The organism is Shewanella sp. Sh95 (genome assembly GCF_001308045.1).
In the GTDB taxonomy this organism is placed as follows: Bacteria; Pseudomonadota; Gammaproteobacteria; order Enterobacterales; family Shewanellaceae; genus Shewanella; species Shewanella xiamenensis.
This window is the reverse complement of the sequence record NZ_LGYY01000082.1, coordinates 57,672-107,204: the sequence shown is the minus strand read 5'-3', so window position 1 is coordinate 107,204 and position 49,533 is coordinate 57,672. Positions and strand designations below refer to the sequence as shown.

Here is a 49,533-nt window from a genome sequence, read left to right as displayed (position 1 = left end):
GCGACCAATGATCACAGTGAAACGCTCACCATGGCTGAGCTGTTGGCTACCTATAAAGCCCAGCAGAATGTCGAGCGTGGTTTTAGGTTTCTGAAAAGTCCCGAATTTTTAACCTCCTCGTTATATCTTAAAAAACCGGAACGTATCGAAGCGTTGCTGATGGTGATGACCTGTAGCCTGATGATTTATGCGGCGCTGGAGCACCGGATCCGGCAGGGCTTAGTAGAGCAGAACCGGAGTGTGGCGGACATGAAAAAGAAACCCACGCAAAAACCGACTGCGCGGTGGATTTTTTTACGCTTTGGCGGGGTGCACGAGTACCAGTTGGGAGAGGCGCCACCTCAAGTCACAGGACTCACAGTGGACCAGCAGATCATTCTCGACGTGTTAGGCGAACGGTATCGGCAAATTTATTCCTAAATCAGGTGCGGAAAGTCGGTTTTATCCAAAGTAAATAGGTTTTTTCAGTCTGAATTGAGTAATGCTTGGTTCGCATAACCTGTCTGATGCTTTCAAGGAAAGGTGAACGAGTCATGTAAGCTCCTTTGTTGATTATCGAGTGTGTTACTGAGACTTCTCAGTAACACCTGATGATAAGGAGGCTAAACCAAGATAAGGCATTGATATTAATAATATTACCCCGTTTTGGGGTGGAGACATTACTGAGAAGTCTCAGTAATGTCGTAAATTAAAAGTAAATTAAGTCCTTAACTAGCTTCTTAAGTTATTGATCTTCAGTAAACTCATAGGTATAAATTTGTTTTGCCTTTCGGATGTTACTGAGAGGTCTACATAATAACTGTTAGATGTTGTTTGCTCACAGATAATTTTTTACAACAAGACTGATATTTTCAAAAAATACCCCTTAAACTTTACTCCTTCTTGATGCCTAGGGGTTAATTTTTATGAAAAACTGGATGTTCTTAACTATTGCAATATTTGGAGAAGTAGTTGCAACTACTGCACTAAAATCTACCAATGGATTTACTAAACTAGGCCCATCCCTTGTGGTTTTGGTTGGCTATGGAATTGCTTTCTACTTTCTTTCGCTATCTCTTAAATCAATCCCTGTAGGTATAGCGTATGCGGTTTGGGCAGGTTTGGGAATCGCTTTGGTGACTTTGATTGCATGGGGTGTTTATGGGCAGAAGTTGGACGCTTGGGGCTTTGTTGGTATCGGGTTCATTGTGAGCGGTGTGGCAGTGCTTAACCTATTATCCAAGGCTAGTGTTCATTGAATAGTCAGGCATCTAACAATCGCAGGCACGGCGACGGCTTTTCCGTTTCGGCTGCGCCTCCACTACAAAGCCGCGCGTGCTGCGGGCGTTAACCCCTAAGGAAGTATCGTGAAACTATCACTAATGGCAGCAATTTCGAAGAATGGAGTTATCGGAAATGGCCCAGATATTCCATGGAGTGCCAAAGGGGAACAATTACTCTTCAAAGCGATTACCTATAATCAGTGGCTTTTGGTAGGCCGAAAGACTTTCGAGCCAATGGGGGCTTTACCCAACCGAAAATATGCCGTTGTAACTCGTTCAAGCTTCACTTCCAGTGATGAGAATGTATTGGTATTTCCATCTATCGATGAAGCGCTAAATCATCTGAAGACGATAACGGATCATGTGATTGTGTCTGGTGGTGGTGAAATATACAAAAGCCTGATCGATAAAGTTGATACTTTACATATTTCAACAATCGACATTGAGCCAGAAGGTGATGTCTATTTTCCAGAAATCCCCAGTAGTTTTAGGCCAGTTTTTAGCCAAGACTTCGTGTCTAACATAAATTATAGTTACCAAATCTGGCAAAAGGGTTAATCGGGTAACCGGAGGTTTCTAGCCTCCAGTCCCCACAACACCCTGCATGCGGATCCGCACAGGGCGTTTCACTCAGAGTAGTGAAGCTTGATCCATCCATCACGCAGAGTTACTAGACCCGCCTTTGTCAAAAATTCATTAGATAATGCCTGATTGATCCCAGGGGTTTTAGAGCTGCGCCACGGACCTTTGCTTGTAATTCCACACGCGACTGCGGATTGAACATGCACACCCAATCTCATTAAATTTCTTACCTTGGTGCGTGGCTTTCGCCATTGCCGCCAATAGGCCATCCTGACTCTGCGTCGGATCCAGTGATCCAGTTCACAACATAGCTGATAACTGTTGGCGATACCAAAATAGTTAATCCAGCCGCGTATGTACTGACTGGTTTTAAAGAGCTGGTAGCTCATGCTGACGCCCCAGTTTCGATTGGTCAGTTCCCGTATTCGCTGTTTAAATTTCAGCAGCGTTTTGGAGTGCCATTTGATATGTCCATTCTTGAACGTAAATCCCAAGAACTTACTCTCACTTGTTTTCACAACCTGACTTTTCTGCGTGTTTATCACAAGCTTTAAGCGGTTTTGCAGGTAGTGAGTGACGCTTTTCAATACTCGTTCTCCGGCACGCTGACTTTTCACCAGAATGATGAAGTCATCAGCATAACGGGCGAATCTATGGTTACGCCGCTCCAGTTCCTTGTCCAGAGGGTCAAGCATGATGTTGGCCAGCAGAGGTGATAACGGACCACCCTGCGGCACCCCTTCACGTGTCTCATGGAAAAGCTGGTTATCGATAAACCCAGCTCGAAGATATCGTGCAATCAGTTGCTTTAGTCGTTTGTCATGAACCCGTCGGTTCAACAGCGACATAAGCAAGTCGTGATTGACACGATCAAAGAACTTTGACAGGTCAACATCTACGGCAATACGTCGTTTCTGTTTAATGATCTGCTGTACCTGCTTTACTGCTTGTTGCCCATTTCGACATGCTCGGAACCCGTAGCTGTGTTCTGAGAAGGTTGGGTCGAAGATAGGCGTGAGCACTTGAGCAATGGCTTGTTGAATGACACGATCTGTTACCGTTGGGATGCCAAGCGGTCGCTTGCCTCCATCAGGTTTCTCGATCTCAACGCGCCGGACGGGTTTGGGTTGGTAATCGCCGGAATATAACTCCGCCTTTACATTTTCCCAGCCACCGGACTTTACCCATGCAGGAAACTCATCGACGGACATGCCATCAACTCCTGCGGCTCCTTTATTGGCTCGAACTTGTTTCCATGCCTGCTGTAAGTTTGCCGGTTGGAGCATTTGTTCGAACAGATTGTTGCTAAAGGCTGGCTTCCGGTCAAAACGCTGAGTCACGTCATTGCCGGTCGGCATTCGTGTGTTCAAGTTTGACAAGGCTCCTCCTTTCTCTGAATGTTTAGGCCTTCACCTTGTCCAGCCCATTACGACTGGCATTTGGCTACTATGCCCTCTGCTGACTTCTGTTTACTCACGTTCAGAGTTACCCCTGAGCGCGCTATCGGATTTCATCTAGTTTGCTCCCTCAGCGCGATGACTTCTGAGGGCCGAGACACTTATATACCAGAGCCTGACTGGTTGCTGAGCCGATCGCACGGTAAACAGATCTCCCCAGATAAGAACATGAACTGTCACTGCGCAACTGCCTCATTTACGGTGGCCGTTAGATCACTTGGCTTCGCTGTCTTGTGCCAGCTCGCCTTCAGCCTACGCCTCATATGAGGTTTTTGTTCATCAGCTCGCAGTTTTGCTAGCGGCTTCCTCCAGACAAAACCTCGCGATTTTGCCCTTGCCATTTACTAGTAGTTATCGTTTACTGTATTGATTCAACAAAGTAAACGGTGATCTTCCTACAGAGGACTTTCACCTCATAAGTTCATGCCCATGCTGGGCGTACACAAACCGCTTAAATTCGTTCCGGCCACAAAAAGCGTGGCCTCCACCGGACTCGCTAACGCTCGCCGTTTAGCGGGGCGTTATATGCCTAAAGGAGTTTAAGTGTTACCTGAAGACAGAATGCCTGAAGCAGAAGTTACGCTTAGACTCGCAATGGCCTTAATCGCTTCTGGAAAGGTTGTAGGTAACGTCAGGGCAGCCATAGATGGTGCGCAGGTGAAAACCAGTGACACAGTGCATTTTCAGATAGTTGAGTTTCTATCTAGCTTCGGCTGGTTAAACTCAAATGCTCATGAACGATGGCAGGCCGAGTACACGAATGCTGAATATCCAAACTCAATCATAATTCACTCTAGTTCAGGTGAAGGCGATTTGGTGGCTGACCTGACTTCTGGTCAAAGACTGAGAGTGGAATCAAAAAAGGGGCCCTTGATACGGAGCAAATCGTCACAGGAGTACCCTTTAATACGAGAGGCGATCGGACAGCTCATAACAGTAGAGCACGCTGAGCCTTCAGATTTGCTTGCGGTTGCAGTGCCAAAGTCAGACAAATTTGACGCACTTGCAAAGCAATGGCGACAACGTCCTTTAGTAAAAAAGGCAGGTATCTACCTTGTTACGGTTGGACGTGATAATTCAATATCTGGTTTGAGCGATGTCGGCATATAACAATGTGCGGCATTTGAGTCCTACGGGCCTCTGCGATGCTCACATTTTCGCGCGCATGCGCACGGCGTTGTGTTTCAAAAATGAGGCAAGAAGATGACTATTCCGGAATCAGTATTAGAGAAAATTCGAGCAAGGGCAAAAGAGTCCTGGCCTGATGATAAGGACATGCGGGAATATTCTATCAGGGAAGAAATCGACGGTTATCGAAAATACCAATCAATAGATTTTTCAGGTGTTACCGAAAAGCATAAAGAACAAATCATTGATGCGGCTAAAAAAACATATGAAGGCTGGGATGAAATTGTCACAGAAATGGAAGATGAGATTGGGGCGCTAAAAGAGTTAATGGAATATGAGTCCTCTGATATTCAAGACCAATTGCTAGAGCAGTGGAAGAAAGAGGCAGAAGAAGAAAATGAAGGTTATTTCAGGGGGCAACTTGAGGCGTTAGCGAAAAAAATACGTCAGCATGAAACAATAAAAAATACCAGAAGAGAGATTGACCCAATAAAGCAGCTGCTTATTGAACTAGAAAATATAATTGGCAACGAGTGCTATAACGGCAATATTCAGAATTACAGCAGCTGGGGTGAACTTGAGAGTGAAGGTCGTTCATTTCGCTATCCGGTCAAATTCTTTAATGGGAAAGAAGAAACTAAAAGATGGAACGTTAAAACAGACATCCCAAGTGAAGAGCTGATAACCGGGTATTATCCGTTCGGAGCAAATGAATTGAGTATCTTTCGCGCTCTGCACAAAGCATTAAAGCACTTAGAGAAGAATTACGGCCTAAAATTACCAAAAACATAAAAATGGGCTCCAAAGGACAGCAAAAAGCTACGCTCGTACTTCGCATTTTGGGGTTAATCTATGAGTATCGACATGCAAACATTTATTATTGGAATTGTGATTGGCTCTGTCATTACCTTTTGTGGCTTGAAGATTAATCAATCAAAGAAAAATTCGTATAAATCAGCCAGCCTGCTTAAAGCAGCAACAACCTACTTAAAAAACGGCTGGTTTTTGAGGGCTCTTCAAAAACTGCATGTTGCTAATTATGTTCAATCTACCCCTCAAATAAATTATGCAATAGGTTACGCTAGTTTCAAGCTAGAGGATTTTGAAGAAGCTACAAGAGGCTTTTGGCATTCAACGTGTCTTTATTTGGAACAAAAAAAGAAAGTTGGCTGGGAGGATGAATATTACCTTCGCGCTTTTTCTTGTGATAGTTACTTTATGTGGGCATTATCAGAGGCAATGCAAGATAATGAGGTAAGCTGGAGCAATTGTTTGAAGTATTGCAACTTTGCAATCAATGATATTGATAACGGTCTATTGCCAAGAGCCGTAGAAAAAACATGTGCACCTTTGGTAGAGCTCAATGACTATGAGGCGGCATTCAGAATATTAAGAATTTTCTCGGGTTTGTTTAGCAACGGGTCTTCTAGTGAAGAAACATGGTCTGATATTAAATGGCTAAACTCAGAATTTGAGACTGTCCCTCACTCAATTAGACCCCTTCAAGAGTTTTTTGAAGCTTGCATTAATAAAGGAGGCTTGAATGAAGAGGAAGCAAAAGAGGTCTGGTACTCAGAAATACGCCCCGTAATTATTTCCAATAAGGAGGCAGTAAATATTTAACAAAGCATTGCACCGGAACTCGCTACGCTCGTCTGGTGAATTCAGCGTTCTGCTAACACCTAAAAGCAGACTTTGATGCCTTCATATTGAAATGTCTGCAATTGGCACTTAGCTGCCTGGCAACCGAGGTCTACTGTCGGGAATGAGCGAAAAGCTGACATTAGCGTCAATAAAATGAGCATGGTTTCATTTTGCACTTTAATAGTGATTAAAGTGCAGCTTTTTAACTGAAATAGTAACAAAGCGTACACCTTGTAAAAAAATAGGTAAATCAGGCACTGCTGTAACCATTTTTGTGGGCGACTAACATTTGATACACAATGTATTCTGAAAAATTCTTAATCAAGAACAGAAAAACCATTGCTATAAATGATAAAAGTACCTAAGTCTTTCTTTTCGTAATACCGTGCTCAAAACAAATTGTTTATCTCGGCGCAAACATGATCACTGCCATGCCTGCGAGCATTAGCACCACGCCAGCCAGATCCCAGCGGTGTGGTTGAATGCCATCTACTCCCCACAACCAGACTATTGCTATTGTTACGTATACTCCGCCATAAGCCGCGTAAACACGTCCAGCAGCCGTTGGGTGAAGCGTTAACAACCAGGCAAATAATGCCAGACTGATTGCAGCAGGTAACAGCACCCAGGCTGAAGCTCCTTTTTTCAGCCACAAGTAAGGCAAATAGCAACCGACAATTTCTGCTATTGCAGTAATGATAAATAAACCTAACGTTGTAATGACGGTCACTTCACTGCACCTTATCCGGGAATTCATCCCGACAATGTTCTTGTGTTAACTCCAGTTCTATCGTGGTATGTGCTAAATCAAACTGCTCCAATGCGTTAGCAATACGCAGCTTAATATCGGCATAATGGTTTGCAGTAAATGCCTTGCTGGCATTGGTTACCACATGTGCGGTGAGTACATGATGTTCACCATCAAGCGACCAGAGATGCAGGTGATGAATGCTGTCTAACTCATCAATTTTCAGCAAAGTATCTTGGATTTCATTTTGCAATTTGCTATCTGGCGCGGCTTGCAGAAATAAACGCGCAGTTGTGCTGAGGTTTCGTAAAACATTAACCAAAATAAATAAGGTGAAACCAATAGAAAGCAAAGGGTCAAGGATAGGCCAATCCACAAATTGCAGCACAATAGCCACAACCAAAACTGCAACCCACCCAAGAACGTCTTCAAGCAAATGCCAATTCAGCACTTTTTCATTCAGTGTATTTCCTTTGCTCAAGCGGTAAGCGGCAAAGCCATTGACTGCAACACCCAGCACAGCTAAAGCCAGCATTCCCTCTGTCACTGGCATTACCGGGTTAGCCAGCCGCGGTATTGCCTCAGTCAGTACCCAAACCGATCCGGCAATCAATACCAAGCCGTTAATTAAGGCGCCAAACAATGACAATCTGCGGTAGCCGTAAGTAAATTGTCGGTTTGCAGACTTTCGGCCAAGCCGGTTCAACAGCCATGCACTGCCAATAGATAAGCTATCACCCAGGTCATGCACTGCATCTGCCATAATTGCTGTGCTGTTGGTTAACCAACCGCCGATAAACTCAATTATGGTGAAACCCACATTAAGAAAAAAAGCCATAGCGATCCGGTTGTCGCTGTCGTCTTTGATATGTGAATGGTTGTGCTGGTGCATTAAGACTCACCTATTTATTGCTGATAACAACTTAGTTGGTTTGACTAACGGCTTCATTCAGTTGTTTTAAAATACCACAGTGCTCTACCGTGCGCTTCGAGTTGCAGCTAAGACGTAAAGCCTTTAGTTGTTTATTAAGCTGCGTTAAATCCGCTATGCGACGTTCTACCTGTTCGATATGCTGTTCAATCATCTGATTGACATCATCACACTGCGACATTGGCGAGTCATTCAAACTCAGTAACTGACGAATTTCTGCCAAACTCAGATCTAAACTCCGGCAGTGTTTAATAAATAGCAGTCGCTCGATGTCGGCCTGATCATAGAGACGAAAATTGCCATCACTACGTATTTTCGCCGAAAGAAGCTGCTCCTTGTCATAGTGACGGATAGTTTGAACAGAACAGCCGGAGATTTTTGCCAGCTCACCAATTTTTATTATCATGCTGCGGCCTATTGACTCTATAGTAACTACAGAGTTTAAACTATGTTCCATAACAACCCAAGGTTTATCGGTTATGAATCCAAAATGCTGTTCCAATGATAAGTGTAGCGAAACGGGCAACAGTGAAAATAGCGCCGTTGATGCACCTGATAAGCATGCAAAATATGCCTACCTTAGTGAATTTAGGGTGCCTAAAATGGACTGCCCTGCCGAAGAGCGTTTGATCCGTATGGCGCTGGAAACAGTTGAGCCTGGTGTTCTGTTACAGTTTGATATCCCACAACGGCAGGTTCGCGTTTTTCACACAGTTAATGCCAATGAAATTACACCAAAAATGCACAGCTTAGGGCTGGGCGCATCGCTGACAAAGACCGGGCCGGTGAAACACGAAGAGGTAACGCAGGCCAGACAATCCACAGCATCAGGTTCGCAGCGTGAGGGGTTAATTTTAAAGTGGTTGCTGGGCATTAACGCGGTGATGTTTGCTGTAGAGTTTGTGACCGGTTGGCTGGCCCAATCAACCGGGTTAATAGCTGACTCTCTGGATATGTTTGCCGATGCAGCGGTATACGGGGTTGCGCTATACGCAGTCGGGCGTAGTAGCAAGGTTCAATTAAACGCCGCACAGCTTGCCGGCTGGCTGCAATTGGCTTTAGCCTTAGGGGTGATCAGTGAGGTGATACGGCGCTACCTGTTTGGTAGCGAGCCTGTGTCGACGTTGATGTTAATTATGGGCGCTATTGCTTTGGTTGCTAATGTGATCTGTCTTTCGTTAATTCATCAACAAAAAGAAAGCGGCGCGCATATGAAAGCCAGTTGGATTTTTTCTGCAAATGACGTTATCGCAAATGCAGGGGTGATTTTGGCCGGATTATTAGTCACCTGGACCGGGTCACGCTATCCGGATCTGGTAATAGGGTTCATCATTGGATTAGTTGTACTCAATGGTGCGCGCAGGATTTTACAGCTAAAAGCGTAGCTTGTTGTTAAGTCGCAATAGCGCTACCATAGCGCTAACTTACTGAGGGATTTATGTTAGGTCGTACATCAGGCTTATTATTACTGTTGCTGACTATGCTGAATCATGCCGTGATGGCCTGTGATGCGTTAGTTATGCATTTGCCCGATCATGCCCATACCTACACTGACCTGCAACATGAACACTGCCACTCAGATACCCTTTTCGACGTAAGCAGTGAGCAAGTCACTGCACATAACGTTGAACATAACTCTGAGCATGATACCGACGAACACAGTAATCATGCTCATGTCACCTGCTATATCGCTTTTTTTCAGGGCATGGAGGTGCTTAACTTCCGTGACAGCGTTATAGCCGCTACCCAACCAGGGTTAAACCTCATTAGCTATCGCCCACCGGTGCCGCCGCCAAATATCTGATCCTGCTTGTTTATCCTTTTTATTAACGATTAACTTTCAGGAGCATACCCATGCGTATGACACTAATGCTGCCAGCAATACTGGCGGCGGTATTTTGCGCGCTTCCGCTACGTGCAGAGCCGCAAGCACTGACATTACAACAGGCAATAGATAAAACGCTGCAACACAACCCTCAGCTGCATCAGTTTAAATTTACGCAACAGCGTCTGTTTGCAGAGCGTGATTTGCAAAGCCTTAAACCCGGTTATCAACTCGGTGTAGAGCTTGAGAATGTTGCGGGCACCGGAGAGGCCAGAGGGCTGGCCGGTGCTGAGCTGACAATCGCCTTATCTTCCGTGATAGAGCTGGATAATAAAGCCCAATGGCGCGCTGCGGTAGTAGACGCCAGGCTCAATACTCTTGAATGGCAGCAACAGGCGCAAACCCTGGATGTGCTGGCAGAGCTTACCCGCAATTATATTAATCTATTGGCCAGCCAGCAGGAATTGACACTGACAGAAGAGGCCGTAGCGCTCTCAGAAGCCCTGCTGCAAAGCGCTGAAAAACGTGCTGCCAGCGGTGCCTTGTCAGATGCTGAAATCATGCGGGCAAAGGCGCAACTGGCGCAGGTTCAGATCGGGCGGGACGCCCTGTTGCAGCGCATTGAGCGGCAAAAAATAGCCATAGCACGTTTTTGGGGTGATACCAGCGCCAACTTTAACGTTGTGGCAGGTAACTTGTTTGCTTTTGGCCAAAGCCGCCCTTTTGCTGAGCTGTATCAGCGGCTGCAACAATCGCCGGCGTTAACCATTTTTGCCTCTGAACGTCGGTTAAAAGACGCTGAAGTGCGACTGGCACAAAGCCAGAATCGCGCCGATCTGAGTTGGCAGGTAGGGGTAAGACGCTATCAGGCCAGTGATGATACAGGCCTTACCTTTGGTATCTCAGTGCCGTTATTTGCTGAACGTCGCAATAGTGCAGCCATCGAAGCTGCGCTGGCAGAGCGAAACAATGTCGAGTATCGACAGCAGGATAGCTTACTGATCCTGCATGAACGCTTGTTTGATGCGTACTCGCAACGACAGCAATTTATTACCAGTCACCAACAGTTGGCGCAGTACGTGATCCCCAACCTGGAACAAGCGCTGGATCTTACGCGTGATGCATACCAGCGCGGGCGCTCAAATTATCAGGATTGGCTTAATGCCCAGCAAGAATTGTTGCAGGCAAAAAGACACTTACTGGAAACCGCCACTGCGGTGCTATTGAGCCAGGCGACGATTGAACAGCTTACCGCCGAGCCGGTAACGCAGTAACTGACAAGATTATTGCCCCGCTGCCGCACTTCATTAACTGTGCGACGTGGCAAACAGAACATACAGGAAGATAGCATTATGAAACCACATGTAACACTGGCAATGTTTATTGCAGCCTGGCTGATGCCGATGCATGTAATGGCCGCCAATGAGCAAGAACAAGCTCACGTCCATGCCAAAGAACAAGCGGTAAAGCCGCAATCTGACACTAAGAAAAATGAAGAGCACGAAGAACATGAAGAACACAATGAGCATGAAGGGCACGACGAAAACGACGAGCATGAACACAACGAAACCCTAAGCAGCCGCATTAGTGATGATATGGCTACGGCGGTTAATATTGTCACAGACCGTGCTGACAGCCAGCGATTACGCCAACATCAGGTTGTTTATGGCAAGCTTAGCGCTGATCCAAACCGCATCAGCCATGTTAATGCCCGTTTTCCCGGTATTCTTACCTCGGTGAAATTCTCGCTGGGTGACAGCGTAAAAGCAGGCGATGTACTGGCCGTTGTCGAGTCAAATGAGAGCTTAAATACCTATACCATTAAAGCGCCAATTGACGGCGTTATTATTCAGCGCAGCGCCAATGTTGGTGAAGTCGCACAGCAGCAGACGCTGTTTAGCATTGCTGATTTTGGCGGCCTGTGGGCAGATTTTCGCCTGTACCCGTCACAACAAGATGCTGTCGCGACAGGACAAAAAGTGGTCATTATGGCCGCTGACACTGAGATTAACGGCGTAATTGCGCATATCATCCCATCATTAACCCAGCCCTATCAACTGGCCAGAGTTAAGCTGGATAACCGTGACGGTAAACTGTCGTCCGGGCAATTGATCGAAGGTGCTGTGATAAGCGGTGAATTCAACGTTGAGCTTGCCGTTAAAAAATCGGCCATTCAAATACTGGACAATAAAAGCGGTGTCTTCGTGAAAAATAATAGCGAATATGTCTTTTCCCCATTGCAGCTTGGCCGTAGCGACATGGATTATGTCGAAGTGATTGCCGGTTTAAAGCCCGGCCAGTTGTATGTCACTACAAACAGCTATCTGTTAAAAGCGGATATTGAAAAATCTGAAGCCGAGCATGATCATTAAGGGGGCACTATGATTGAATCCATGTTGCGCCTGGCTATTGCGAGGCGGTATCTATTTTTAATGCTGACACTGTTGATTATTGCCATTGGTAGCTGGAGCTACCAACAGTTACCGATTGATGCAGTGCCGGATATTACTAACGTTCAGGTACAAATAAACACGGCGGCACCGGGTTATTCGCCACTTGAAGCAGAGCAGCGTATTACCTATCCGGTAGAAACTGCCCTGTATGGCTTACCCAATTTAAGTTATACCCGCTCATTGTCACGCTATGGCTTGTCACAGGTAACGGTGGTGTTTGAAGAAGGCACGGACATCTACTTTGCCCGCAATTTAATCAACACCCGGTTAGGCGCTATCAAGGATATGTTGCCTGAGGGCATAGAGCCTGAAATGGGCCCTATTTCAACCGGTCTTGGTGAAATCTTTATGTATACGGTGCAGGCCAAGCCGGGCGCGCTGCAACAAAATGGTTCACCTTACGATGCCATGGCACTGCGGGAAATCCAGGACTGGATAATAAAACCTCAGCTGGCACAGGTTAAAGGTGTGGTGGAGGTAAACAGTATTGGTGGCTACAACAAGCAATACCATGTGTTACCCGACCCACTGAAACTGCTTAATTATGGCCTGAGTATTAAGGATGTTGAACTGGCCCTGCAAACCAACAATGACAACCGGGGTGCCGGTTATATTGAACGTGAGGGCATGCAACTGCTGGTACGCTCGCCCGGTCAGTTAACCTCTCTGGATGACATTGCTAATGTCATTATTACGCAATACGACACAATACCGGTAAAGCTGAGTGACGTTGCCGATGTTGCCATAGGCAAAGAGCTGCGAACCGGTGCGGCAACTCAGGATGGTAAAGAAGCTGTGCTGGGTACAGCCATGATGTTAATTGGTGAAAACTCACGCACAGTGGCACGCGATGTCGCGCAAAAGCTGGAGCAGATCAAAAGCTCTCTGCCAGAGGGTATTATTGCTGAAGCCGTATATGATCGCACCACCTTAGTGGATAAAGCCATTGCAACCGTCAGTAAAAACCTGCTGGAAGGCGCATTACTGGTGATCGTAGTGTTGTTTATCCTGCTGGGCAACCTGCGGGCGGCGTTAATCACTGCGGCGGTGATCCCGCTATCAATGCTGATGACCATTACCGGCATGGTACAAGCCGGCGTTTCTGCCAACCTGATGAGCCTGGGTGCGCTGGATTTTGGCTTAATTGTTGATGGCACGGTGATTATTGTCGAAAATGCGGTTCGCCGCCTGGCACAGGCACAACACAACGGCAGTATCCAACCGCTGAGAGAGCGCTTAAATACAGTGTATCTGGCAACAGCAGAGGTTATCCGGCCCAGTTTGTTCGGTGTGGCCATCATTACCATAGTGTATATCCCTATTTTTTCGCTGACCGGTGTCGAAGGTAAAATGTTTCATCCTATGGCAGCGACTGTCGTTATTGCGCTGTTATCCGCCATGGTGTTGTCACTGACGATTGTACCAGCCGCTGTGGCGGTGTTCTTAAATGGTAAAATCAGTGAAAAAGAAAGTGCGGTTATCAGAAGCGCTAAAACCTTGTACGCACCGCTATTAGCGCTGGCACTGAAATGGCGCGCTCTGGTCATCGGTTTGGCCAGTGCTCTGGTTGGTGTGTGTCTGTGGCTGGCCACCACCCTGGGATCGGAGTTTGTGCCTCAGCTTGATGAGGGCGATATCGCTTTACATGCCATGCGTATTCCGGGCACCGGCTTAGAACAAGCCGTTGCAATGCAGGAAATTCTGGAGCAGAAGATCAAAACCTTTGCTGAGGTTGATAAAGTGTTTGCCAGAATTGGTACGGCAGAAGTGGCGACCGATCCGATGCCACCCAATGTGGCTGACAACTTTGTGATATTAAAACCGCGCAGTGAATGGCCCAATCCGGATAAAACCAAAGCCCAATTGGTCACTGAAATGGAAGCTGCTTTGGCGACATTGCCTGGCAATAACTATGAATTTACCCAACCTATTCAGATGCGTTTTAATGAACTGATTTCCGGTGTACGGGCAGATCTGGGTATTAAGGTATTTGGTGATGATTTAGATCAGCTGGTTACAAGCGCTAATCAAATTCTGCAAGCGGTCAACAAGGTGCAAGGTGCTGCGGATACTAAAGTCGAACAAGTCACTGGTTTGCCAACCTTGTCGGTGATCCCCAATCGAACCGCGCTTGCCCGTTACGGCTTAAATGTGGTTGAACTACAGGATTGGGTAGCAGCGGCAATTGGTGGTACGTCGGCCGGTATTCTGTATGAAGGTGACAGACGCTTTGAGCTGATAGTGCGCTTGCCGGAAACCCTGCGTCGCGATCTGGACAAACTGGCAGTGTTGCCGGTGCCATTGCCAAATGGGGACTTTGTGCCGTTGCATGAAGTGGCTACCTTAGATTTATCGCCTGCGCCGGCACAAATTAGTCGTGAAAATGGCAAACGCCGGGTAGTGGTAACCGCGAATGTGCGTGGGCGAGACCTTGGCAGTTTTGTAGAAGAGGTAAAGGCCCAAATCAACCGCGACGTTGCATTACCAGCCGGTTACTGGCTGGACTATGGTGGTACTTTTGAGCAGCTGGAGTCCGCCAGTCAGCGCCTTAGCATTGTGGTGCCTGTTACGTTGCTGCTGATTTTAGGTATTCTGGTGATGGCTTTTGCGTCATTTAAAGATGCGTTGATTATCTTCAGCGGTGTGCCGTTGGCGCTCACCGGTGGTGTGTTGGCCTTGTATTTGAGGGGTATGCCTTTATCAATCTCTGCTGGCATTGGCTTTATCGCCTTATCAGGCGTAGCGGTGTTGAACGGTCTGGTGATGCTGAGCTTTATTCGCGATCTCTGGCGTGAAAAAGGTGACTTGCTGCTTGCGATAACGGAAGGCGCGCTTACCCGGTTGCGCCCTGTGCTAATGACCGCTTTGGTCGCGAGCCTTGGCTTTGTACCGATGGCGATTAATATTGGCACCGGTGCTGAAGTGCAGCGTCCGCTGGCGACAGTGGTGATTGGCGGTATTATCTCGTCAACCTTACTGACCTTGCTGGTATTGCCAGTGCTATATCATTTGGTACACAAAAACGATAGCCGCAAACAGCAAACGGAATAATCATTAATCTGCTTCGCTGTAGCCCAATGCTCAGCGAAGCAGGCTTTCGAACGTTTTGGCAATAAGATGGGTGTTTATGCCAATACGATTAAAACGATAACCGCGTAAATAGTCAGGCGTATTAAGACGTCCCGCCAAATGGGGCTGTCAGCTAGCAAGGGTTGCAAGTCAGCTGGCAAGGGCACTGGCTTTAAAGCAGAGATATTCGCCCCACCAGGATTTCCCCTTGGAACCCAACCAAATATAAAACCCGGAACCGTTGCTATCAAACGGACGATCTGACCAATAACCTCGCGATTATCATTGCGTTTAAGCCCAATTCGTAACATCTGCCAGTGCGTCGCTATGTGCGGTATAAAATATCTCTGCCCTAAAATATGCGCTCTTTCAAGAGACTTAAACGCATTGTCTAAATCATTGACTTGTTCAGCCTCCATGGCTGAGCGCATACTGATTTGGTACTCATGTTTAATTTTTTTATTCATTTACTATCACTAAGATAATGAGTCTGCGAAAGAAAAGAGCTATCCTCGATCGCTAAATAAGAGACGCGAAGCATATCACTGATTATTAAATTAAAGCTTAACTTAAGTGTACTCTTTAGAGACTACATACATTAGATAATGATAAGACATAGATTCTATTCTGCACTTTAATGTGCATTAAAGTGCAGATCTTTAACTGGAACAGCGACAAACTGCATACCTTGCCACTAACATAGTTAATTTCGATATTGCTGTCACTATTTTAGTGAATATTAACAATATGTAAAACAACCTTGAGTTGTGATTGATTAAACTAGTAATGTCCGCTTTAGCCACATAAGTAATATTCATAAAGTGCGAATACTACATTAGCTTACTTTACTGCAAAAACCGTAACCAATGTCTTCATTGAGTCACCCGTAATCATAACAAAGTACATCTTGCTCTCCACGTGCTGCCAGAATTCGGCCTCTTGTGCATATTTTTTTGCTTTTTTAGTAGCGACGCTTTCTGGTAACTCGGCTTTAGTTAGCGCAGAACATAACAGCTTTGTGCACAAAGCCTTCCAAGGATGCTTAGGTACACCGTCTGAAAGCCTTTCCACAAACCGTTCCAGTGCATGACGAGTCACCACGACAGGTCCAATGTTCGGAACGTTGATGACCTCATCGATTTCTCTCACTGTAGCATTATCGACGCTGTATTCTTCGAAGGAATGTGAGAGCCAATCGTCCCGTTTCTCTACCGAGATCTGTGCTTCCTGGTATCGAGTAAGCAAAAACCTAGTCAGGATGTACAGTGAATGCTGAGTTGAGCGTTGTTTCTGTAACTTTTTGATGGCTCCTTTACTGACTCGGATTTGAAGCCCATTGCCGCTTCGGTTACTGCCCATCACCTCTTTCACTGACAAGAGGTGATGAATAGCATAGAGCTCAGCTGCAATTGGCTTTTGCTGCTCAGGTAGCTTGTCGTATTGCTCACCTAAATTGACCTTTAGCTCGCCACCTCTTCGAATGCCGGTCTTCCAGTAAACCGTAAACTCACCATCAATCTGCTTTGTTAACAGGGTTAATACCATCATGTTTGTTTCTCCTATTGGTTATCTATTTTTCATTCTCCATGTTTTTTCAAATATGCAAGGCGCAAAAAAAGGGGCCGAAGCCCCTTGGATCAGATATGAACTTTCGGAAAGCCGATGGCACCGTAAACATTCAGCACATCATTCCAATCCCAACTTTTCACGCCGAGTGACGTTGGTATCGGAGGGATCAAGACTTGTGACAGAATGCCTTTTTGCCAGGCTTTTTTCTTGAGTTCATTCGCTGCATTCAGGCCGGTCTCAGAGAGATCGTGGTCTGCCCAGATGTACAGCATTTTCACATTACTTGGTGGTTCAAACCTAGCCAGTAGCGTTGCATTCACAACCGACCAACATGTCTGTCCCGTAGCTCTGGTAACCGCTAAAGCTGTTTCGATGCCTTCAGAAACACCTAGTACTTCACCAGGCTCACCTATCGGAATGGCACCACCAGTGATTGTTCTGTCACTTGGTATCGGCATCATCTTTTTAGGCTTTTCAACCGGCGCTTTGAATCCATCTTCACTTAGGTAGATCCGATGAAACGTGGCCGAACGCCCTTGCTGCGTAACGATTTTACCTAGCAGCGCTGGGTAGCTATCGATAAACAGACCATCTTCATCATGGTAAGGCAAGTTTGGATGAAACCTCAGCACCGAATCCCATTCAGGACGAAGCCGCGTAACAATGCCACGACGATGCAAGTAGTTCCAAACTGGTTGCGCACGAGTATCTGCAAGAGATAGCGTTTCTCCCCAGGTTTGATTCAAGCGATGGATAATCGCTTTGTCCTCGTCCTGCTTTCTAGCCCTCCAATCAACTGCGTTACTCGGTATTGGCCGAATAGACGCTTGTATTTGTCCGGGTTGAATACCAAGAACCTGGCCGATTGCTTCAATAGACTGAGCAAAGTTCCATCCATTAATCCAAGACAACAGTTCAAAGCCATCATGAAAGATCCCGCAGGTGTTACAAACGCCACCTCCGGTATATTCAGCATCTTTGAACAGCCTAAAGCCATCACGACCGCCATGAACAGGACAAGCCACATGACGGCCTTTTCGAGCAATAGCGGCATCAAGTTCAGGCACCAATGCCGCCAAGACTTGAAGCCATTGGCCATTAAGATATGGCCTTACTGTTTCAATCTGTAAAGGTAACGCCATATAACCTCCTTAAGTAAAATGCTGACTCCTACCACAGGTGGTAAAAGTCAGCTTAGGTCCTGCATTAGCCGTTCGGTTAATACAGGAGCGTTAGTCAAGCTGGATACCATGTCGTCTTAATAGCCACATGATGGAGTCACGAAGCACATCAGGATCGACAACCGCAGCCATCGCGCAAACACGAAAGCAAAATGGCGCTAATTCGTCATTTTGAATCCACGACAACACATCCTTTCGCAACCGAGTACTGACACGGCCATCCAGCAATACTCGGATCGCATCCAATAGAATGCCTTCGCGTAACTGCCAGATTTCCGTGTCAGACCAAGTGACTGGGGCATCATCAAACTCAAATAGAAATTCGAGCTGTGATGATGTGTGTTGATGGGACTGCTTTTGTGATGTAGGAGAATGGGCAATGCGCCCATTCATTAAAGATAACCGCGTTCGGCAAGCGAAACGCAGCCCTCGGATGCGACCACAACATGGTCAAGCGTTCGAATATCAACAAGTGACAAGGCGTCACGGAGTCGATGAGTAATGCTTTTATCAGCTTCACTTGGCTCAGGATCACCCGATGGATGGTTATGAACCAATATCACTGCTGCTGCATTAAGTTCTAGCGCTCGCTTTGTTACTTCCCTTGGATACACGCTCGCCGCATCTAAAGTGCCTTTGAACAGCTCTTCAAATCGAATAACGCGATGCTTTGTATCAAGAAACAGTACGCCAAAGACTTCGTGCTCATACTCGTGCATCAGTGTTTGTAGGTATGAGAACGCCGACGATGGCTGTTCAATTTTTCGACCTTTACTCAATCGACCACGGGCAAGCTTGAGCGCCATATCTAAGATATCCGCTTCAGTCACTTGCTCAGGAACGATGTAAGTACCGGCTTCTTCGCCAGCTAAGAACTTTTTGTTTTTCATAGGAGTCTCCAAAAAAACGGAGACGAACCCATGCCCAGACGGGGACGGAATCGTCCCCGCAGGGTGGTAAAATGGATGTGGTTATTGAATTAACAGTTGTTGTGTTACTTCGAATAACTCACGCTTTAGATCTTTGACGTCGTTAATCACGATGCTTTGTGGAAAGAATCTCTCAACACTGCGTGTTTGAATCCCGATCCCCAGTAGCTCAAAGCCACTGCGTCTGCACCGGTCAACAATGTCATGCGTGGCAGCCCAATCATCTGGGTCACCATCGGTTAGCACTATCATTAGCTTTCGCTTCTGTTTTTGCGCTAACAAACTGTTTGCCGCAAACCACATCGCTTGTGCCATAGGCGTACAACCTCGTGGTTTTTGGTCAAAACAGGCGGCCCGATGTCGAACCGATTGCTTGGGCAACAACGCGATAGAAACTTCCTGATGAATACCAGGAAAATAACTGACCGCAGGTACAACACCCGGTATGCCTTCCAGTGCCATGGCCAAAGCCAAAGCGGCTTCATTGGCAACATGAAAGTACTTTCGATTACCTTCGCCAATGGGCTTACCCATTGAGCCCGATATATCAACAAGCAAGTGCACAGCAGCATTGGGCGCAATGCGAGGTTGCCTTTGAATAAACAATCTCGACTCACCTGCTTGTGAAGCGGCAAGACGATGGGTTGCAACTCGAAGACCTTGCCGTTTGGCATGATTCCGATTGTCCTGACTGGACTGAACCATGCCCCTAAGTCGGGCTCGAATTTGAGCGGACTCAGACGCCGACAAGGTCAAGATGGCCTCGTCACCCAACATAGCTTGCTCTGCTTGGGGCAAACTGAGTGGAGTGACGCCCTGATGTCCTTCAGCTTGTTCCGACAACACTTCTGCCACTTGTGCAAAGGTATCGGGTTCAAACTGAGCGACACTGGCCTCTAGGGCTTGTCGCAAATTGTCAGCTTGATCAGAGTGATCTGAATCACCTGTTTCAGCAACATCCCCCGTTGCAGACGAGTCTGTTTCTGGGGTTTGACTATCACTACTGTTATTGCTGTCATTACTCGCATCTTGTCCAATGTCATCACCGCCATCAGCATCCGACTCATCCTGTGGTGGACGAGATTCTTCTTCCAACATGGCAACGATGGCATCGACAAGTTTCAGCACTTCACCTGTAGACCCTAAGCTAGGCACTGCTGTCAGCATGGCACTTAACCGGCTCATCGCTGCGGCTGGAAAGAGTTGTCTCACTCTTTCATCAACTGCTTGATACAAAGGCGTCAGCGCTTTCTGGCCCAGAAAATGGCATCTCAAGCGGAACAACAACCAGGCTTGCAAGTTAGATGCAGGCTCAAGCTGTTCAGGTACACTCATTTGCTGAGTGTCCACCATGTACTCAATCACTTGCGAAATACTGCGCCGGGTTCCGGGGTAATCCTTTGCCAATTCGTTTTCAATGCGAACGTCCTCAATGATATTGAGAAGTGCCTTACGGATCGGCTTGGACGACGCCTTCTGCACCATTTCAAAATTAGTATGCCGAATATGCGCCGCTTCATGAGCCAGATAACCCCAAGCTATCTGTTGATAGTGTGGGTCGTCTGGGTTTGCTGTTGGGATCACAATCCGCTCACCATCGGTAAACGCATCTTGTCCTTGAATAAGCACCTTCACACCAAACTTTTCGCCATAAGCAGCGGCAACGATTGGCAGTGCGTTTTTTAATGGATGATTCATGGGAGTCTCCTAATCATTAGGGGGAATACTCCCTCAGCGGGAGCGTTTCCCCGCTGGGAATGTAAGTGTTTAAACCTGTGCTTTTAGCTTATCCAGGTCGTATTTTTGACCTAACCAAGCCACCAATTGAGCTGGACTCTCGTGCTGCTCAAATGACGTTTTAAGCTGGTCTAAACTCAGGATGTCATCCAATGTCAGACCGTACTGGTCTTGTAACTGAGTAGACACCTCGTGTTGATATTGCAGCCAGGCCCGCTCATGAACGGTTTGCTGCAATGCCATGTTTGGAACAAATACTATGGCCGTTACCCAAGCTCCTTGTGCGTCCGCATCTGCGATCAGCACAGGGTTCTTGGGGATCACGACACTATGTGTTGAGTACGACCGTTGTACTAACGTTCGACAACACGCCACTTCTGGTATCGATTCACTTTCAACCGCATCAGTCACACCACGAAAATGTGCTTCAAACTGGTTCAGTTGGCTGGGGTTATGGATGGTTGATTGCATAATTTCCTCTTACATAGTTCAGAGGACATGCGCCCTTCGGGGCAACATGCCCTCAAGGACGTTAGAAATAAAATGAGTTTGGTACAGTCGAACCAAGGTTTGGTCTGACGGTTGGTTGAGGTATTGCACGCAAGTTATCTGCCTGAGCAGATACTGGCTGTGCGGGTTTAGGTTCTGGTTTGGGCATCAGTTGCCTGATATCCAATTGGCCTTCACCGTGCATTCTCATCTTGTCTGGATCAGACAAAATTAAAATGGTCGCCATCAGTTCGTGATAGAGATTGCCTGTCACAGGGCCGGTCTTCGGCAGACGAACAAATAAATTGTCCATCGCTTCAACCATCGGCTGAACTCGGTGATCTAGGAATGACAAACCATCCAACTTGTCTCTTAATCGCTTGAGAGGATTAAGGGCTCGCTGGCTGATTTGATTCTTGCCTGCAACGGAACGCTCAAACAGCTCATTGGCATCACGAGCCACCTCCCTAAAGAGGGTGTGTCCCATACCATTGACCTTGTCATCTAAGCCACCAGCTTGTTCAGCTGGTTGCATTCGATAAATGGCATAATCGAACTGAAGCCGTTGTTCCACGTCTTCGATGGGCGATAATGCACGCCGGATTGCATCTGCAAATTCCGGGTGTTTTGCAACCCAGTCAAACGTCACCTGATCATAGTTGTCCAAGAACAACTGCTTGCACTGCGCAAACTCCTGACCGATCCGGTCAAGCTCTGGAACAATCTGATCAATTCGGTCTTCAGGCACGGCATAGCCACCTAAGAACCGCACACCGACTTGCTCACACAAACGCTGCGCTTCTTTCTTAAGCCTTTCAAAGTTCGCCAATGCCTCAGGGTCGCAAATTTTTTTACTCCCTAAGCTGGCAACATCCTTCGGTGGAAGTTGACTACCATTGGCTAGTCTGAAATCTTCAGGCCTTAGTTTTTTTCTACCGCTCCAGATGGAACAGTCGATGTGACAAATCAAAAGTTTGTCGAGGGTTTGAATACTCATAGTGCATCCTCATGCGAGATGGGGACGCACCACTCCCAACAGGAGCAATGGCCCCCGTTTGGGTGGTAGTAGTTGACGCGCTAATGGCAACATCACTATCAGAAATAGTAATTTTGCGAATCAGGCGACGATTGGTTGAGATCGATTTTCGCAGGCATTAAGTCCAGTGCTTCAGCTATCGGGCGAACCCGCTCTAAATCACTGCCTAATAACCTCAATACATCTTTTTCCAACTTCAGTTGGTCTGATACTTCTATCCCTTCAGGACTCGCTACTGTGAGCGAACACAGAGGTGGTAATTGACGCTTAAAGGCCAGTAACAGCAACAATGGCCATGGGCCATCATCAGTGTTAACAATGCCAGCGCCTTCACCTGACACCATGCTGATTTGATTGGTACTAGGTAATCCGCTTTTGCAAAACCCCAATGACCATTCTCCAATCCTGATCTGGTTATCATCAATAACAGCCAAGCCATAGGCTTCAAGCAGCTTTGCCATATCGAACAACGCTTTTTGCGCCAGCGAGATTTGGCCATTGACGTCCTTGCGAGTACGAAACTCCCAACTGACGTTATTGGCGCACGCGACACTATCTAGCGCATTTGAGAGTTCAAATGGCCGCCCTTGATGATCAATGCCGACTTGTCCAACAAATCGATAACCCTTGTTGATTTTCTCATTGATTCGTCGGTCTGCTTCAGCGTTAGGATCAGTCGAATCAATCAATCGCTGCTGCGACAATTGACCGGCTTTTCCAAACCGAACTTCAATCTCCTGGGTATCTGCTCCAACATAAATGGCCCATTCTTTGGCTGACCCATCAGAATGACTGTAACGGTAAAGAGCAAAGCACTTTTCCATCATCAATCCTCCCAGTGATCACCGAAGACATCAGCAGCAATACGATGAATGGCTTCTCGTTGCTCCAACTCAGCACGAGCCGTCAAAGACCGAACCAGTGCATACTCCACTGCGTTAGGAGCGCCTTTAAAAGCAAGTGTTAACTTTGCCCAGCGCACCAAGGTCCGAGTGGACATGGTGATACTAAGCTCCGCACCGCCATCCGCGCCCCCAATAAAAAGACGACGAATGTCACCAGCCACCTTCACCATTTTTTGGCGAAAGACTTCTGGCAAGCCCGGCGCAACGTTCTCCAGAATGGCTTCCTCTACAGATGGCTCTGCATAGGTCGCTTCAATGATTCTAAAGCGATCAAGGAAAGCCAAATTCTGTTGAAGCACGCCTTGATACAAGCCCGTTTGATCACCGCTGCCCGCACTGTTGCCGGTTGCGATAAAACGAAACTTGTTATGTGGCATGATGATCTCACCGCCATTTTGTGCGATGACCAACGGGGCACCTTCCAAAATGTCATTGAGCCCAGCCAGTTCAGCAGGCTCAGCAAGATCCATTTCATTAATGATCAGCAAATGGCCATGCTTTACAGCCAGTGCCAGCGGTCCATACACAAAGGTCATGTTGCCATTAACCAGCGTGTGGTGACCGATAAGATCGGACAACTCCAATCGACCGTGCGCAGTAATTTGCTGAACAGGCCAATTCAATCGAGAAGCAACTTGGCAAATTAGCGAGGTCTTCCCGCATCCAGTTGGGCCTGTAATATACAAACCGTCACCGTCTGGGTTAGACAAGAACGCCAATACGTCACGTAAGTCTTCTTTTCTAAAGACATACTCGTCCTTGCGAACGGGAATGTTTGGATGGGTAGTGTCGGCACTAAATCCTTCCAGAACGAAAGCATCAGGAGCCGGGACATTAAACGCTTGATTCACTTGAACCAAAAATGGGGATTGTTCAGTCATGGTAAACCTCATCAGTTTTGACGAGGCCCCATGCCCCAACAGGGAATGAAGTCCCCGTCGGGTGGTGTGTTGATTGTGGTATGGCTGTGTATGTAAGAGTTCAGCTCGCTCTATCATTCGTACCCAGCATTGGCTACGAGTGAAACTGCTTTCTGATGCACTCGATGTAAGCGCATGAGAAAGGAGCCGAAATCGGCTCCAAGTGAACGTTAAAAATAAAATGAGCTCGGCGAGTCACCTGGCAGAACCAAGTTCTCTTGCTCAAGGCTGATTTTGATTGGTGTTTCAACGGGCTGCTCTGGCTTATTGGTGCTGATACGCAACCGCTCTTGTGGCGCTTTTCGGTAAGCGGCTAAAACCTGTTCATCCAGCTCGCCTAATTTATCGGTGGCCAATTGCTTATAGTCCACCGTACCTGCCATCATGTAGCGGCTGAGTTTGACCCCAGCATAGTCGGCATGAGCGTAGTTACCCATCATAGCGACCAATTTCGACTGAGCATCTCGCATTTCCTCTTTCAAAGATTTAATGTGGTTTTCCAGTCGGACCACTTCGGCGTGTGCTGAGCAATACTGTCGAGACAGCGATGTCCAACGGTATTGGGCTTCACCCTTGGGAACAAAACAATCTTGCTCAGGGCATTTTGGCGGTTCTTTTTTAGTTTGAACTAACTCCCAAAACTGAAGCGCCGTTTCTTGCAACTCAGTTAAGAACGCCGCGTCTCGTTGTATTTCAAACTCAATCAGTTGATCCTCAAAATAGAATACCAACCAACCACGCGTGCTATTGGCGACCAGTATTTGATGCTGTACTTGTACCCAATACAACTGGTACGCCTCGCTTTGTTCTCGGTGAGCTTGCACATCCTCAAAAACTGACTGGCAAGGACATTTCAGTTCAACGGGTTCGCCCGCATCGTTGATGCCATCAAAGCTGGCTCGAAAGATTGCGTTATGATCGGCTTCTGCACATAACGGCAGAAGAAAGTCATTATGCGCATTCTCAAATGCTCGCCTTGCTTGAGGCTCCAACCGTATACCGCGAAGCACATTTGGATTATTCGACAGGTCTTCCGGTAATACGAATCCCGTTTTTTCTGCCCATAATCGCCAAGGTGTTTTGTAGGGTGAACGCCCCATAATAATTGGGGCTTCAGATGCCGTAACCCCTGCAATGCGCCACTGGTGCCATGCAGGAGTACGTTGTGATAGGTCGATAACCTTCATATTGTCTCCTTTGAGGGGGAGACTCCCCCGAAGGAGAGAACTCCCCTTCAGGGTTAAGTGGTTACTTTGCAGCTTGTGCTAACGCTGTTTGGTGCTGAACAACACTTGCTTGAACCGAATCAATTACCGCTTTACCGGCTTGAATCGAACCTAAGACAAGGGCAACAACCAATACCAAGCGAAAAAGTGAGGCTGATTTAGTCATGGAAGATCTCCAAAAAAAGACGAGACCTTCCCCCTGACGGGAGAATAATCCCGCCAGGGTTAGTAAAATGAATGCGTGGCGCTAAGAAGCTAAAGGCTGTGTGAGCGCTTTGGCTGCTTGTTGCTGTGCATTAAAGATTTCTTGCTTCGCAAACGTCAGCTCAACACCTTGAAAATGTTCATTGGCATATTCCAATGCACTATTCCAAGCGTTTGAAGCTTCCGCCCGCTCGATAAGCTTGTAAACAAGCCCTCGGGTTCGATCATCAACTTGCTCGGGTGGAATCACCGATGGCTCAACAACGTGTGTTGCTTGGCCTTCGATAATTCGCTCTGCTTCGTCTTGATCGAAAATTCCCACAAAGCCAAACGCAATGCGGGAACACTGGATCATGGATTTATGTCTTAGCATTCGCTTAGTGTGCGTCTGCCATGGACCATCTACACGGTAAGGGCCATTTTTGCCGTTACCTTCAAAAGGTGGTCGATAGACTTCATCCAGATACTCAGTGATTTTGACTGGGTGCGAACGGTCGCGCCGATAGATGATGCATTCCATCCATTCAGGGCATTCTTTCGCGCCATCCAGTGAGACTTTGTTTTCTGAAGTCTTAAACTCCATGCCATCAAACTGGTCGTGTTGATTGATGATGCGAGACCATCCATCGACACCTACCACTGGAATAATTCCAGCTTGCTTATCAGGGAACGCAAAAATCTCTTTGGTGAAAGGGTTCAAGCCGTACTGATCTGCAACCACCAAGAGCGCCATCATCTGCTCATTGGTCGGTGCACTACCGTCACGTTGCTTGAATGCTGTTGCTTTTAGGGTATCGAACAGTTTGTTTGGATCGACACTAAAACGCTCAGCAAAGCGTTGGATTAGCTTTGGTTTTTCCATTATGGACTCCGACAATCAAAGTGGGAGTCTGACCCTGACGGGAAAGTACTCCCGGCTGGGTTAAAGCGTTTTTGCTCGGTTAAAAATCTGGTTCAGGATAAGTTTGTGCCCAATTAGTTTGGGAGCCTGCATCATCCGCCGGTGATGGCTCAGATGCTTTGTTCACATTATCAAGAAGCAGAAACTCGTCCGCGTCCACTTCGGTCAATCGATGCTTAATGCCATCTTTCTCCCATGAGCGCGTGCGCTGAGGCCCTTGAACAAAAAGCTTTGCTCCTTTTTGGATTAAATCTTTTGCTCTTAGCCCTAACTTAAATCCACCACGATCTCGAAAAACGACCCGATGCCATTCCGTATGCTCTTTGAGCTCATTGGATTGACGGTCGCGCCATTTTTCAGAAGTGGCCAGTGAAATACTGGTCACTAAATCACCTGATGGATAGGCCCGCATCTCTGGCTCAGAGCCAACGTAGCCTATGAGTGTTACTTGGTTTTTCATGATGTTCTCCTCATCTTAGTTGAACTCTGTGCACACAGTCGTTTCTGCCCGGCTGGGCAAAGAAGACTGACGGCGCAGATAGGTTGGTATTTCGAGTAAAGCCATGTCGTACTGATGTGGCTCTTTGTAAAACGCAGATGTCAAACGGGGCATACCAGGAGCTTTAGGCACTGCCATTGGACGACGTTTTGGTTTTGGTGTGAGCAATCGCTTGATTTGAGTAAGTACAAATCGAAACGGGCGCACGCTTTGACGAGCAAGCAATCGCAAAAGCGACCAGCTCAGTTTTGCAAGCAACATAATGCCTGCGATTTGGATAATAAATCCGAAGATATATTCCATTGGTGACTCCTTATATTGGTTTTGAAGGAGTCACCCCCAACTGGGGAAAACTCCCCCAGTTGGGTGGTGAAAAGGCGAACCGTAAGGAACGCATGGTTGAGCATGTAAAAACATGCAGGCTATTTGTTTAAGGAGGCTAGCTACCTCTTAGTACCACTGAGAATTCTCAGCGGCGGGCTTCCTTTGAGCTCATGCTCTTAGGCGCAGATATCACTGAAACAGATCAGCAATATTTGATAGTCAGTGTAACCGTCTTATCCAGACAGGATAGTTAGAAAGATGCTCAATTCTTCCACCTAGCTGAAAGGCCATTACCGCACAGAGGATTAGTCTAGGGACTGATTATTGTCATATCAGGAGCAAACTTATGGCCCAAGCAAAACCCAATTACTCAAAACCCATCTTTGAACAATCATTCACAATTAACAGCTTACAGGCGCAACGTGTCGTTGACCGTGTTTTTAGGCGCACGGTCAGTGCGCTTTACGGAATCGATGTCATCCTACGCATCATTGGCGATGAGAACGAAATTGATGAAGTGGAACAGATCATTAGCCAGTTGATCGAGGATTGCGCTAAGGCGGTAGACAAAGAACAAGCTCGTTTGGACAAACTGATGGAGTCCAACGGCATCGATGAAGTACCTGACTACACCGACCCGATTACCTTCAACGCCAAAATCAGCTCGCCTCAGGTTGGCCAGTTTGTTGGCTTAGTGCGCAAACTCGATGCGTTGATGATCTCAATGGACACACTCTGGTTGTCTAGCGTGCTTAGCAACAAGCAACGTGTTGATGGCAGCTACGCATGGCAACAGCGCATCATCAAACTGGCTCGACGCATAATTGATATCGAAATTCGAGCACGAAAATCAGCCCAAGCTAAGGGTAAAGAAGCAGAGGTTGAACAAGCGGCGCCTTCAACCGATGACGATATCACTGAAGAGGAAACAGATACCCCCGCCAACTAGCCAGCTAGGCTCCCATCAACCAGCCCCTCTCGAAGGGGCTCTTCATCTTGCTGTATTTTCAATCAAAATCATTAAAATGAATTTAACTGTCATTTTTGGCCAAGCTACATGAATAGAACTAATTTTTTCGTTACTTTCTTTATAGCGTTGTTCGCTATCCCTGCATTTGCAGAACACCCCACATCGTTCAGTCAGGCAAAACGATTTGCCCGAGAAATTTACCAAGACAACCAGAGTACGTTTTACTGTGGATGTAGCTATAACAATGATGGTGCGATTGATGCTGCATCTTGCGGATATGAACCAAGGAAGCAACCGAAACGAGGAGAACGCTTAGAGTGGGAGCACGTTGTCTCAGCTTGGGAAATTGGCCATCAACGCCAATGTTGGCAAAATGGTGGTCGTCGGAACTGTGAAAAGAATGATCCTGAGTTTTCTAAAATGGTGTCGGATCTCCATAACCTTGTACCATCAGTAGGAGAACTCAATGGGGATAGATCAAATTTTCGATTTGGCATGATTCCGAATGAACCAAGAGCCTACGGTCAATGTGATTTCGAAGTTGATTTCAAAGACCGCCGTGCAGAACCACCAGCTAACCGTCAGGGTGATATTGCTAGAATTTATTTCTACATGCGTGATCAATACGGCCTAAGACTAAGCAGGCAACAAACTCAATTATTTGAAGCTTGGTCAAGAATGGACCCTGTTGATGAATGGGAAATTACACGAGACAATCGAATTAAAGCCTTACAAGGCAATAAAAACCACCATATAAAATAGATAATAATAGGGGCAGTATGCCCCTATTTTAGATTTCCACTAATTAAACTGTATTTATCTTGAAATCTCACTTTGCAACTTAGCTACGAATGGATCTATGGTTCTATCGTATTCATTGTAGTGATCAATGCCCGCCATTGAACCATATTCATCGTCAGCTTTTTTTGCAACATTGTTGACCTCCGAGTTTAAATCTGTGAAAACCAACAACGAACCATTAACTTCCTCAAAACTCTCACTATAAGTAGGATTTAACAACCTTACAGTGCTAGACAAATTACCTAAAGCCGCATTAAAACCGGAAACGTCTAAGATCGCATCGGCTTTACTTGAGCCATCCAACTTAACAAGTTCAGACTCTCTATCGCTAAAAGCCTTTGATATTAGCGACTTCCTATTCTCAAGTATTGCTTCTCGTATGAGTTTTTTCCTTAACTTTGTACGAGTAGACTTCGCAGAAGATAGTGTACTACTTGAACTTGAGCTATATGATGGCTCATCATCTTCAGTAACAGCATCATATATTTTTTTTGCCCCCCATATAACAAGAGGAGCAGCGAACCACCAAGCCATAAATACCTCCCATCAAAAGTTAGTCGCTAGACTTAAGAATTAATAACGTGTCATCGATAAGTGAGACACATACATCAACTTCATCAATATCATATTCAACTTTCGCATCAGCCTTTAAATTTTCAATATATTCATCAGTTTTGATGATTAGCTCATCCAAACCAGCTTTGATTGCCTTAGATGTACTATTCCAATACTCAGTTACAGCTTTCTCTATGTCATCAAACACCGACTCTTTACGAATTGCTTCTGCGGCTTTTTTTGCGAGTGATTTTTGCCAACTACCACCAGCTAGTCGATATATTATGTAACCAATTGCCGCAGCAAGAGCAATACCTATGGTAATAGGACCACCGATGGCTGCAACGAATGAAGTTACTGTAGTAACACTTCCAACCAACCCTAAAGACACCAATACTCCAGCTGCCTTTCCAACTAAAATATATGCACCTAAATTACTTGCTATAGTCGATACATATAATGCCATAGCTCCAAGACTTCCTAATCCCGCAAGACCTCCAACAAAAGCCGCTCTCGAGTTAAATGCACTAAACTCTGCACCCAATCCAGATATTTGGGTATCAATTCCTGTAGTTGAGATTGTGGGGGCAGCTTCCTGCCATCTCAGCAACAAAGAATCTAATTCCGTCGATACGGCTTTACCACTAGTCTTTAATGTGCTTTCTAATTTTGTAGTCAAAAGCTGACCAATATAATTGCCTAACTCAGATTGAGCCTCTTTCTTGTCCGAATAGGTGTCATTGATAAGCTCTTCGAGACCTTCAACAGAAGTGTTGTATTTGTAATAGGTACTCATAACATCCAAGTCGTGTTTTTTGTGGCTATTACATGATTCAATGAGAGAGTTAAAATCTTTTATCAACTGAGTAGACAACTCACGAAATCGCGCATCCTTCTCGTTGACCTCCTTAATTCTTTCGAAAGTCTCCGATTTCTTGTTTTTTAGATTTTCAATCTCACTCAATAGCATATTTTCGATATTCTTTAGAATATTAGAAATATACTTATCTACTATTGATGCTTGGTTCAAAGTTAGAGACGAAGCCATTTCGGTGATTTTTCGCAATGTATCACTACGATAGTCATTATTTTCACGCCAAAATGGTTGAACTCGTGCTGTTAGTTCTGAACTTTCTGGTAATTGCGTAATAAATCCATCTTCCATCCATGATGAAAATATTAAATTATCTAGTTGCTTCTTAATTCTCTTGAAGGTTACACGACCTACAGCTTCCACATCATCCCTGCTTATTTCAGAGTGACAATGAGACTGGATGAACATTAAATGATCAAGGGGTTTCTCCTTATCCACTGGTGGTCTCTGCCTGATGATATTTGATGCAAACCCTAAATCACTATCTTTGAAAAACCCGGTATGATTTGAAACAAAAACAACACCATCAGCAAGTTCTACACCACCGAGAGCCTTCTCAGTATCAGACTCATCTGAACCGTTAAGATCCCCTGGGGTATCCAACAACCAAACCGAACGAAGTATCTCGGAATCTGAAAAAACAATTGCGATATAAGCCTCATTTAATACATCATCTTCATGATTGTGTACTCCTAATCTATCCAATATTTCTGAACCACCTTGTTCAATTAAATATTTTTCGACATCAACTGGTGAATGAACCATATGCGGCTTAAAGCCCTTCTTAAACACAGCCACATTTCCTGAAATTGTTTCAGGCTTATCTGATTCGTGCATAAGAAGATTAACAACACATGTTGCTGGTTGGTATTTGGTCGGGAGCAATGACTGATTGATAACAGTGTTAATCAGTGTTGACTTACCTGCATCAAAATGACCAAAACATCCAATTACAGGCTTTCTATTAAGTCCATCTACTACAGCCTCAAGCTGTTCAACCTTACTTTTAAGCCCTATTGAATCGATATACTCATGATTGTAGCAATCGATACTATCTTTCACTGATGAAATAAGCGACTTCGCTGCCTCTACCTTAATTTTGATAGTTTGCTCACCAACTTCTGACATAATGTAATCATCCTCTTTATAAGTGTATTCCGTTAAAATTTCATAATACTTGCTTGGCTGAATCCCAACAGCTGATAAATACCCAGCAATCTTAATTGCATCAGCATTCATTGGTTGACTTTCAATTCTTGAAACAGCCCGTTGATCCAGTGTTCTTCCAATTCCAAAAACCTCAGACCTTGCAGCAACATCACTTTGGGACAAACCCGCATTTTCTCGGCTTGAAATTAAGAAAGTTCTTAAACGCTCATTTAGTTCATCGTGTTTCATTTTTCAGACCTATGATTTCAGCCACTTGTATATACCGTAAGTTCCAGCACCAATCGCCAATGGAGCTGCCGCAGTAATTGCAAGTCCGGCAACCATTCCACCACCAACTACACCACCTATGGCGGCAAGACCGGAAGTGACACCAGCAGCGCTTAAACCTGCAACGGAACCTGCCGCTGATACGGCACCAATTGAACCACCTACACCGCCGAGGCCACCAACAGCACCAGCGACTTTCGCTTTATCTTCCATTTCCATACCAACCTCTAGACAAATATGACTAACACAAAAACAATTTAGACAATTTAGTCTAGCATGTCAACACGTCAGACCTATTTGTCTAAATTTTTTACGTGAAATGTAAATTGAGAACTGTACAGCTCAGCACGCAAGGAATACAAATTCCAAGGTTGGGTAATGCTTTCTCAGAAGTTCAATGGTTATTTCATATCGATATAGAAGGCTTTGCATCACAAAGCCTTCTGTTCTAAGAGTGCGCTCAATTATTTCCAGAAATTTCTTCCGTCGCCTCCTGACGCAGTTTCTGGGCATCCATGCCGTTTAGCCGTTCAATGGCCCTGTCTGCGGCACTCTGACGATTTCCATCAACGTTTAGCGTGCTTCCTGAGCCGGTGAGTCGTTCCAGATCCAGTGACGGCACTTCAGGTAGGTTGCCCGTGATCGACAAGATACCTATCCATTCATCCAGATTGACTTGGCTCCAATCTACCTGGTTTAACTGACTCGCGGTCAAACCTTCACAGTTTGGTGACTTGGCACTGCCCCAACCAAGGCCCAATTGAGGACGTACTTGTTCTTGAATGATCCGTGAAAGCGGCGAAGTAAAGCAGCAATATGATTGCCGTTTCTCAACACAGGCACCTAAGAACTTAGACTTGCAGTAAGAGCCTACGTAGTGGCAACTCTTCAATACCCGCTTAGCGTTCATCTCAAACTCACTCTGCTCACATTTCCAGATAAGCTGAATGAGGATCATGGTGACTGAATAAATCATGTAGGCCGTCATAACCGTACTCAGAACCGCGCCAGCAGCGCCACCCAGCGCGAAGTTACCACCCGAAACAACACCATCGGCTCCAACCGCGCCACCAACGTTACTAAACAGTGCCGATTGCGCCCCCGAACCAAAGGTAGTGCCTACCCATTCAGCCGTTTTGTTGGTCAACACCTGCATGAAGCCTGTCGCAGCTTGCTCCGCTCCCGCGCCAGCAGCCGTTGATGGCCCAGCCCCCATGAGAGAGTCCCATGCAGACACAAAAGGCTCTTTAACCGCACTCCAGGTACTGGTGATTGGTTCCCTGAGCGTATTCCACGAACCATAGATTGCCGAAGACGGATTCATGGCCATGACTGCCGTATCAAGCTTGTTAACCGCCACTATCATCGTGATGTAATCCGATAACGACACGCCACTTGGCTTTTCACAGCAATCCACTATGCCACCAACGGCTTTTTTGCACTGGCCAGCATTACCTTTAAAGACCGTACACTCGACGTTATCTTGGCCATCAGCTCCCGTACATGACATATCATTGGTCATAAACTGCGCCGCATTAAGCATCGCTGCGGCTTCTGCAAAGTTAGCCTGCTTGATTGACTCTGGCTCTAAACAATCTGTGCCCATACAGCGAACTGGCCCCTCACAGTTGTATTGAGTTTCCATTCGTGCATTTTGCACTTCAACGCTTTGTCCGCAGTCATACACCAAACTTTGGATATAGCAGAAGCCTTCATGACCAGCCCCGCCTTCAGTGCATTCGGTTCTGACGTACTGGCAGGCCAGGTTTTGCTCCAGCGCGGCACACGTATTGGTGGTCGTGTTTTGTCCGTTATTAACGATGGTTTGTGTATTACCATTGGCATCTACCCAGCTATCTGAGCTGCCCATGTTGAACTCTGGATGAGCAGTCGAAGCATTGTAGGTTGCTCTTGCCCTCCAGCATGAGAGTCCCAGTCCATCAGAGCTGCCGCGACTGGTTAAATGAACAGGAGACGAAACAACCGCTGGATAAAGGCTCCCAAGATTGGCCAACTCGCCACTACCAACCGTTAACCCGTCGATTCGTTTTGTGCCCGTATCCAAACACTGCCACTGCACGGCAGTAAACTGATCCGTTTGCATCAAGCATTGGTCTATGCCCGGATCACTTGATTGATGAACAACGTCCTGTTCTAAGTACTTGCCAGAGAAGGTCAATGAAGCGCTCAGTTTCGCAGGAGCCAAACACTTCTGAACTTCTCGGCTGCAAGTATCGAAATCGACTTTGTTCCAGCCGGATTCACATCTGGAACGAGTAACTTCCTGAGGTTCATGCCACGAAATAATCGACCCATTGGCGACTTTACACAATGAACCAACCAAGGTTCCTTTTGGACACGTCATTTCAGGGTATTTAATGGACGGTTTCGTCTCAGTCACCGTTTCCTTATTGCCCGTCAGTGAGAGTGTCGTTTTCCAACCATTTGCCTTGGATGGCGACTCGGTAATTTTTATCTCAGTATTTTGATTATCAAAAATTCTCAGTATCGCGTTCCCAGTTTGCATAGTACTGCTGTGCTGTGGAACAAAGCTGAGCGTTTCAGAGCTAAAGCAACCACGCTCAATGGACCAGCTTTGTTGATGGGTTTGGGCGGATATACGTCGTTCTAACTGACACTCAGTAAGCGTGCTGATCTTCTCGCACACCTGGTAATCCGGTACATGCTTGGTTTCAGTAAATGGCGTAATCGTCTGAGTAGGCTCACAAGCTTCAAAACTACTTGGCATAAGGTTGGATACCACACACTTTGGATCGCTGGTTTGCAATCCACAGTCATAGGTATCGGTAAAACGAATGCATTCACCTTTATCATTGGTCTCGGCACATTCTGACGACATGAATCCACAGGAAGGATTCGCTTCAAGCACTTGGCAGGCCTGATTTTCAATCCCCTTATAGCTTTCATCATCCACACTAACTTGAACACGCCGACACAAAGGCGATATGCCAGCCACTGGGCTTGGGGCAAAGTAGGATTCACAAACTGAAACACCATTGACCACCGTACATCCGTTGGTTGAAGAAGGCTGATCCGTGCATTGAATGCTGTAGTCTGAAAACTTCGTCGGGATATCCGCTGCTTGTTCGATACAGGATTGTGGCGACCAACTATCATTCATCACCACCTTGGTTGGATCAAAGCGCACCTTGATGCGTGCATACCCCTCACCACTACCAGTGACCGATACGCGAATTTTTACCGGCACTTCTAAACCTGGTTCTACCGCTTTTAGCCTGGCAGTGAGATCGGTATTTGGATTGCGCTCCCAACTGGTACTGAGCTCGCAGCGACCTGCCGTTTCTGGTGGAAAGTTATTGTTCGGCCCAGACCAGACTTTCTGATCGCCAAGCCACACCTGCATGTAGTCATCCCATTTGGCGTACTCAAGAACGGCTGAAGTAATCGCATCGGGGTTCACGACTTTGAGTGTGATGGCCTGTTCAAACACTTTACAACGGCCACTCCAGTAGTTGTCGCCAATTCGTCCAATCCAAACTTCAAGACATCCCTCACCACAAGAGCGAAGGTTCATTGGTCCTGAAACATGCTCAATAATGCCTGCCGTGTAATCGTGAGTAATAGTGCAGCTGTTAACCGCTGTATTGAGCCTGTCGCATTGCTGGTAATTTGGGCTACCTTCACCTTGAGACTCACAGCCGGGGAAGCTTTGCGTTAATAGATTGGGGGCAGTTTGAACCGCATCAGTTAATGCCCAAAGCGGATCATTGACCATATCTGGCCGAGACCTGTCTTTGATTTGCTGTAGCGAACGAAACGCCTCACCCGTAGCGCCACTTTCGGATGCCATGCTCTCTTGGCGCTGTGTCCCCATTTGATTCATGCTGGCATCAGAGCCATAAACGCCCGTTAAGACATCCAATGAGCCCTGATCCATACCAGGGAAAAGCTCTTGCAAGTTAATGGACTCATTACCACTGCCATTCGGCACCGACAATGTATTGCCATTGAGTGCGGGCATCGTCCAGTTTTGCAGCAATTGCTTACCTTCTTGTTGTCCGCTTAGGCCGGATTGGCGCTGCACATCAGCGGCCACACCATGTAAGGGCAGGCACGCCATAGTGATTGATAAAATACCCGCTAAAACTCGGGTAAAAAGTGTTGGTTTCATGGTTAACCTCCCGAGTTACAGCAGTCTTGCCAGCGCCACAAAATGTAGAGCGCATCTTCACCGGCACCGGGGATCGTTCGCCACTCTCCCCATTTCATGGTGCTTTCACCGATGACATGCGCACTTTCAGTTTCCGGTACAGGGAAGAACATACTCATCTTGTATTGGGATTTCGGCAGCATGGGTTCGATAACAGGTCGGCATAGCGCACTGTTCCCCATTGTTCGCCTTGCAAGACCACGCCTGTGTTGAGCCGCGATTGCTCGCGCTGCTAAATGGCTGGTGTTTTCTGCTAATGAGCCAAAGGCTAAGGTGTGGCCAGATAAGGGATAGAGATGGCCCCAACTGCCAGCACACCAAAACAACTGATCGATGGGTTTACCAAGCGTTGATGAAGCAGCGTCAGCGGTACAAGCAGATATAGCCAATGGATTGGCAACGGCAGCAGCTTCAGGCTGAGTAAAAAAGGCCAGTTCATCGTTCATCCATGTGGGGTCCAATTCGGACAAATACATCAAGTCAAAGTCCATGTAACCATCGGCATTGCAATTGCCATCCATGAACAAATCGAGCATGACCAAAAGCGGAAAGGCGTAATAATGGTAATGGTAGAAAGCGAGATCACCGGTATCGTATTCACCCTCGCCATGACCACCTTGCAGCCGCCTATCACCTAACGGTAAACGAATCCCTCCCAGGGAAGGCGAGCAACCCGGCGTTCTGACCAGTTCAATTAAACGCGCTGGCTCCCACATGCTGGTAACAATACCTGGCCTTGGCACGCCTAAGTTATCTTCACATAAGCAAAATGACTTGTTTGATGCGCCGCTTGGGACACTGCCAGAGCCAAGAGGAAGACCCGCAACTCGGATAGGAAAAATGCATGACCAGCAAACATCCGTCAGCAACTTACCCGACAATAAACCCGCGTCTGGGCAGGTCAGTTCGGCTTTTGCAGGAATAGATGCGCCAAGGACAAACATGACAATGAGAGTCCGCAACAGACGATACGTATTATTGAGCTTTTTCATGAACAAGCTCCTTTGCTGGAATTTCTTCTATTTCAAACGCGAGCCCCTTTGCTTGAACAAACGACGGGGTGACTTGCAAATCAAAGCGCTGCTTTAGCGAGCCATTGAGAAGGTAAACCGGACTGTCCAATGTCTTTTCGAGCGCATTGAGGCGATTCCAGCCTTGGGCACGGTCGAGCTGCGTGGTGATAAGCGTAATGCGGCGCAGTGTCCTATCTTGCGTCTCAAGCCAATGCGCTACTGCGTCCACTTCTTCAGCGTTCGACGCATTAAACACCACAAGCTGCTGAGTAAACGGCAAGGCTTTTAGCGGGTTAATACGCGTTCCTGCTGGGATCAATGTTCGGCCACTGGCATCCAATAGTGACCGCTGCATGACGATGGTTGGATCAACCATTCTTATCCGATACTGCGTGGCTTTGGGTAACTCAGTGAAAGTTTGGCGAGACCAGAATCGCTCAATGGCTTTTTTCTTTAACGCGCCCAAGTCAATCGACTGTAAACGCTGCATCGCCACTTGCATCAAATCCGGTTCTAAAATGGAATGAATAGGACCGCGTTGACCCAATGAACCGGTATTGCCTTTTTCAATTTGACGCTGCAACCAGTCCTTGCTGTAAACCCCTAGTGCACTTGCAGTCACCTTGTCATCTTCTATGCGGAAAATGGCAGGCACGCTAGTCACCCGCCAGTGCACAAAGGCTTTCGGATCGATTCGAACCTGAGGAACAGGATCAAGTCCCACCATCAGCGTATGCCAATCACGGATAGCCGCCCCCAAGTTCTTTCCTTCAGGAATTCCCCGAAACAACACAATAGCGCCGGTAGCACTGGCCTCTTTAAATAGCTGCTTCAGTGAGGAATCTCCCAGTGAGGACGACGCAAATATCAACCATTCATCGTTGTTTTTGAGCGACGCAGGTTGTTCAATCGGTGAAAAAGGCTCGATAAATTCAGATGAACCATCCACAGCACTTTGTAAAATGCTGCGGCTCATTTCGACGATCTTTTTGTCCTCGTCAGACAACGGATAAGGCTCTTGTGCCCAGGACACTTGAACCCAAGCCAATGGCGCAACCAACAAAAATAAGAGGTATAGTCTTCTCATCTTCCACCTCCTACCAAAGCGGCCAAGCGCGACCGACAATCTGCTCGCGCTTAACGGCATTCCAATAGCGGGAGTCGAAACTCGTTGCGGCCTCGCCGGAAAACCAATATTCGTTTTCTTGCAGCATCAATGAACGGCTAAATTCTGTTTCAGCCACACCAAGACGCTGGGCTAATGCCATGCCGGTAGAGACTTCAGCACCGTTCACCAGCACATGCTCAGGCGTCACCTTGACTTCATCCCCTGGCATCCCTGTTAGGCGTTTAAGCATACGAGTACCGTCGTTATATAACGGAGCAAGTCCTTTTGAGTGGAAGGCATACAAACCATCCTTAACGGGCTCTTTATTCCATAGGTCAATCAGATACACCGTGGTATCAGGCAGGCAGCGCTCTTGCTGGGTATCAATACCTATTCGGTAGCGCATCATGGCGTAGGTGCCTACCAAGGCCATGATTAACGCAAGAGCGGCCAACCGGATGAGATATGGCCGCCAAGGCATTCTTTTACGGAGTATCTGCATGAGACACCTCCTTTGAGCCTACTGGCACAAATATGGAATCATCAGCACCCACCACCGCTTGGGCATCCAGCACGATAAAACCGGCTGCTTTTAGCTTTTCAATTTGCTGATTGGTCTGAAGCAACCTGGATTCGATGTCTTGTTCGCTGGCATTGGGGCCCAGTGACAGCACCGCCTCCCCAAAATCCACGACTGCAATGGGCGTACTTAACGCCAACTGGCTGTGGATAGGTTCGAGTGTTTTCATTAAGAGCCAGCTGGTCATTAAACCGCTGCCTGCAATAGACAAAGTAATAGAGGCCATAAATGGCCAAAGCGTGGACTTATTCATAGCCTCGCTCCTTTAACAACTGGGAGATGGCATCAGCAACAGAAAGGCCTTTACGCGTTAACTGCTTAATCGCGTTTACATCTTCTGCACGGGACGAGTACAACAGCTTGTGAAACGGATCGACGATGAGGCGGCCAATCCCGGTGCCCATCTCGGTAATAAAGAAAATTTCGGAATAGACACCAGTGACGGTATGAACGGTTTTCAGGTATTCATAACCGCCTTCACCGAGTGGCAAGCGGCCTTCTTTTTTGAGCGCGTTGATGGTTTCAGCTTTTTGGCCAAGCAGGTACATATTGGCCGAGTTTTCAGCGATGGCTTTACCTGTAGGGCTGTCGTATAAATCGTTGACCGACTGCGTTACCGTTACAGCACTGCCGCCATATTTTCGAAATCGACGGTAACCCGTCTCGATAAACTTACCGACATCACCTTGAGTCAGCAGATCCCAGGCTTCGTCAATGAACACAATCTTGCGACGATCCCGCTCACCTAAGTACATCTCTTGTTGGATTTGGTAGATAAGCTGAAGCAACACCACTTGTTGTAGGTGCTTGCGCCCCTTGAGCTCTTCTAACTCCAGAACAGTGAAACGGTTTTTGAAACGAATATTGTTGTGACCATTAAAGAAACGGCCATATTCGCCCTGTGTCGTAAACGGATAGAGCTGCTCACCCACGTCTTGCACACGACGGTCTTCATGATTTTTTAAGGCCTCAGCCACATCATCAACCAACATGGCACGACCTTTTTTCTCCCAAAGTTCACGGGTCTGACGCTTTAGGTTGGCCATCTGAAAATCAGTTAATGACTGCGTAGGTGCGGCCATTGCAGCCAATAGCCCAACCAGCACATCCGCTTCTTCGTCATAGTCCTCAACAATTTCAAACGGATTCAAGCAAATGCCACTGTCCCGCCCGAACTGTAAGAACTCACCGTCATAGACTTCACACAGCTTTTCATAAGAGCGGCCAACATCAATCACCCAGCATTGGCCGCCTTCAGATAAGTAGGAGGAGATGATTTCGTTCACCAGGAATGACTTACCCGACCCCGATTGCGCCGCGATGCAACAGTTGTAATTACTGCCCGAGTCATAAAGGGACACACTCATGATCTGGCCATTACGGGAAACAAAGTTAATCACTGGCGTGCCCGTGCCTTTCCAATCCGCAAACAAAGGCAACAGAGGGATCACATGCCGTGTCGCCATGGTCTTGAATCGAAACAAGTCGTTCATCGCCTGGCGGTCGGCACCAAATGGCAGGGCATTCAGAAAAATGGGCAAACAGAAGTACTTGTCTTCCATCAGCTCAAATCCGAGTTCTTTGAAATAAGTTCGAGCATTTGAAACAGAGCTGATGGACGCTTCTTCCGTTTGGGAAAACAGCGTTAAGGTCATGTTTGCCCGAATAGGACGATCACCTTCTTGCAAGGCTTCAAAAAGAACATCAAATCCCTTTTTCTTGGCTGCAAGCACCGGCACAAACTTGAGCATCGGGCCATAGGCCTGATTGACCGCCCATTGACGCTTCGTCTCTAAACGAGATCGCATGGCCTCGGCTGAAGGAAAGTGAATGGTGACATTCAGCAAAAAGCTGCCGCGTAAACCGCGACTGCCCGTCATCATATCGCCCGCAAAACTTGCGGCATGACCAAACCAGATCCGCTCAGGCAAGCGCTTAAACGATAAGGTTTTAACTCGGTAATCGCCCAGCATCAGACCTTGGCTATCCACCTTGATAGCTCGGTCATAATCCAACACTTGCTCTCGAAGTGGTTTATCTGCCTCACTGCGGATTGGAGATGGATTGCGCCAAGAAGCATCTTTTCCCCAGTTAAGTTGCGAACTTAATGCCGCGAGCCAATTTCGGTCAGTCATCTCAGTGACGCGAAAACCAACCGTTGCCAGCGCTTGCGAGAAAGAAGCCCGAATCGCGGATGCTCGACTCAACTCACGCTCCGTCGGTATAGGACTTTCCAAAGGCAATTTGCAGGTGACGATCAGTTGAAAGTTGCGTACCTGAGTCTGGGTCGATTCTTCTATCGGTTGAACCGTGCCCCCATCGAGGAAATCCGCACGTTTGCGTATCGACGCCCTGAGCAATGGATCGGATTGACGATGCCGTAAGCCCATCATGCGTTGAAGGTCGGTTTGAATATCAGGCGAGGCGTACAGGCCAAATTGCAGCAAAGTGTCTTTTGGCCAGTCGTTGTTGAGTAGAACATTAACCCTATCTGCAACAGACTCATCACCACCCGGCAATGGGTCACATAGAAAACCAAAGCCAACACTCTGGTCTTCCATGAAAAACAGTTGCTCATCGTCTGAATAGGCCAATACTGGCAACAGCTCTGAAGCGCGTTGCCCTGAATACAGAGAGGCTTTCATTAACGCCCCTCCAACCAAGCAGAAAGATCATAAGGACGGCCTCGACTGATGCGACCATCATTGGCGACGATGAAAGGCACACCTTGAATGCCCAGGATTTGAGCCGTCACCAAGGTACGCTGCATTGGCTCTAAGTTGCAGGCATCATCCTGTTCTAGGTTACCAATCCGGCCATTGAGCAATGCATCGGTGGCCGCATTCTTGTCACGCGCACAGCCAAGCTGGCGAACCTGACGCTCTGAATCAGGACCAAGCACTGGCACAGGGAGTATTTGGAAGGTGTATTCTTTGGTTAGCGGTAAAGCTTGTTTCAAAAGCTCATGGCAGTGCGGGCATCGTGGATCAACAAAGACCACCACTTTCTTTTTGCCTTCGCCCAGCGTCAGTGGGTTCAAATCATCCATTTTTAAGCCAAGACGACTTAAGTCCAGCGTGTTCCCCGCTTCACGAATTTCTTCAAGACTGGTAAGCGGCTTTTTGGACCAGGCATCATAGAGCGTGCCATCAATGACGAACCGGCCACTGTCTGACATGAAAACAATACGGCCATTGCTTTCGACCGCTTTCATACCCGTGACAGGTAAAGAAACCATGCCGTCAATTTTGCCAACGGGCGACACTTCAGACACAGGTTCAGCTTGAACCAATGGAGACAGCGCAAGCGCCAGAATAATTGGAGATAGTTTTCGCATGAGGAGTCCTCGTTAATGTAAATCGAGGCTCCAGTCTATGCAGTTGTCCTATGTGGACTCGGTTAGATAGATTGAAGAATTGAATACCTTACTAAATAGCTGCTCCGAAGTGTAGATCACCTGCGAAGGTGAACTCAGTGTTGAATGAGCGATCAGATAAGTCTCCAAACCGCACTTTACAGAAGCACTTGGTGGTTTTGAAACCGCCCCCTACAGGTAGATTTCGAGAGGCCTTCTCTCATCAGAAATACAGATCCAAAAGGTATTAACCTTTTGTTCGTGGCACACGCCAGCACAACACTTTGATTTTATCGCGCTGTTTTTGGTGAACAGGAATAATGCGCCACTTACTAACGGTAAATCGGTGTCACTTTCGATAATCGCGGCAAGGCCGTTGATGGACTTTCTAAAATCGACACTTTCACGATACAGATAAATCTCTAGTGAGCTCAGCATGCCTTTCATGATAGCGCACCGATGAGTTCAGCCAGGTTACTTACTGGCGTGCATTGGGGATTGCGCAGTTCGATATCATTGACGAAGAGTGTCATGTTGGCGGTTGCCACTTGGGCCTGATACTGAGTTATCTTTTCAACGACTTCTGCTCTAACAAAACCTTGAGATGCGCCAGTGTTGTTGAGTTGCTGGCGCTTGGCAGAGAACGTTGAGGGATTGAGTTGATTGAGCTTACAAAATGTGAGTGTTGATAATGAACTCGATTCAGATTGCTTGATTAGCGTTTGCCATTATTGGTTGGTGCATCGTTTGCCATTTTAAATCTCCTTATGGTTGGAGACTTGATCTTATTCTGCGTGTTAGGTGATTAGAATGCGCGGTTTATGAGGCGCTTACGCTCGATTTGCAAGTTCGTCGAGGAAAGCAGATATTCAGAGTAATAAGGCTCTGTTTTGCCGGAGAAATACGATTTTGCATCTGGCTTATCAACCTCCCGCGGGAAACCTACTAAGCGGATGATGTTATGGCAATCTATCGTTGTCGCTGGCAGGTGAAGTTGCGATTCAAAGAGTTGAAATCCCATACAAACTTGCAGAAATTTATGGCGGCACAGAAAGCGATTGTAGATGGTTTGGTATGGTCAAGCCTGCTCGCTCTGATCATTCGGCGAAGCGTCTTTCTTCAAATCATGCCATCAGTCTAGCTATTCAAGGCCGCCAAAAATGTGGAAATTTGGCTGTTGCCGATCTTGAAAGCATCAGCCAGCACGCATGGTCGGAAATAGCGGAGAGGATAGATTGGGCGACCCGTTATATAACGAAGAACGCCCAAAAAGCCCAACAGTCAAAAGACAAACAAAACATCACGTTAGATGGGATACTGCATGGGCTTAATTCTTAAGGTCCAGTCTATGAATGAATGCCCTGAATGCGAAATTTAAAGTTGCCTCATTCAGGAGGCAACCGTAAAAGGAAAATACTAATCCCGAGGAGGGAAGCCTGCTTCAATTAGAGCATAGGAGACCTTTTCAACTGATAATGAAGTTTTTACCGTCACCTTACGAGTCGGAGGATCAGTTAAAACTGTAGCCTCTGGGTCTATATCCTTAATTGCTTTAGTTACCGTCCGGGCGCAGCCCCCACATGTCATATTTTCTAAATGAAATTGCATTTATATACCTCCAGTTTGGTTTGAGTACTTCTGATTGTAGGGCTTTCCACTGTTGTAAGGTCAAGGTCTAAACTCATTTCACTCTGATATCTTTTCACTAAAGATTGACTATACTTTCTGCGTTTTTTCTTAATGACAGATTTCTTACTATAACGTAAAACACCGGCGTAAGTAGTAATCCAAAGAAGGTTACACCAAGCATACCGGCAAACACTGCAATACCCATGGCGTGACGCATTTCTGCTCCAGCACCACTAGCTAGTACAAGAGATATCACACCAGCAATAAATACAAGAGAAGTCATCAAAATAGGACGCAAACGTAAGTACGCTGCCTCGAGTACGGCCCCAAGCGGTGATCGTCACTAATTCTCCTGAGTCCTTGCAAAATCAACGATTAAAATGGCATTTTTTGCGGCCAGCCCGACTAAAACAACGAAGCCAATTTGAGTATAGATGTTATTATCACCGTTTAGATCCATATACCGCCAATTGCAGAAAGGAGTGCCATTGGTGCAATAAGCAGCACAGCAAATGGAAGCGACCAACTGTTGTACTGAGCGGCAAGAATCAAGAATGCAAAGAATACCGCCAATGGGAAAATATACAGTGCGGAATTGCCCGCTAATTTTTCCTGATAGGTCAGATCAGTCCATTCGTACGCCATACCTTCAGGTAGATTTTCCTTAACTATTTTCTCAATAGCATCTGTAGCCTGACCAAAAGAATATCCTGATGCAGTACCTCCCGTAATATCAGCGGATGGATAGCCGTTGTATCTCATAACGCGATCAGGATCTGAAGTTAGTTTGATATTGATCAATACTTATAAAGGGATCATATCACCAGCAGAATTCCTGACTTTCAATAATCCAATATCGTCTGCCTGCATACGGAATGGGGCATCAGCTTGAGTTATTACACGGTAGGTACGGCCAAATCCATTAAAATCATTGACGTAAAGCGATCCCAAATTTACCTGTAATACATCAAAAATGTCGGTCAAAGCTACCCCCTGAGATAGTCCGGATCTGCTCCAGACTGATACCTAATACTTTGCAACTTAGTATAAGCTGCAACCGCTCAACTTGCTCCTGCCTTTATTGCCTTTAGTTGTTGCTATAACGATCAGGAGCAGGTAAAAGACCCTGAGCCTCGTAGAACCCAGGGAGTCCTCGTTAGCTTTGCAAGCTCGCCGGTTTTCATACTCATCTACACACGCATGGAGGCGACTGCCACCATGCGTCATTTCTTGGTACGAATATCCAATACCAGTGCCAGTAGGGAAAAACTAACTATCGACTCGCTTGCGCCACACCACTTGGTGTGCTCTCTGTCCACCCGCCTCCCAGAGCCTTGTAGAGCGCGATAAGGTTGCTCAACCGAGCCAGACGCGTACGCACCAACGTCTGCTGCGCGCTGTACAGCGTACGCTGCGCGTCAAGCAAGGTGAGGTTATCGTCCACACCTTCCCTGAAACGTTGCTCGGCCAGGTCATACATGCCCTGACTAGCAGCAACCAGGAATTGCTCTGAACGAATCTGCTCATCAAGTGTTCGCTTGCCGGCAAGGCCATCAGCCACTTCACTAAAAGCAACTTGAATGGACTTCTCGTAGTTGGCGATCTCGATGCGCTTTTTTACGTGCGCCACATCCAGATTGGCGCGCAACGCGCCACCCCGGAAAATAGGCACCGTAATCTGCGGCAAGAAGCTCCAGGCGCGCGAACCCGATTCGAAGAGCCCATCAAGCGATGCGCTTGCCGTCCCCGCCGAACCCGTCAAGCTGATGGTGGGGAAGAAAGCGGCTCGCGCTGCTCCGATACTGGCGTTGGCACCCAGAAGTACCTGCTCGGCCGCGCGCACATCCGGTCGGCGCACGAGCAACTCAGAAGGTAGGCCACTGGGCAGTTCGGTCGGCACGATGCCATCCGGCAGCACTATGGCTTTGTCAAGTTGCTGCGACAGCTCAAGCGTCAGCGGCTGGCCGAGCAGTAGCACTAGCGCGTTTCGGTCTTTGGCCGTTTGACGTGTGTAGTCCGCGAAGTTGGCCTCGGCTGTACGCAGTACAATTTCCGAGCGGCGCACGTCAAGTTGCGTGGCATTGCCAGCCTCGAACAGTTGGGCAGTAAGTTCATGCGAACGCTTTTGCGTGCCGAGCGTCTCGCCTGTTAACTGCAGTAACTCCTGGTCAGCCCGCAACGTGAGATAGGCGTTAGCAACCTCAGAGATCAAACTCATCTGCGTCGCTATGCGAGTCTCGTCCATAGCCAAGTAGGAAGCCAGCGCTTGGTTGCTGAGGCTGCGGATACGGCCCCAGACGTCCAGTTCCCAGGCAGCGGTCACCCCAGCAACCTCGTAACGACGCACGACGTCGGCAGCGCCGGTGTTGCTGAGATCGGCTGGCAGTCGTTCTGCGGCCCCTCTGCCGGATACCCCCAAGTTCGGGAGCACCTCAGCGCGCTGAATGCGGTACAGTGCCTGCGCCGCCTCAACGTTGAGCGCAGCTTTGCGCATGTCGCGGTTGCTCTCCAGCGCGATACCGATCAATTGTTGCAACAGCGGGTCGCGGAAGAAATCTCGCCAGCCGATATCGGCCGCGTCCGTGACTGGGGCCTCTGGCGTCGCTTTCGCCGGTTCTGCATAGGCCGCGCCCGAAGGATATACTATATCAATCGGCGCTGGCGGCCGATCGTACTTGGGTGCCATGGAACAACCGGCTAACGCTATCGCGAAAGCTACCGGTGCCAAGCTCTTGGCAGGTTGTGTGAGTGCGAAAGGTTTCTTCATCTCAAAATTCCTCCTGGCCGTTATGCTTGTCGCTCATACCGACGCGGGCTTGACTGGCTTCACGACGCAACGCCAGCTTGCGCACTACGACGTAGAACACCGGCGTGAGCACCAGACCGAATGCCGTCACGCCCAACATGCCGGCGAACACAGCGATACCCATTGCGTGACGCATCTCGGCACCCGCTCCACTCGCGAGCACCAGCGGTATCACGCCAGCGATAAAAGCCAGTGACGTCATCAGAATCGGGCGCAGCCGCAGCCGCGCCGCTTCAAGCACGGCCGCCAACGGATCGACACCTTCACTCTCCTTGGCACGGGCAAACTCCACGATCAGAATTGCATTCTTGGCTGCCAGGCCTACGAGCACCACGAAGCCAATTTGCGTGAAGATATTGTTGTCGCCGCCCGTAAGCCAAACACCGGCGATCGCCGAAAGCAACGCCATGGGCGCGATCAACAGAACAGCGAATGGAAGCGACCAACTGTTGTACTGAGCTGCCAGGAACAAGAATGCCAACAGCACTGCCAACGCAAAAATGTAGATGGAGGTGTTGCCAACCCGCTTTTCTTGGAACGTCAAGTCAGTCCATTCGTAGGTCATGCCGTCCGGCAGCGATTCGCTCACGATCTTCTCGATCGCGGCAGTAGCCTGGCCAGACGAATAGCCCGGTGCTGGTCCGCCGCTGATGTCAGCTGATGGGAACCCGTTGTAGTGCATCACTCGATCGGGACCGGAGCTACGTGAGATCGTCGCGATCGCGCTCAACGGGATCATGTCCCCCGAAGCGTTCCGCACCTTCAGCATGCCAATGTCTTCAGCCTGCATACGGAACTTCGCATCGGCCTGCGTCATCACTCGGTAAGTTCGGCCAAATCGATTGAAGTCATTGACATAAAGCGAGCCCAGATTGATCTGCAGCGTGTCAAAAACTTCGGTCAGCGACACACCTTGCGACTTGGCCTTTACGCGGTCGATGTCCACCTGCAACTGTGGAGCATTGGCCTGGAAGCTGGCCAACATGTTGGCCAGCTCAGGCGCTTGCATGGCTTTGCCCATGATCTGACCTTGGGCCTGTGCAAGTGCGTCTGGCCCCAGGCCCGCACGGTCTTCGATCTGCAACTTGAAGCCGCCCATTGAACCCAGGCCAGGCACCGGTGGCGGAGGAAAAATCCCGACGAAGCCGTCCGGTATTTGACTGAATTTGCCCATGAGCCTGCCTTGAATGGCGAACGCCGACAACGACGGGTCCTTTCGTTCGTTGAAGGGCTTGAGCATGGCGAACACCAGCGCGGTGTTGGGCTGATTCACTGGGCCGTTGAAGGAGAAGCCGGGGAATGCCATCACGCTTTCGACGCCAGGCTCGGCAAGCGCGATCTTGCTCATTTCCTTGACAACCGCGTCGGTGCGGTCCAGCGAGGCACCAGTCGGAAGCTGGGCGATGCCCACGAGGTAATACTTGTCCTGTGCGGGCACAAAGCCGGCAGGTACCTTATGAAAGCCCAGCCACGTCAACCCCAGGAAACCGACATAGAGCAGCAGCACCACAGCACTTCCGCGAACTGCGCGGCGCACGCCTCCGACATAAGCATTCGAGGCGCTGTCAAAGAAGCGGTTGAAGCGGCGGAAGAAGCCACCAAACAGGCCGTCGATGAGGCGCGTGACTCGATCGGGCTGGGCCGCGCCATGATGCGGCTTGAGCAGGATGGCGGCCAGCGCGGGCGACAGTGTGAGCGAATTGATCGCCGATAGGATGGTCGAGAACGCGATGGTCAGCGCGAACTGGCGATAGAACTCGCCTTGCAGCCCAGACAGGAACGCCGAGGGAATGAAGACCGCCGCCAGCACCGAGGTGATGGCCAGGATCGGGCCAGTAACCTCGTCCATGGCTTTGAGCGCTGCGTCCTTGGGCGACTCGCCAAGTGCCATGTGGCGCTCCACGTTTTCTACCACGACGATGGCGTCGTCCACAACAATGCCGATTGAGAGTACGAGGCCGAACAATGACAGTGTGTTCAACGAGAAGCCGAACATGTGCATTACGGCGAAGGTGCCGACCAGCGAGACCGGCACGGCGATCAGCGGGATGATCGACGCTCTCCAGGATTGCAGGAACAGCACCACCACGATCACCACCAGCAGAATCGCCTCTAGCAGCGTGACCGCTACAGACTGAAGCGAGGCCCGCACGAAGACCGTAGGATCGTAGGCGATCTTGTACTCGATGCCCTCTGGAAAGCTTGCTTGTAGACGATCCATCGTCGCGCGTACCGCGCTAGACACATCTAGTGCATTGGAGCCAGGCGTCATCAGGATCTGAATGCCAACCGTGTTGCCGCCATCAAGTTGGGCGCGCATGGTGTAGTTCTCCGCACCTAACTCCACACGTGCCACGTCGCGCAAGCGTGTAACCTGGCCGTGGGTGCCAGCCTTGATGACGATATCGCCGAATTGCTCTTCGGTGGTGAGACGCCCGAGTGCGTTGACGGTGACCTGAAAGGCAGACGAGGCGTTAGGCTGCTGACCGATAGAGCCGGCCGCAACCTGCACGTTCTGCTCCCGAATGGCGGCGACCACATCGCTAGCGGTCATGCCACGAGACGCAACCTTTTCGGGGTCGAGCCAGACCCGCATCGCGTACTCACCCTCACCACCAAGCAACACGTTGGCGATGCCCGGCAGGCGTGCCAGTTCGTCACGGACGTTGAGCATCGCGTAGTTGGACACATACAGCGGGTCGTAACGATCCCCTGGCGATAGCATGTTCACAACCATCAGGATGTCGGGCGCGGTCTTCTCAGTCACAACGCCGATGCGTTGGACCTCGGGTGGCAACCGGGGTAGCGCACGCGACACCCGGTTCTGCACCTGGATTTGCGCGATATCGGCGTTGATGTGTTGCTCGAAAGAGATGGTGAGCACCATCTTTCCGTCCGTGGACATCTGGGACTGCATGTACATCATGCCTTCCACGCCGTTGATGGCTTGCTCTAGCGGCGATGCCACGGTGTCGGCAATCACTTGCGGATTGGCGCCGGGATAGCTCGCCGTGACCTGTACCGTTGGGGGGGTAACCTGAGGGTACTCGCTCAGTGGCAACTGGAAGTAGCTGATCGCGCCCGCGATCAGCATCAGCACCGAAAGGACGATTGCGAAGATAGGGCGGTTGATGAAGAAACGGGGGAAATTCATTTGCGAGCCTCCGCTGAGCCAGCTGCGCTGTCAGCCTTGA

General features: G+C 47.9%; 47 protein-coding genes and 2 pseudogenes (1 of these 49 cut by a window edge). 14 read left to right on the top strand and 35 right to left on the bottom strand.

The features are described from left to right. The 3 genes from AEA42_RS06375 to dfrA15 form a co-directional block, all read left to right on the top strand. A partial coding sequence (locus tag AEA42_RS06375) for an IS1634 family transposase (protein WP_156312282.1) occupies window positions 1–420 on the top strand: 420 nt, incomplete at its 5' end. 485 nt (window positions 421–905) lie between these two features. Further along, window positions 906–1,238: a multidrug efflux SMR transporter gene (locus AEA42_RS06370; RefSeq protein WP_055647263.1), complete on the top strand. Its 333-nt coding sequence runs from the start codon at window positions 906–908 to the stop codon at window positions 1,236–1,238. Window positions 1,239–1,346: 108 nt separating this feature from the next. Further along, window positions 1,347–1,820 carry a trimethoprim-resistant dihydrofolate reductase DfrA15 gene (dfrA15, locus tag AEA42_RS06365; RefSeq protein ID WP_055647262.1) on the top strand — a complete coding sequence of 158 codons (474 nt, stop codon included), beginning with the start codon at window positions 1,347–1,349 and terminating at the stop codon, window positions 1,818–1,820. A gap of 68 nt (window positions 1,821–1,888) precedes the next feature. On the opposite strand, the gene ltrA is transcribed toward dfrA15, so the two are convergent. Further along, window positions 1,889–3,223 carry a group II intron reverse transcriptase/maturase gene (gene ltrA / locus AEA42_RS06360; protein WP_055647261.1) on the bottom strand — a complete coding sequence of 445 codons (1,335 nt, stop codon included), beginning with the start codon at window positions 3,221–3,223 and terminating at the stop codon, window positions 1,889–1,891. A 621-nt stretch (window positions 3,224–3,844) separates the two neighbouring features. Between ltrA and AEA42_RS06355 the strand changes: the two genes are divergently transcribed. From AEA42_RS06355 to AEA42_RS06345, 3 genes are all read left to right on the top strand, one after another. After that, window positions 3,845–4,411, top strand: a complete 567-nt coding sequence (locus tag AEA42_RS06355) for a hypothetical protein (protein ID WP_055647260.1) — start codon at window positions 3,845–3,847, stop codon at window positions 4,409–4,411. A 93-nt stretch (window positions 4,412–4,504) separates the two neighbouring features. Beyond that, window positions 4,505–5,221 (top strand): hypothetical protein, encoded by a 717-nt coding sequence (locus AEA42_RS06350; protein WP_055647259.1) that lies wholly within the window; start codon window positions 4,505–4,507, stop codon window positions 5,219–5,221. A 60-nt stretch (window positions 5,222–5,281) separates the two neighbouring features. Next, entirely contained in the window at window positions 5,282–6,052 is a 771-nt protein-coding gene (locus AEA42_RS06345) for a hypothetical protein (RefSeq protein ID WP_055647258.1), read from the top strand. Window positions 6,053–6,476: 424 nt separating this feature from the next. On the opposite strand, the gene AEA42_RS06335 is transcribed toward AEA42_RS06345, so the two are convergent. The 3 genes from AEA42_RS06335 to cadR are packed head-to-tail and all read right to left on the bottom strand — an operon-like array spanning window position 6,477 to window position 8,209. Beyond that, on the bottom strand, window positions 6,477–6,803 hold the full coding sequence (locus tag AEA42_RS06335; RefSeq protein ID WP_011788527.1) for a YnfA family protein: 327 nt from the start codon (window positions 6,801–6,803) through the stop codon (window positions 6,477–6,479). Window position 6,804: 1 nt separating this feature from the next. Beyond that, window positions 6,805–7,713: a cation diffusion facilitator family transporter gene (locus tag AEA42_RS06330; RefSeq protein WP_055647256.1), complete on the bottom strand. Its 909-nt coding sequence runs from the start codon at window positions 7,711–7,713 to the stop codon at window positions 6,805–6,807. 31 nt (window positions 7,714–7,744) lie between these two features. After that, entirely contained in the window at window positions 7,745–8,209 is a 465-nt protein-coding gene (cadR, locus tag AEA42_RS06325; RefSeq protein WP_055647255.1) for a Cd(II)/Pb(II)-responsive transcriptional regulator, read from the bottom strand. A gap of 22 nt (window positions 8,210–8,231) precedes the next feature. On the opposite strand from cadR, the gene AEA42_RS06320 reads away from it, so the two are divergent. From AEA42_RS06320 to AEA42_RS06300, 5 genes are all read left to right on the top strand, one after another. Next, window positions 8,232–9,137, top strand: coding sequence for a cation transporter (locus AEA42_RS06320; RefSeq protein ID WP_011918388.1), 906 nt, complete (start codon window positions 8,232–8,234; stop codon window positions 9,135–9,137). 53 nt (window positions 9,138–9,190) lie between these two features. Next, window positions 9,191–9,556: a hypothetical protein gene (locus AEA42_RS06315; RefSeq protein ID WP_008224341.1), complete on the top strand. Its 366-nt coding sequence runs from the start codon at window positions 9,191–9,193 to the stop codon at window positions 9,554–9,556. A 50-nt stretch (window positions 9,557–9,606) separates the two neighbouring features. Beyond that, on the top strand, window positions 9,607–10,851 hold the full coding sequence (locus AEA42_RS06310) for a TolC family protein (protein WP_008985545.1): 1,245 nt from the start codon (window positions 9,607–9,609) through the stop codon (window positions 10,849–10,851). A 78-nt stretch (window positions 10,852–10,929) separates the two neighbouring features. Further along, complete coding sequence (locus AEA42_RS06305; RefSeq protein ID WP_055647254.1) at window positions 10,930–11,949, top strand: HlyD family efflux transporter periplasmic adaptor subunit; 1,020 nt, start codon at window positions 10,930–10,932, stop codon at window positions 11,947–11,949. Window positions 11,950–11,958: 9 nt separating this feature from the next. Further along, window positions 11,959–15,081: a CusA/CzcA family heavy metal efflux RND transporter gene (locus tag AEA42_RS06300; protein WP_055647253.1), complete on the top strand. Its 3,123-nt coding sequence runs from the start codon at window positions 11,959–11,961 to the stop codon at window positions 15,079–15,081. A 74-nt stretch (window positions 15,082–15,155) separates the two neighbouring features. Here the strand turns inward: AEA42_RS06300 and AEA42_RS06295 are convergent, their stop codons facing one another. The 15 genes from AEA42_RS06295 to AEA42_RS06230 form a co-directional block, all read right to left on the bottom strand. Next, the gene (locus AEA42_RS06295) at window positions 15,156–15,566 is read right to left on the bottom strand and encodes a DUF3703 domain-containing protein (protein WP_008985542.1); all 411 of its coding nucleotides are present in this window, start codon (window positions 15,564–15,566) and stop codon (window positions 15,156–15,158) included. A 373-nt stretch (window positions 15,567–15,939) separates the two neighbouring features. Further along, complete coding sequence (locus tag AEA42_RS06290; protein ID WP_055647252.1) at window positions 15,940–16,647, bottom strand: hypothetical protein; 708 nt, start codon at window positions 16,645–16,647, stop codon at window positions 15,940–15,942. Window positions 16,648–16,736: 89 nt separating this feature from the next. Continuing rightward, a complete protein-coding gene (locus tag AEA42_RS06285) occupies window positions 16,737–17,810 on the bottom strand; it encodes a primase-helicase zinc-binding domain-containing protein (RefSeq protein WP_055647251.1) in 1,074 nt (357 codons plus the stop codon). Between the two features lie 90 nt (window positions 17,811–17,900). Then, the gene (locus tag AEA42_RS06280; RefSeq protein WP_032482365.1) at window positions 17,901–18,242 is read right to left on the bottom strand and encodes a hypothetical protein; all 342 of its coding nucleotides are present in this window, start codon (window positions 18,240–18,242) and stop codon (window positions 17,901–17,903) included. Then, window positions 18,242–18,739: a DNA repair protein RadC gene (radC, locus tag AEA42_RS06275; protein ID WP_032482366.1), complete on the bottom strand. Its 498-nt coding sequence runs from the start codon at window positions 18,737–18,739 to the stop codon at window positions 18,242–18,244. Before radC ends, AEA42_RS06280 begins: the two co-directional genes overlap by 1 nt. A gap of 81 nt (window positions 18,740–18,820) precedes the next feature. Next, window positions 18,821–20,476: a VWA domain-containing protein gene (locus AEA42_RS06270; RefSeq protein ID WP_032482367.1), complete on the bottom strand. Its 1,656-nt coding sequence runs from the start codon at window positions 20,474–20,476 to the stop codon at window positions 18,821–18,823. Window positions 20,477–20,545: 69 nt separating this feature from the next. Further along, window positions 20,546–20,986 (bottom strand): hypothetical protein, encoded by a 441-nt coding sequence (locus AEA42_RS06265; protein WP_032482368.1) that lies wholly within the window; start codon window positions 20,984–20,986, stop codon window positions 20,546–20,548. 61 nt (window positions 20,987–21,047) lie between these two features. Further along, the gene (locus tag AEA42_RS06260; protein WP_032482369.1) at window positions 21,048–22,001 is read right to left on the bottom strand and encodes a DUF3150 domain-containing protein; all 954 of its coding nucleotides are present in this window, start codon (window positions 21,999–22,001) and stop codon (window positions 21,048–21,050) included. Between the two features lie 98 nt (window positions 22,002–22,099). Beyond that, window positions 22,100–22,867, bottom strand: a complete 768-nt coding sequence (locus tag AEA42_RS06255; RefSeq protein WP_055647250.1) for a hypothetical protein — start codon at window positions 22,865–22,867, stop codon at window positions 22,100–22,102. Next, on the bottom strand, window positions 22,867–23,826 hold the full coding sequence (locus AEA42_RS06250; protein WP_007104990.1) for an AAA family ATPase: 960 nt from the start codon (window positions 23,824–23,826) through the stop codon (window positions 22,867–22,869). The genes AEA42_RS06255 and AEA42_RS06250 overlap by 1 nt, the downstream gene beginning before the upstream one ends. Before the next feature lie 209 nt (window positions 23,827–24,035). After that, window positions 24,036–25,052 (bottom strand): lambda-exonuclease family protein, encoded by a 1,017-nt coding sequence (locus AEA42_RS06245; protein ID WP_032469937.1) that lies wholly within the window; start codon window positions 25,050–25,052, stop codon window positions 24,036–24,038. A gap of 61 nt (window positions 25,053–25,113) precedes the next feature. Continuing rightward, a complete protein-coding gene (locus tag AEA42_RS22580) occupies window positions 25,114–25,257 on the bottom strand; it encodes a hypothetical protein (RefSeq protein WP_196982649.1) in 144 nt (47 codons plus the stop codon). An 81-nt stretch (window positions 25,258–25,338) separates the two neighbouring features. After that, the gene (gene bet, locus AEA42_RS06240; protein ID WP_000414662.1) at window positions 25,339–26,157 is read right to left on the bottom strand and encodes a phage recombination protein Bet; all 819 of its coding nucleotides are present in this window, start codon (window positions 26,155–26,157) and stop codon (window positions 25,339–25,341) included. A 79-nt stretch (window positions 26,158–26,236) separates the two neighbouring features. Then, a complete protein-coding gene (ssb, locus tag AEA42_RS06235; protein WP_055647249.1) occupies window positions 26,237–26,656 on the bottom strand; it encodes a single-stranded DNA-binding protein in 420 nt (139 codons plus the stop codon). A 15-nt stretch (window positions 26,657–26,671) separates the two neighbouring features. After that, the gene (locus AEA42_RS06230) at window positions 26,672–26,998 is read right to left on the bottom strand and encodes a hypothetical protein (RefSeq protein ID WP_055647248.1); all 327 of its coding nucleotides are present in this window, start codon (window positions 26,996–26,998) and stop codon (window positions 26,672–26,674) included. 367 nt (window positions 26,999–27,365) lie between these two features. Here AEA42_RS06230 and AEA42_RS06225 point away from each other — a divergent pair, with 367 nt between their 5' ends. Together AEA42_RS06225 and AEA42_RS06220 are read left to right on the top strand one after the other, a co-directional pair. Then, entirely contained in the window at window positions 27,366–27,968 is a 603-nt protein-coding gene (locus AEA42_RS06225) for a hypothetical protein (RefSeq protein ID WP_055647247.1), read from the top strand. Between the two features lie 108 nt (window positions 27,969–28,076). Next, window positions 28,077–28,751 carry an endonuclease gene (locus AEA42_RS06220; RefSeq protein WP_055647246.1) on the top strand — a complete coding sequence of 225 codons (675 nt, stop codon included), beginning with the start codon at window positions 28,077–28,079 and terminating at the stop codon, window positions 28,749–28,751. A 54-nt stretch (window positions 28,752–28,805) separates the two neighbouring features. Here the strand turns inward: AEA42_RS06220 and AEA42_RS06215 are convergent, their stop codons facing one another. From AEA42_RS06215 to tnpB, 11 genes are all read right to left on the bottom strand, one after another. Beyond that, window positions 28,806–29,324: a hypothetical protein gene (locus AEA42_RS06215; protein WP_055647245.1), complete on the bottom strand. Its 519-nt coding sequence runs from the start codon at window positions 29,322–29,324 to the stop codon at window positions 28,806–28,808. A gap of 19 nt (window positions 29,325–29,343) precedes the next feature. Further along, the gene (locus AEA42_RS06210; protein ID WP_055647244.1) at window positions 29,344–31,617 is read right to left on the bottom strand and encodes a dynamin family protein; all 2,274 of its coding nucleotides are present in this window, start codon (window positions 31,615–31,617) and stop codon (window positions 29,344–29,346) included. A gap of 9 nt (window positions 31,618–31,626) precedes the next feature. Continuing rightward, window positions 31,627–31,875, bottom strand: a complete 249-nt coding sequence (locus AEA42_RS06205; protein WP_011788505.1) for a hypothetical protein — start codon at window positions 31,873–31,875, stop codon at window positions 31,627–31,629. 241 nt (window positions 31,876–32,116) lie between these two features. Next, on the bottom strand, window positions 32,117–35,809 hold the full coding sequence (gene traN / locus AEA42_RS06200; protein WP_055647243.1) for a conjugal transfer protein TraN: 3,693 nt from the start codon (window positions 35,807–35,809) through the stop codon (window positions 32,117–32,119). A gap of 2 nt (window positions 35,810–35,811) precedes the next feature. Next, window positions 35,812–36,840 (bottom strand): TraU family protein, encoded by a 1,029-nt coding sequence (locus AEA42_RS06195; RefSeq protein ID WP_011788503.1) that lies wholly within the window; start codon window positions 36,838–36,840, stop codon window positions 35,812–35,814. Then, window positions 36,824–37,948 (bottom strand): TrbC family F-type conjugative pilus assembly protein, encoded by a 1,125-nt coding sequence (locus AEA42_RS06190; RefSeq protein ID WP_011788502.1) that lies wholly within the window; start codon window positions 37,946–37,948, stop codon window positions 36,824–36,826. Before AEA42_RS06190 ends, AEA42_RS06195 begins: the two co-directional genes overlap by 17 nt. Window positions 37,949–37,958: 10 nt before the next feature. Next, a complete protein-coding gene (locus tag AEA42_RS06185) occupies window positions 37,959–38,471 on the bottom strand; it encodes a S26 family signal peptidase (protein WP_011788501.1) in 513 nt (170 codons plus the stop codon). Beyond that, window positions 38,455–38,802 carry a hypothetical protein gene (locus tag AEA42_RS06180; RefSeq protein WP_011788500.1) on the bottom strand — a complete coding sequence of 116 codons (348 nt, stop codon included), beginning with the start codon at window positions 38,800–38,802 and terminating at the stop codon, window positions 38,455–38,457. Before AEA42_RS06180 ends, AEA42_RS06185 begins: the two co-directional genes overlap by 17 nt. Beyond that, a complete protein-coding gene (gene traC / locus AEA42_RS06175; RefSeq protein ID WP_011788499.1) occupies window positions 38,795–41,194 on the bottom strand; it encodes a type IV secretion system protein TraC in 2,400 nt (799 codons plus the stop codon). The genes AEA42_RS06180 and traC overlap by 8 nt, the downstream gene beginning before the upstream one ends. Further along, window positions 41,194–41,886 (bottom strand): DsbC family protein, encoded by a 693-nt coding sequence (locus AEA42_RS06170; RefSeq protein WP_055647242.1) that lies wholly within the window; start codon window positions 41,884–41,886, stop codon window positions 41,194–41,196. The genes traC and AEA42_RS06170 overlap by 1 nt, the downstream gene beginning before the upstream one ends. 210 nt (window positions 41,887–42,096) lie before the next feature. Further along, window positions 42,097–42,351 carry an IS66 family insertion sequence element accessory protein TnpB gene (gene tnpB / locus AEA42_RS06165; protein WP_011788498.1) on the bottom strand — a complete coding sequence of 85 codons (255 nt, stop codon included), beginning with the start codon at window positions 42,349–42,351 and terminating at the stop codon, window positions 42,097–42,099. Between the two features lie 388 nt (window positions 42,352–42,739). On the opposite strand from tnpB, the pseudogene AEA42_RS06160 reads away from it, so the two are divergent. Continuing rightward, window positions 42,740–43,242: pseudogene (locus tag AEA42_RS06160) on the top strand (IS4 family transposase); the annotation flags it as partial. A gap of 78 nt (window positions 43,243–43,320) precedes the next feature. On the opposite strand, the gene AEA42_RS06155 reads toward AEA42_RS06160, so the two are convergent. The 5 genes and pseudogenes from AEA42_RS06155 to AEA42_RS06125 all read right to left on the bottom strand — a co-directional run. Then, window positions 43,321–43,512: a heavy-metal-associated domain-containing protein gene (locus AEA42_RS06155; protein WP_015066565.1), complete on the bottom strand. Its 192-nt coding sequence runs from the start codon at window positions 43,510–43,512 to the stop codon at window positions 43,321–43,323. Window positions 43,513–43,609: 97 nt separating this feature from the next. Continuing rightward, window positions 43,610–44,532: pseudogene (locus tag AEA42_RS22860) on the bottom strand (efflux RND transporter permease subunit); the annotation flags it as partial. A 274-nt stretch (window positions 44,533–44,806) separates the two neighbouring features. Next, window positions 44,807–46,300, bottom strand: coding sequence for an efflux transporter outer membrane subunit (locus AEA42_RS06135; protein WP_011788495.1), 1,494 nt, complete (start codon window positions 46,298–46,300; stop codon window positions 44,807–44,809). A gap of 1 nt (window position 46,301) precedes the next feature. Further along, a complete protein-coding gene (locus AEA42_RS06130) occupies window positions 46,302–49,493 on the bottom strand; it encodes an efflux RND transporter permease subunit (protein ID WP_011788494.1) in 3,192 nt (1,063 codons plus the stop codon). After that, window positions 49,490–49,533, bottom strand: the final stretch of a protein-coding gene (locus AEA42_RS06125) for an efflux RND transporter periplasmic adaptor subunit (protein ID WP_269464979.1). The gene runs 1,009 nt beyond the window's last position; 44 of the gene's 1,053 nt are visible here — the last part of the coding sequence; its start codon lies beyond the right edge, outside the window — the gene reads right to left on this strand; its stop codon occupies window positions 49,490–49,492. Before AEA42_RS06125 ends, AEA42_RS06130 begins: the two co-directional genes overlap by 4 nt.

What these genes read in the sequence shown, in the direction of transcription:
- AEA42_RS06370 (WP_055647263.1), top strand. Translation starts at nt 906, where the DNA reads ATGAAAAACTGGATGTTCTTAACTATTGCAATATTTGGAGAAGTAGTT.
- AEA42_RS06350 (WP_055647259.1), top strand. Translation starts at nt 4,505, where the DNA reads ATGACTATTCCGGAATCAGTATTAGAGAAAATTCGAGCAAGGGCAAAA.
- AEA42_RS06345 (WP_055647258.1), top strand. Translation starts at nt 5,282, where the DNA reads ATGAGTATCGACATGCAAACATTTATTATTGGAATTGTGATTGGCTCT.
- AEA42_RS06330 (WP_055647256.1), bottom strand. Translation starts at nt 7,713, where the DNA reads ATGCACCAGCACAACCATTCACATATCAAAGACGACAGCGACAACCGG.
- cadR (WP_055647255.1), bottom strand. Translation starts at nt 8,209, where the DNA reads ATGGAACATAGTTTAAACTCTGTAGTTACTATAGAGTCAATAGGCCGC.
- AEA42_RS06320 (WP_011918388.1), top strand. Translation starts at nt 8,232, where the DNA reads ATGAATCCAAAATGCTGTTCCAATGATAAGTGTAGCGAAACGGGCAAC.
- AEA42_RS06315 (WP_008224341.1), top strand. Translation starts at nt 9,191, where the DNA reads ATGTTAGGTCGTACATCAGGCTTATTATTACTGTTGCTGACTATGCTG.
- AEA42_RS06310 (WP_008985545.1), top strand. Translation starts at nt 9,607, where the DNA reads ATGCGTATGACACTAATGCTGCCAGCAATACTGGCGGCGGTATTTTGC.
- AEA42_RS06305 (WP_055647254.1), top strand. Translation starts at nt 10,930, where the DNA reads ATGAAACCACATGTAACACTGGCAATGTTTATTGCAGCCTGGCTGATG.
- AEA42_RS06300 (WP_055647253.1), top strand. Translation starts at nt 11,959, where the DNA reads ATGATTGAATCCATGTTGCGCCTGGCTATTGCGAGGCGGTATCTATTT.
- AEA42_RS06295 (WP_008985542.1), bottom strand. Translation starts at nt 15,566, where the DNA reads ATGAATAAAAAAATTAAACATGAGTACCAAATCAGTATGCGCTCAGCC.
- AEA42_RS06290 (WP_055647252.1), bottom strand. Translation starts at nt 16,647, where the DNA reads ATGATGGTATTAACCCTGTTAACAAAGCAGATTGATGGTGAGTTTACG.
- AEA42_RS06285 (WP_055647251.1), bottom strand. Translation starts at nt 17,810, where the DNA reads ATGGCGTTACCTTTACAGATTGAAACAGTAAGGCCATATCTTAATGGC.
- AEA42_RS06280 (WP_032482365.1), bottom strand. Translation starts at nt 18,242, where the DNA reads ATGAATGGGCGCATTGCCCATTCTCCTACATCACAAAAGCAGTCCCAT.
- radC (WP_032482366.1), bottom strand. Translation starts at nt 18,739, where the DNA reads ATGAAAAACAAAAAGTTCTTAGCTGGCGAAGAAGCCGGTACTTACATC.
- AEA42_RS06270 (WP_032482367.1), bottom strand. Translation starts at nt 20,476, where the DNA reads ATGAATCATCCATTAAAAAACGCACTGCCAATCGTTGCCGCTGCTTAT.
- AEA42_RS06265 (WP_032482368.1), bottom strand. Translation starts at nt 20,986, where the DNA reads ATGCAATCAACCATCCATAACCCCAGCCAACTGAACCAGTTTGAAGCA.
- AEA42_RS06260 (WP_032482369.1), bottom strand. Translation starts at nt 22,001, where the DNA reads ATGAGTATTCAAACCCTCGACAAACTTTTGATTTGTCACATCGACTGT.
- AEA42_RS06255 (WP_055647250.1), bottom strand. Translation starts at nt 22,867, where the DNA reads ATGATGGAAAAGTGCTTTGCTCTTTACCGTTACAGTCATTCTGATGGG.
- AEA42_RS06250 (WP_007104990.1), bottom strand. Translation starts at nt 23,826, where the DNA reads ATGACTGAACAATCCCCATTTTTGGTTCAAGTGAATCAAGCGTTTAAT.
- AEA42_RS06245 (WP_032469937.1), bottom strand. Translation starts at nt 25,052, where the DNA reads ATGAAGGTTATCGACCTATCACAACGTACTCCTGCATGGCACCAGTGG.
- AEA42_RS22580 (WP_196982649.1), bottom strand. Translation starts at nt 25,257, where the DNA reads ATGACTAAATCAGCCTCACTTTTTCGCTTGGTATTGGTTGTTGCCCTT.
- bet (WP_000414662.1), bottom strand. Translation starts at nt 26,157, where the DNA reads ATGGAAAAACCAAAGCTAATCCAACGCTTTGCTGAGCGTTTTAGTGTC.
- ssb (WP_055647249.1), bottom strand. Translation starts at nt 26,656, where the DNA reads ATGAAAAACCAAGTAACACTCATAGGCTACGTTGGCTCTGAGCCAGAG.
- AEA42_RS06230 (WP_055647248.1), bottom strand. Translation starts at nt 26,998, where the DNA reads ATGGAATATATCTTCGGATTTATTATCCAAATCGCAGGCATTATGTTG.
- AEA42_RS06225 (WP_055647247.1), top strand. Translation starts at nt 27,366, where the DNA reads ATGGCCCAAGCAAAACCCAATTACTCAAAACCCATCTTTGAACAATCA.
- AEA42_RS06220 (WP_055647246.1), top strand. Translation starts at nt 28,077, where the DNA reads ATGAATAGAACTAATTTTTTCGTTACTTTCTTTATAGCGTTGTTCGCT.
- AEA42_RS06215 (WP_055647245.1), bottom strand. Translation starts at nt 29,324, where the DNA reads ATGGCTTGGTGGTTCGCTGCTCCTCTTGTTATATGGGGGGCAAAAAAA.
- AEA42_RS06210 (WP_055647244.1), bottom strand. Translation starts at nt 31,617, where the DNA reads ATGAAACACGATGAACTAAATGAGCGTTTAAGAACTTTCTTAATTTCA.
- AEA42_RS06205 (WP_011788505.1), bottom strand. Translation starts at nt 31,875, where the DNA reads ATGGAAATGGAAGATAAAGCGAAAGTCGCTGGTGCTGTTGGTGGCCTC.
- traN (WP_055647243.1), bottom strand. Translation starts at nt 35,809, where the DNA reads ATGAAACCAACACTTTTTACCCGAGTTTTAGCGGGTATTTTATCAATC.
- AEA42_RS06195 (WP_011788503.1), bottom strand. Translation starts at nt 36,840, where the DNA reads ATGAAAAAGCTCAATAATACGTATCGTCTGTTGCGGACTCTCATTGTC.
- AEA42_RS06190 (WP_011788502.1), bottom strand. Translation starts at nt 37,948, where the DNA reads ATGAGAAGACTATACCTCTTATTTTTGTTGGTTGCGCCATTGGCTTGG.
- AEA42_RS06185 (WP_011788501.1), bottom strand. Translation starts at nt 38,471, where the DNA reads ATGCAGATACTCCGTAAAAGAATGCCTTGGCGGCCATATCTCATCCGG.
- AEA42_RS06180 (WP_011788500.1), bottom strand. Translation starts at nt 38,802, where the DNA reads ATGAATAAGTCCACGCTTTGGCCATTTATGGCCTCTATTACTTTGTCT.
- traC (WP_011788499.1), bottom strand. Translation starts at nt 41,194, where the DNA reads ATGAAAGCCTCTCTGTATTCAGGGCAACGCGCTTCAGAGCTGTTGCCA.
- AEA42_RS06170 (WP_055647242.1), bottom strand. Translation starts at nt 41,886, where the DNA reads ATGCGAAAACTATCTCCAATTATTCTGGCGCTTGCGCTGTCTCCATTG.
- tnpB (WP_011788498.1), bottom strand. Translation starts at nt 42,351, where the DNA reads ATGAAAGGCATGCTGAGCTCACTAGAGATTTATCTGTATCGTGAAAGT.
- AEA42_RS06155 (WP_015066565.1), bottom strand. Translation starts at nt 43,512, where the DNA reads ATGCAATTTCATTTAGAAAATATGACATGTGGGGGCTGCGCCCGGACG.
- AEA42_RS06135 (WP_011788495.1), bottom strand. Translation starts at nt 46,300, where the DNA reads ATGAAGAAACCTTTCGCACTCACACAACCTGCCAAGAGCTTGGCACCG.
- AEA42_RS06130 (WP_011788494.1), bottom strand. Translation starts at nt 49,493, where the DNA reads ATGAATTTCCCCCGTTTCTTCATCAACCGCCCTATCTTCGCAATCGTC.